Genomic DNA, 57,671 nt, shown 5'->3' with positions numbered 1-57,671 from the left:
GTTCTGTCCGGTCACGTCGCCGAGGTTCGGTGCGACATAGCCGAGCCGGTGCATGCGCGGCAGGTACAGGTGCGTGAACGCAGCGACCGAGCCGCCGGTGCGATCGGCCGCGAGGCCCGTGACGCTCGCGCGTTCGAGCGCGAAGGACAGCAGGCCGGCCTTGTCGAAGATGCGCGTGACGAGTTCGCAGTCCTTCAGGTTGTAGCGCGCGAGCGCGGGCTTGTCGTGATCGAAGCGGCGCTGGATCTCGTCCATCCGCTGGTACGGGTTGTCGATCGACTTGCCTTCGCCGAGCAGCGCCTGCGACACGTATTCGAGGCTGAACGACGGGAACGTCCACGTCGCGGATTTCAGCATGTCGATGCCGTCGAGGATCAGCCGGCCGGCCGCGCCCGCGAAGAAATGGTCGGGCTGCTGGCCGTGCGCGCGCCAGTCGAGCACGCTGCCGCCGCGGCCGAGCTTCAGCGGGATGCCGAGTTGCTCCGAATGCGCATGCAGGATGCGCAGGTCGAACTGCACGAGGTTCCAGCCGATCACAGCGTCGGGATCGTGCGTTTCGAACCAGTCGTTGAGCCGCGTGAGTATCGCGGCCCGGCTGTCGCAGTAGTCGAGGGTGAAGTCGAGCGCGCCTGCATCGCCGCTTTCGTTGCCGTTCGGCGGGCCGAGCATGTAGACCTGCCGTTGCCCGCAGCCTTCGAGTGCGATCGAATACAGCTCGCCGTGGACGCTGGTTTCGATGTCGAGCGACACGCAGCGCAGCGTCGGGCGGTAGTCGTTGGCGGGCTTCAGCTCGCAACCGGTCAACGTGCCGTCGCGGCCGGGCTGGCCGCGGAACTGCACGGAGGCCGTGATGAAGCGCTCCATCGCGTAGCGGTCGGGCGGCTGCACGTCGGCTTCGTAGACATCGATGCCGGCGGCGGCCAGGCGCTTCTGGAGCCCGGACAGATGGCGGTAGCGCTTGCAATAGAGGCCGACGACGGGGCGCTGCCGGAAGTCGCGCAGCGCGAGCGGGCGCAATTCGGCCTCGCGCTCGCCGGCCAGCGCGCGCTCGGCGAGTGCCTGCTGCTCGGCGGGAATGAACGCGACGGCTTCCTGCGGGCGCAGGCGCACGCGGCGCGGACCGTGTTCGGTTGCCAGCCAGAACTCGATTTCGATGCCGGATGCGGTGTCCCGCCAATGGCGGGTGAGGATGAAACCCTGCTCGAACGCCGTCAAAACGCTTGCTCGTCGTGGATGCTCAGGCGGCGGATTTTAGCGCTTGAATGGCGGCCGTGCCGACGGGGCGTGCGTGGCAACAGGTGGCAGGAAGCGATTGGCCGACGCTCGAACACGTGCGGGTCGACTGACGTCGCGTGGAACATCTTCTCCGGCACCGAGGGCCTGTAATCGCGATCGGGTGGCGCGGCGAGCGTCGGCGTCGTGGCCGGCACCGCATGCCGTCCGGCTACCCCTGCGCGCATTGTCGCGCGCAACCCGGAATAAGTTGGGCATCCGACAAACGATGCGCGTATGATGGGTTCATTCGAGCCGGCACCTGCCCGCCGGCCGCTCGCCCCTCCTAATACCCGCTTGCTGCATCGCCCCGCCTCTGCGCTGCAACGTTGTCCCTTTCACCCTACCTGCCCGCCCCGCAAGGGGATGCAGGCCGGATGTGTTCGCCCATGCGATGCGTCGTGGCCGAACGCCAGGAGTTCGTCATGAGCATGCATATCTACCGTGGATTCGAGATTTATCCGCTGATTTACCCTCACGTGCCGGCACCCAATGGCAGCCCGCACAACTACGACGCCGGTTTCGATGCGGCGGTCAAGATTTGCCTTCGCGGCACCGACGATACGCTGACCCGCAGCCAGACTTTCATGCTGCGTGAGCGTCGCCCGTTCGACAATGCCGGCGACGCGCGTCGTGCTTCGCTGCGCTTCGCCGAGGGCATCATCGACGGCAATCGCGAGAAACAGGATTTCTTCGCCGTCTCGCTTTGATGTGACGCGGTCAAGCCATGCAACGCGTGATGAATTCGGAGGGCGAAATGATCGTCGATGAACTGCTTGGATTGATCGGACGGCGCGAGGTGACCTGGACGGGCACGACCGTGCCTGCCGGAATCGCCGATTCGGCGCAGTGCCATCAGCAAGAACTGCAGATGTTCGCGGCGGTACGCGCACTGTCGATCGGAGCCGGATATTCGGAATTCGAATCGGACGGGATCGCGAGTGCCGTCATGACACGGCTTGGCTAGTTTTCCGTTCCCCCCTTTTCCTGAACAGGACCCTGATGACAACCATTACCCTGAAGGTCAACGAACCGATCGATGTCGCACTGCGGCGATTCCGCCGCGACATCGAGAAAACCGGGCTGATCCGGGAGCTGCGCAGTCGCACCGGCTATGAAAAGCCGACGACGGAACGCAAGCGGAAAAAGGCCAGCGCCGTGGCCAGGCAGCGCCTGCGGGCGAAGCGCATGCTGCCGCCGCGCAAAATGTACTAGGAGAACATCGTGTACAACATGCCGGCCGAGGCGCCCCCGTTCTTCCCGTTGACGAAATGCGAAGTCGATCTCGATCGGCAGAAAGACATGGTGACACTGCTGCCGAGCTTCTATGCGTTCGGGTGCGAGTACACCAGCCGCGGTTTTCTGATCGGGCGGGACGATGCGTTCAAGCTGATCGCCGCGCTGGAGAAGGCGCTCAGCATTCAGGGGTGAGGCGGGTGGCGATTCGTCGCGATGGTGCGTACGGACCAGCACCGGTTTCGTCACACATGCCCCTCATGCTCGATCGCCCCACCACGCCCCGTCGGTACTGCCACCCTTACCGGCACGCCTGACGCTTTAGCCGCCCGCTTCGCCCACATCGCCGTCAGAATCGGCACGAGAATCGCCGTCACGAGGCAGGCCGTCGCGACGATCGCCGTCGCGGCCGGCACCATCGGCTTGAACTTCGGAATCATCTCGCCGATGATCGCCGGGTTCGCAACCGCGGCGCCGGCCGTCGACGACGCGGCGAGCCCGGCGGTACCGTTGCCGCCACCCAGCAGCTTATCCGCGAGAATCAGCGGCACTCCCGTCACGACAATCACCGCGAGCCCGAGCGCAATGCCCGGCAGCCCGCTCTTCGCGATCACGTTCAGATCGATGCCGTTGCCGAGCGCGAAGCCGAAGAACGGGATCAGCGGATGCACGCAGCGCCCGAACAGCTCGCGCAGGTCTTCATCGAGGTTGCCGAGCGTGAAGCCGATCATGAACGGCAGCACTGCGCCGACGAACAGCCGCGTCTCGAACACCGCGACACCGGCCGCGCCGAGGATCAGCATGCTGACGAGCGGCCCCGATTCGATCGACATCAGCACGAATGCGCCGGCTTCTTCCTTGCTGCCGTACTGCTGCATCACGGCCGCATAGAGGCCGCCGTTGGTCATGTCCATCGACGTCGTGATCGCGAGCAGCGACAGGCCCGCGAAGAGGCCCGTGCGGATGCCGTCGTCGGGGATGAACCGCGCGGCGATCAGGGTCGCGAGCCAAGCGACCACGATCTTCGTCGCGAGCAGCGTGCCCGACTTGCGCAGCACGACACCGGTCGCGCGCAGGTTGATCGTCGCACCCATGCAGAAGAACCACACGGCGAGGATCGGCACGGTGCCCGCGATCAGGCCGTTGGTGAACGAGCCGAAGTACTTCCCGGCGTTCGGTGCGAACGTGTGCACGCACGCGCCGAGCAGCATCGGGACCAGCATGAGCCCGCCCGGAATACGGTCGATGGCCTGTTTCAGCTTCACGTCTCCTCCGTGGACGTCGACGCGTCCCGTTGTCGAATGATGTCTGCTGACTGACTATAGGAGAATATTCGGAACGGTGGTCCGTTTTTGTGAATTCCAATGATGGTCGTATACCCGTAATCCGTGACGGCATTGAAACGACAGTAATCTATCGATCGTTACAGCTAGATAACGAATCCGGATCGACGTTCCGAATTTTGAGGATGTGTGCTTCAATCTTCATCAGGGCGATCGGTGGCGACGGTGTCGGCGGCGTACGCCTTCCCCATGGAAATCCGGCTCGCGCGCTGGCCGTGCCGCGTAGCCGACGCGTTATGCTTTCCCGCTTCGCACTTAGGGATTCACGGACATGACAGCAACGCCCAGGCAGCGCAAAGGCGATCAGGCGAACCAGGGAGCCGAAGCCGACGCTTCGGCGGCAGGGGCCGCCGAAAAGGCCGATTCGGTCGCGGCCGTCGGCAAGGTCTTTACTATCCTCGCCGCGCTCGGCGATCGCCGCGAGATCGGCATCAGCGAACTGTCGCAGCATCTCGGCATGTCGAAGACCACGGTTCATCGCTTCCTGCAGACGCTGAAGACGCTCGGCTACGTTGCGCAGGAAGGCGAGACCGACCGCTACCGGCTCACGATCCGGCTGTTCGAGCTGGGCAGCAAGGCGCTGGAAAGCGTGGACCTCGTGCGCGAGGCCGATCTCGAGATGCGCCGCATCGGGCAACTGACGCGCGAAGCCGTGCACCTCGGCGCGTTCGACGAGGACGCGATCATCTACATCCACAAGATCGACGCCGATTACGGGCTGCGCATGCAGTCGCGGATCGGCCGGCGCAATCCGCTGTACAGCACGGCGATCGGCAAGGTGCTGCTCGCATGGATGACGCCCGACGAAGCGCGCGCGGTGCTGGCCGGCATCGAGTTCAGGAAGTCGACCGCGAAGACGCTCGCGTCGGCGGACGCGGTGATGAGCATCCTGCCGCACGTGCGGCAGCAGGGCTACGGCGAGGACAACGAGGAACAGGAAGACGGCCTGCTGTGTCTCGCGGTGCCCGTGTTCGACCGTTTCGATCGCGTAATCGCGGGGCTGTCGCTGTCGTTCCCGACGATGCGTTGCGGTGCAGACACGAAAGCGCATTACGTCGCACTGCTGAAGGAGGCCGGTCGGGCGATTTCCGCGCGGCTCGGGCATCGTCAGGAGGCGACGGGTATCGAGGCGGCAGCGATCGTGCACGATTGAGCGTGCCTAACGCGACGCTACAATCGATGCCGCGCCGGCCGCGAACCGGCGAACCTCGAATACGACGACGTGAAGGACGAACCATGCGGATGAAAATCTCGATGTGCGCGTGCATCGCGATGCTGGCGATCGGCGCGAGCCTGGGCGCGAACGGCGTGCAGGCAAAAAGCACGGTGGATTGCGGGCAGCTCAATGCCGCCACGAGCGGCCCGGACGACAACTTCCGGCCGCCGGCGTCCGGCACGGTCATTGGCACAGGGCGCGCGTATTTCTACTCGGCACCCGACGCGCAGTGCATGACGAAGCGGACCTTCATCGTGCCGGGCGATTCGGTGACCGTCTACAAGTCGCACGGGCGCTGGTACAACATCATGTACGTGAACGGCAAGACCGGCGACGACTTCGAAGGCTGGGTCGAGTTGGGCCGCGTGCGGCTCGGCGGTCAGTACGGCGCGCAGTAACCGCCGGCCGTATGCTTCGGGCGCGAGGCCGCTATGCCGACGCCCACGCGAAATCGCGTTTCAGGTTCTCCGCGCGCTGCGGCCGCCGATACAGATAGCCCTGCGCATACTGAATCCCGACCGCGTGCAGCGCGCGATGCTGCGCTTCCGTTTCCACGCCTTCCGCGATGATCTTCAGGTCGTAGTGATGCGCGAGGGCCGCGATTCCCTCGATCAGCCTTGCGCCGCCGCCGTTCAACTGCGCGACGAATTGCCGATCGATCTTCACGTAGTCGAACGGGAAGCGCGACAGCATGTCGAGGTTGCTGTGATGCGTGCCGAAATCGTCGATCGCAAACTTCGCGCCTTTCGATCGGAGTGCATGGAATATTTCGGTGGTCCGCGCGTTCTTTTCGAGCAGGATGCGTTCGGTGACTTCGAGCACCAGCGTGAAGCCGGGCGGCAGCGCGCGGATCGCCTCCTCGACGACGGCTACGAACCGCGTACGCTCGAGATCCTGCGGTGCGACGTTCACCGCGATGCGCAGCGGCGCGGATGGCGTCAGCGCGGTCAGTTCGGATACGGCCGTTCGCAACACGAATTCGGTCACCTTCGGCAGCACCGTGCTCGCTTCCACCTGCGGGATGAACACGGCCGGGCTGATGGCCCCCCACTTCGGATGCTGCCAGCGCAGCAGCGCCTCGACACCCACGGTCCTGCGCGTCTGCACATCGACGATCGGCTGGTACACGACATGAAACTCGTTGTGCCTGAGTCCGTGGCGAACGGCTTTCAGCAACAGCCGCCGCGGCGCCATTGCCAGCAGGTAGGCGGCCATCACGAGGCCGTCGGCCAGCAGCACGATCGTCACGGCGATCAACCGGTAGTGGCCCTGGACGTGCGAAGCGTACCGAGCCGACTCGGCGACCGACACCGTGAACGGCCAGCGTTGCGACGCAATCGCGGTGCCGCCGGCGGGGCCTGCGCCCGATTCCGGCGTGAACTTTCCTTGCTGGTCGAGACGGCCCGATCCGGCGATCGACAGCGTGGCGGTTTCCGTCCCGTTGCGGGCGCTCGGTGCGAGCGCGTCGACCACGTAGTCGCCTTCGATCAGGTACAGGACACCCGCGCCATGCCCGGTGGCGCGATACATGGCCAGCACGGGAACACCGTGCTGAAAGGGCGTCTGGCGCAGCAGCGTGACGATCGTCGAGCCCGGTTCGGGCTCGCGCGTGTACGCGTCGAGCGGCAGATCGATCGCACCGAGCGCCGACGAGCACATGACGCGGCCATCGTTCACCAGCGCGACGGCGCGCAGGTAGCGCAGGCGAGTGCTCACTTCGGCGAGCGTCCGGAATATCGTCGCGCAGGGGCTCCCGACGAGTGCGGTCAGCTCGTCCGCATGCCGCATGCGAGCGCCGTCGAGGATGCGATCCACCGTGGCCACGATGTCGTTCGCGGCGACACGTTCCTGCATGGTGACGGCATCGCGGGCGTAGCGATCGGCAAGCACGATCGCGCCGGCAGGCACGAGCACGCAAACGATTACGGCGATGAAAAAGACGGCTCGCGGCCACGCGCCGCTGCGCTGGAAAACGGACTTCGAGACTGGTATGAGCGCCGGCATTCCCGCGTTGCCTTTGATGTTGTACGCATGGAGAGGCAAGTCGAACCGATGGGGTGCGCGTGCGGCGCGCACGCGTCATGCCCGGTTCGTGCGATCCGGCTTGCGCATCGATATCGCGATGCAAACCGGGTCAACGATCGTGATGGGCATCGGCCACAGCTCCGTCGCGATCGGTCATGCAGTCCGGCCGCGCGCGTCGATAACATGTGCCTTCCGCACATCTATATTGACGTAGCACACCGAAAAAAACCCCGACCGCATGGTCGTGCGGCCGGGTCGAAAGACACCGTCTCTTGGCACGAGGATGGTGCGCGGCAAGTATAAGATGCGGCGCGCTATTACGAAATATTATTGATTAAAAATTGGTGCAGTTTTGTGATTGTGTCTCAAAACGAAACATTGTCGCGACACGCCGTTTCAGACGACGTGTCGCCGGCGTGCATGTCCGAAAGGATTGCGAAAGAATGGGCTGCCGCTGAAGAGGCTTGACGTGGAACGAACGATGCAGGGGCGTCGGTCGGCGCGGCCGCGATTCAGAAATCGTTGCGCATCTGATGAAGCAGGGCGCCGGGCGACTGGTGCGTATCGACCGCGGTGAGGACATCGGTCAGGAACCACGGCAGGTTCAGTTGCGTATCGGAATCGCCGACGCAGACGCGGATCGGCGGGGCCTTCGACGGCGAGCGGACGTCCTGCGCGGCTTCTCGCGACGGGACACAGTTTTTCGCATGTGCCTGGACGGGAACCGGCGCGGTGGCGTCGGACGGTACGCCGGCGGTTGCCGGTAAGCTGACGGCGGCAAGCAGGGTCAGGACAGCAGCAGTGGCAACGCGTTTCATGAGGATTCTCCGGCGATGCCCGTTCGACCGCGCCGGCCGGCGCGAGTTCGTCAGCCGCGCACGACGCCGGCCGGCCGCGCCGGCTGCCGGCTGCGCCACTGCTGCGGCGACTCGCCGGTCCAGCGCCGGAACGCGCGTGTGAATGCGCTGTGTTCCGAATAGCCGAGCAGCCAGGCGACTTCCGCCAGCGTCAGCCGCGGATCGTTCAGGTGATCGATCGCGAGCCGCCGCCGTGTGTCCTCGCGCAGGAACCGGTAGTTCAGCCCGAGTTCGGCCAGGCGGCGATGCAGCGTGCGCGACGACACATGCAGGTCCGATGCGATCTGCTCGATGCCGGCTTCGCCCTGCGTCAACCAGCGCGCGACGGCTTCGCGCACCGACTGTTCGAGGTCATCGGTCTGCCGCAGCTCGGCGAGCAGCGCGCTCGCCTGGCGTTCCATCATGTGCCGCAGTGCGTCGTCCGGCTGTTGCAGCGGCTGCGTGAGCAGGTGCAACGGAAAGGCGAGGCGGTTCACCGGCTGACCGAACCGCACCGGGCAGCCGAAGTAGTCGAGGTAGGGCCGTGCGTCGCCGGGCGACGGATGCACGAAGCAGACTTCGTCGGGCCCGTTGCGCGTGCCGGTGATGTTGCGCGCGAACTGGACGATCGCGGTCAGCGCGACTTCGTCGACGAGCGGTCCGAGCGGTTCGGGCGCATCGTGCCATTCGATCGCGACCGACGTTGCCTCGACCCGCACTTCCATGCGCGCGACGTTCGCGATCAGGTGTTCGTATTGCTGCCAGCGCGCGAGCGCGGCACCGGCGTCGCGGCATGCATGCAGCGCATAGCCGAGCGCACCGAGATGCGCGGGTGTGATCCGCTGGCCGACGTGCAGGCCGAGCAGCGGATCGTCGAGCGCCCGGACCGCGCGTTCGAGCAGCCCGCGCCAATGTGCGCTCGCATACAGCGTCAGCCCGCGATCGTCCTCGGGCGGCCGCGCCTCGCCGAGCACGCCGACCGCATCCTGGCCCTGCTCGGACAGATAGTCGAACAGCAGCCGCACGTAGGTGCTCGAGTAGTAGACGCGCTGGGTCGCGAGCGGAGAAGCGGCGGGCATGGCGGAAAGTGTCAAGTAATCGTCGGCAAGTGTCAACGCGGGCTGACCCGTGCGCGACCATACTGCCCGGCAGTTCCTGATCGAGACTGCCGATATGCCGACCGAGTCGATGACGTGGCTCCATGCGTTCCTGGGGAACGACGTGGACTGGAAGCAGGTGCTGCTGATCGGCATGACGCCCGTGTTCCTGATCGCGTTCGCGGTCGAATACGCGGTGATGACCGGGCGCGGGCGCCGTGAGCCGTTTCGCTGGAAGGAGATCGTCGCGAACCTGTCGCTCGGCGCCGGCTATCAGGTGGCCGAGACCGTGATGGGGCTCCTGTTCACGGGCGCGATCTTCGCGTGGGTCTACCGGCACCGGCTGTTCGACGTGCCGGTGAACGGCTACACGATCGTGCCGATCTTCGTCCTCGTGGAATTCTGCTACTACTGGTTTCATCGCACGTCGCACCGCGTGCGCTGGTTCTGGGCTGCGCACGTGCCGCATCACAGCGGCGAAGTGATGAACTTCACGACGGCGATGCGGCAGTCGCTGCTGAATGCATTCGTCGGCGTGTTCGTGTTCTACCTGCCGCCCGTGTGGCTCGGCATTCCGCCGGCCGTCGTGCTGTTCCTGCTCGCGGTCGATCTCGCGTACCAGTACTTCGTGCATACCGAAGCGATCGGGCGGCTGCCGCGCTGGTTCGAGTACGTGTTCGATACACCGTCGAACCATCGCGCGCATCACGGCCGCAATCCGCGTTATATCGACAGGAATTACGGCGGTGTGCTGATCATTTTCGACCGGATGTTCGGCACGTATATCGAGGAAACGGAACCGGTCGACTACGGAATCACGCAGCAGATTCTTTCGTACAACTTCCTGGTGCTGAACGTGCACGAATTCGTCGACATGTGGCGCGACGTGTTCGCACCCGGGCCGGTGCTGCAGCGTTTGAAACACCTGTGGATGCCGCCCGAGTGGGAGCGACCGGGGCATCGGCCGATCCATACATGGAGCGTCGAGCGGAAGGGCGAGGACGACGCCACGGCGCCGCGCATCGCGCCGGGCGAGGACGCGACGGCATCCGGGCGCAAGATCGTACAAGCCGCCCGGACGCGCTCGGGCTAGGCTCGGAGTTTTCCTCGGCGACAGGCGTGGCGGGCGATGACAAGGAAAGTATTCTGGGACGATTCCTACCGGACCACGCTGGATACCGTCGTCACGCACGTCGACGGCGATCGCGTACGGGTGGACGCGACCATCTTCTTCGCGTTTTCAGGCGGCCAGGAAAGCGATACGGGGTCGCTGGGCGACTATCCCGTCATCCAGGCCGAGAAGCAGGGACTCGACATCGTCTATACGCTCACGCATGGCCACGCGCTGCGCGTCGGGGATCCGGTGACCTGGCGTATCGACTGGGTGCGCCGTTACCGGCTGATGCGCCTGCACTTCGCAGCCGAAATGGTACTGCAACTGGTCTATCGGCTCAGGCCCGGTATCGAGCGCATCGGCGCGCATATCGCGCAGGACAAGGCGCGTATCGACTTCGCGAGCGACACGAGCCTGTCGCCGCTGTTTCCGGAGATCGAATCGGCTGTGGTCGAGCTGACAAAGCGCGACCTGCGCATCGTGACCGACTTCAGCGATGTCGGCGCGCAACGCCGCTTCTGGACGGTCGACGGCTTTGCGACGATGGCGTGCGGCGGCACGCATCCAGCGACGACCGGCGAGATCGGCATGCTGACGCTCAAACGCAAGAACACCGGGAAGCGCAAGGAGCGGATCGAGGTCATGCTGATCGAGCCGTCGGTGGCGGCCCGACCTTCAGGTTCATGATCGACGCGAACGGAATCACGATCTCCGCATGCGTGATTGCCGCCGGATCGATGCTGGCCGGCTGCCGCCGGCCAATGTGCCGGCGTTCAGTGCAGCCCGGCCGATGCGATCGAGCGCACGGTGTCGGTGATGTTTACGCAGCGCGACAGGCCGAAATGCTCGGCTTCGCGGCGCTCCGGCTCGCTGCTCGCGATCGCGACCGCGCGCTCGGGCGGCACGCCGAGCGCCTGCAGCGCGACGTCGAAAGGATGCTGATTTGATCCGGATTCCTTTTGATTGGAATCGGTGACGACGACCGAGAAGCGATCGAGGTTCGCGCGGCCGAACTGGCCTTCGAACATGTCGCTGAGCCGTGCGGCCGGCAGCGTCGTGACGAGACCGAGTCGATATCCTTCTTCCGATGCGCGGTCGAGCCACTGGATGATCGCGTCGCGCTGATGGCGCGATTCGCGCGAATCCGGTGTTGCTTCGATCTGTGCGAATGCTGCGTCGAGACGGGTGACGATGGCTTCGATAACCACGGTGATTCCTCTTCAGAGACGTGATGATCCGTTCGCCGACGGGAATGCCACACACCTTAGCGTCGATCCCGAAAATACGACCAATTAATATTTTTATCCGACTCATACGATCTGGCTAATGAATCGGGTTGCGAGCCAGAGTGGGCGCGGGATGCGTGTCTGGTGATGTTTTCCGCGCACATTGCGTCGCATCGACGGCCTTCGATGTGATGCACCGGCGTGGCGCACGGTCTGAGCGCATCGGGCATATGCATATAAAGAAACGGCATATCGAGCGAGAGCCGCCCGATATGCCGTCATGCGATGGCGCGCGCGTCGTCGATCAGTGCAGCTTGATCGACGGCTGGTTGCGGCTTTGCAGCCAGTGGCTCAGCGACTGGAACAGCGCGCGCTTCACGCCGACCACGCTGAACAGGTGCTTGCGATACAGGAACTTGTACAGCCCGATCGCGGCGAGCCCGTCGACGATCAGCGAGCGCGAACGCACGCTGATGTCCGCCTGGTACACGGCGCCCGCATGCCCGAGCGACACGACAGTGCCCGCATCGTGGAACGTGAAGCCGGCCACCGGCTTGCCGGCGATGCGCCGCGCGAACGCGTTGACCAGGTACACGGCCTGCTGGTGCGCGACTTGCGCGCGCGGCGGCAGGAACCCGCTCGCACCGGTCGACGGGCACGCGGCACAGTCGCCGAACGCATAGACGTGCGGATCGTCGGGCGTCTGCAGCGTGTCGGTCACGATCACCTGGTTCGAGCGGTTGAGCGCGAGGTCGCCGATATCCCGCAGGAGCGCGGGGCCCGCGACGCCGGCTGCCCAGATCGTGATATCGCTCGCGAGCCGCTCGCCCGCCGCGGTTGTTACGGCATCCGCGCCGACTTCCGCCACACGCGTATCGGTCAGCACGTCGACGTTCAGCGCGCGCAGTTGCGCGTGCATCTTGCCGGACAGCCGCGCGTCGAGTGCCGGCAGGATGCGCGGGCCGCCTTCGATCAGCCGGATGTGCACGTCGCGTGCGGACACCAGCGCCTTGAAGCGATACGTCGTCAGTTGCTGGACCGCGTGCCGCAGCGCGGCCGCCAGCTCGACGCCCGTCGCGCCCGCGCCGATCACGTTGATGCAGATCGGCGCAGCGCGCCGTGCCGGCTGCTGCTCGGCCAGGTGATTCGCCTTCGTGCAGGCCGCGAGGAACTTGCGGCGGAAATCCTCGGCCTGGTCGAGGTTTTCGAGCGGCAGCGCATGGCGGGCAGCACCCGGCACGTTGAAGAAGTTCGTCACGCTTCCGACGGCGAGCACGAGATCGTCATAGCCGAGTTCGCGCTGCGGCAGGACTTCGGTGCCGTCCGCGTCGTGCACGGCCGCGATCGTCGCGGTGCGGGCCGCGCGGTCGACCCGCTGCAGCGCACCCTGCACGAAGCGGAAGCCGTGGCGCTTCGCCTGTGCCGCATATTCGATCGTGTGCGACGCCGGATCGCGATGGCCCGACGCGGCTTCGTGCAACAGCGGCTTCCAGAAGTGCGTCGGATAGCGGTCGACGAGCACGATGTCGGCCTGGCCGCGACGTCCGATCGTGTCGCCGAGGCGCGTCGCGAGCTGCAGGCCGCCGGCGCCGCCGCCGACGATCACGATGCGCGGCAGGCGCGGTGCGCGGTCCGTTGCAAGGTTGGGCGTGGTGTTGTCCATGTTGGGCTCCCGCTGAATGACGATTCGGATGACATTGCTCAAGAACCGACGATATAGTTTCGAACCCACTCGAACAATTTAATGTTTATAAGCGACTCATATGTATTCACTTATAGGAAAGACCGCGACATTCCGGCAGCTGAAGGCGCTGGACATGATCGCGCGGCTCGGCAGCGTGTCGCGCGCGGCCGAGGAGCTGAACCTGACGCAGCCGGCCGTGTCGCTGCAGGTTCGCCTGCTCGAGGAGGCCGTGGGCGCCGCGTTGCTGCAGCGGGTGGGGCGCGGCGTGCAGCTGACAGCGGCCGGCGAGATCGTGTCGCGCTATGCGCGCGAGATCCTGCATCTGTGGAGCGAGGCCGGCGACGAAGTGGCCGCGCTGACGGGCGACCTCGGCGGCACGCTGCGGATCGGCGCGATCACGACGGCGGAATACCTGATTCCGCCGCTGCTCGTCAAATTCACCGCGACGCGCCCGCACGTGAAGACGTACTTCAAGGTCGGCAACCGCGACGACATCATCCGTATGCTCGCGACGCATGAAATCGATCTCGCGGTGATGGGTAGTGCACCGAAGGAGCTGCGTACGCATGCGGTCGAATTCGCGAAGCATCCGATGGTGTTCGTCGCGGCGCCCGGCCATCCGCTGATGCAGCGCAAGCGTGTTGCGTTGAAGGATCTCGAATCCGCGCACCTGCTCGTGCGCGAGCGCGGCGCGGGCACGCGCTCGACCGTCGAGAGCCTGTTCAAGAACGCCGGCCACCGGTTCCATGTGGGCTCCGAACTGTCGAGCAACGAGGCCATCAAGCAGATGGCCGAAGCGGGGCTCGGCATCGCGTTCCTGTCGTTGCACGCGTGTGCACTCGAACTGCGCACGGGGCTGCTCGGGCAATTGCCGTTCCCCGGCAACCCGATCGAGCGCGAATGGTACGTGGTCACGCTCGCCGACCGACGGATCTCGCAGGTGACGGGCCTGTTCCGCGATTTCCTGATCAAGCAGGGCGCGCCGGTGATCGACGGCGCGACGGTGGCGCTGCACGAGCGGCGGCGCAAGTAGGCGGATACGGCGGCCGGCCGGTCAGACGAGCCCGAAGTCGTCGTTGCTGTCGGGAATCGACGCGAGCAGTCGTTCGAGCCGGTACCAGCCGATGACGCGCAAGCACCACGCGGCGACGGTGGTGCGGCCGCTGCGGGAGTGGGGGCCGGATGACGGGCGGGCGGCGGAGGGCGAGCGCGTGATGAACGACGCGCGTAGCGGGCAGGAATAGGGCATGACGGGCTCCGTAGGTGTCGGATGGGGCGATCGTAAGCGTCGCGGCGCCCGCCGGCGCGCACGCAAGGATCGTCGTGAGCAGAAACGGATGATCTTTTTCTGCTCGATGCCGCGGCAGGCGCGCAGGCTCGGCACGCCGGCTAAAAACGCGTCACAATGCGCGTTCGTCACCTGATCTGGTGGAGACAAGCGATGAGCGATCCGATTCTTGCCGCGCCGACGGACAACGGCATTCCGGTCAGCCTGCGCTCCAGCCGCGGGCTGGGCTGGCAGGGCTTTGGCGCGTCGCTGCTGGAGATCCGCGCGGGCACGTACCGGATCCCGGCGGCCGAGCATCACCGGATCGGCATGCATATCGGTTCGCCGGTTCGTGCGGACTGCGTGTGCGACGGCGAGCGCGTGTCGCGCATCCAGGCGCACGGCGACGTCGACGTGATTCCGGCCGGCCTGCCCGGCCAGTGGACCGACAGCGCCGACTGCCGGATCCTGCATATCGCGCTCAGCGACACGTTCGTGCGGCGTACGGTCGAGCAGCTCGAACTGAAGCCGTCACAGGCGCAGATCCGCCGCCGGCTGCAGGTGCGCGACCCGCGGCTGCAGCACATCGCGTGGGCGATGGCCGCCGAACTCGAAGCGGAAGACGCGTCGGATCCGCTCTACGCGGAAAGCCTGTGCACGGCGCTCGTCGCGCGGCTGGTTGACGGCCAGCCGGCATTTCGCGAACGCCGGCGCACGCTGGCGCCGAAGGCCGCGGCGCGCGTGATCGACTATGTCGAAGCGAATCTCGAGCGGCGCATGACGCTGGCCGAGCTCGCGGCGCTCGTGTCGATCAGCGTGCCGCATTTCAAGGTGCTGTTCCGCGAAACGCTCGGGATGCCCGTGCACCAGTACGTCGTGCGGCGCCGGGTGGAGCGCGCGAAGGCGCTGCTGCTCGAAGGCCGGCTCAGCATCAGCCAGATCGCGCTGGAAGCCGGGTTTGCGCATCAGAGCCACATGGCGAACTGGATGAACCGCGTGCTCGGCGCGACGCCGACGGAGGTTGCGCGGTCGGGCGCGCGGGGCGGGTTGCGGCTTGCTTATGACGGTGAGGAGGGTGAGAAGCCTGCGTGTTGATAACTGACAGGCGGATTGCACGACTCGTATGCGTCCTCGCATCCCGTCATCCTTTCCTGCTCGATTCATCCCTCCCTGCGCGCCCTCCCGGCCGCGCATGCCGACAATCACAACACTTTCATCCCTCAGGAGCAGATCGTGTTCGTGATCTTCGGAGCATCCGGCAACGTGGGCCTGTCGACCGTGACAGCCTTGCGCAACGCAGGCCATTCCGTGCGCGCGGTGCTGCGCGACGCGCGCCATCGTGAACGTTTCGTGCAGCTCGGCTGCGATGTCGCGATCGCGGACCTGACGGACGCGAACGCGATCGCCGCGGCGATCGACGGCGCGCAGGCCGTGCAGATCCTATGCCCGGTGCCGGTCGCCGACCCCGATCCGGCCGCGACGATGACGCGGACGATCGATGCGGCGGCCGCTGCAATCGCCTCGAACCCGCCGCCGGCGCTGCTCGCACTATCGGACTATGGCGCGGAGCTTGAAGGCAATACGGGTATCACGCGTCTGTTCCATGACTTCGAGGCGCGACTGACGACGATCCCCACGCAGCTGACGCTGCTGCGGTCGGCCGAGCATCTGCAAAACTGGGCGCGTGTGCTGCCGGTCGCGCTCGGCACCGGTGTGCTGCCGAGCTTCCACCATCCGGTCGGCAAGGTCTTTGCGACGGTCTGGGCGCCCGATGTGGGCGTCGTCGCGGCGCGGCTGCTGCTCGATGCACCGGAAGGCGGCAACGGGCCGCGCATCGTCAGCATCGAAGGGCCGCGGCGGGTGAGCGTGACGGCGATCGCGGATACGTTGGGTGCGGCGGCGGGGCGCCCGATCGTCGCGCGCGAGCTGCCGCGCGACACGTGGAACGCGACGCTGCTGCGCGCCGGGCTCAGCGAACGTCATGCGCAGCTGATCGTCGATCTGTACGACGTGCACAACGCGGGGCAGATCGATGTCGAGGCCGACGTGTCGGAGCGGGCTTACGGGACGACGTCACTGGAGGAAGCGCTTGCTGTACTTGTGCGCGCGCATGCGGCGCCGGCGTGACGCAGGCGGCCGGCATCTGGCGTTAATATCGATGGACCGGGATTCGCAAGTTGCGAAGCCCGGTCCGGACTTCCGGGAGCACTTTAATCGTGTTCGGTAATCCGGCGTTTCAACCACATACGCCCGGGCGCCTCGAAATACGTACCGAACCGCACGAGTCCGGCCTTCCGCAGATGGCACGTCATTTCAAAACTCACGAGCACACCAGGATCGTCGTTTTCGAGGATGGCGACATCGATGGAGCGGATACGAGGCTCATATTTCAAGAGCGTCGCCTCCATCTGCTGCTTGAGCATGTGGGCTGACGCGGGCAATGCCTTGTAGATGTTCGTCAGATCCGGCAGACCATAGTCCGGTAGATGCTTCAGCGCTCCGGCACGCGAGTTCAGGATGCGCTGCACATTTTTCTGGACGCTCATGCACTCGAGTGTCCGGTCGTCGTAGGCATCGAGCGGCTCACCGCCGATCTGGCCGAGCAGGATGTCGTAAAGCGAGGGGCCGGCGTTCATTGTGTCGCAGTTCCGATGCCGTTCAATTTTCGCCCTCGATCCTGTTTGGACGCTCCAAAACGCGGAAGAGCAGCGGCCGAAGGCACGCGATCAGCAACGCAGCCGCTGCCACGGCCAAGAAGAGCCAGAGCGCAGCCCATGCAAACCACATGATTGATTCCAGGCCGCCAGCTTTGCTACCACTGACGCCTGCCCCAGCGAGCACGATTGTAACCAGGAGCGGAAGCGGAGCGGTGACGGCATAGATGAATGCATAGCGAAGTAATCGTCCCGACGCCAGAAGGCACCCGATTTTCTGAGGCTTACGCCGTATGCGGAAAATTGTGCAGGGAATCTGTATCAGATTGAACGTGCAATACAGCCATGCGAGCAGCAAAAGCAAGGCAATCGTTTCCATGTGGTGTCCTTGACGTCGAACTTAGGCGCAGTGGGTCTGGGCACCATCATTGAGGTGTGGCAGACGTTTGGTTCGAGTGATCTGCCCCGATGGGACGGTCGATGAAATCGATCGTCACGCTCGCTTCGGCCGAGCTCGACAGCACGATCCTTTCGGGTGTGGCCCCGGTGGCCATGCGCGCTAGCAGTTCACGCGACAGATTCGGCAGAATCCGCTGATTGAGGAACGCATCGACGTTGCGTGCACCGAACTCGCGCGCGAGGCAAAGCTCAGCCATCGCGTCGATCAACGGCTCGTCGCACGTCAGCTCGACGCTGTGTTGCCGGCGCAGGCGGTCGGCGACCTTCGACAGCTTGAGCCGCACGATCGACGCGAGTGCGGCGGCATCGAGCGGCCGATAGACCAGCGACTGGAAGCGCGCGAGCAGGGCGGGCTGGAAATGCGCCACAAGCTGCGGGTGGATCGACTCGAGCAACGTCGCCTGGGAAATCTGCGGATCGTCGGCGGTCATCTCGTCAATCCGTGCGCTGCCGAGATTGGATGTCATCAGAATCACGCAATTGCGGAAGTCGATTTCGCGTCCTTCGCCGTCGCGCATCATGCCGCGGTCGAACACCTGATAGAACAGGTCGAGCACGTCGCGGTGAGCTTTTTCGACTTCATCGAGCAGCACGACGCTGTACGGACGCTGCCGCACGGCTTCGGTCAGGATGCCTCCGCGGCCGTAGCCGACATAGCCGGGTGGCGAACCTTTCAGTTGCGACACCGTGTGTGCTTCCTGATATTCCGACATGTTGATCGTCGTGAGCGCGGCCTCGCCGCCGAACAGCAGGTCGGCCAGGGCCAGCGCCGTTTCGGTCTTGCCGACGCCCGATGGTCCCGCGAGCAGAAAGACGCCGAGTGGCGCATGCTCATTCTTGAGGCCTGCCTTCGCGGTGCGCAGGCTCTCCGCGAGCGCAGCCAGGGCATCGTCCTGTGCGACCACGCGCGTGGCCAATTGCTGTTCGAGATTCAGCAGGCTCAGCAGTTCGTCTTCGACGAGATTGCCGACCGGCACACCTGTCCATTCCGCAACGACGCGCGCGATGGCCGTTGCGTCGACATCGACAGAGATCAAGGGTGTCTTGCCTTGCCGGCCGGCCAGTAGGCGTTTGATGTCGTCGAACTGGCCATAGCTGGACGCCGAGCCGCCTGCGGCGATGTCGGCTCGATGCCGGTGCACGAGGCGGACCAGCTCGAGTTCGCCGACATGGCGCGCCTGCAAGGCGGTCAGGATGTTCCGCGCCTCGGAAAGCGCGTTCTCCAGCGTCACGCTCCGGGGCCCAACGTCATCGATACCAGCCCTTGCATCCGCGTCTAGCGTCGCCAGTTCGAGTTCGATGGCGGAGACTGCGGCGCGCGCGCGCTGCAGTTCCGCGGGCGGCGATTCGAGTCCCATTCGTACCCGCGCCGCAGCGGTATCGATCAGGTCGACTGCCTTGTCCGGCAGTTGCCGCGCTGGGATATAGCGTCGAGAGAGTTTCACTGCAGCGATGAGCGCGTCATCCCGAATGTGCACGTTGTGATATTCCGCGTAGCGGCTCTTCAGCCCCCGCAACATCAGGCACGCCGCATTGTCGTCGGGTTCGTCGACCTTGATGATCTGGAAGCGGCGCTCGAGCGCGGCGTCGCGCTCGAAGAATTCCTTGTACTCCGACCAGGTGGTTGCCGCGATCGTACGCAATTCGCCGCGCGCGAGCGCCGGCTTGAGCAGGTTCGCGGCATCGGCGCCGCCGGCGGCGTTGCCCGCGCCGATCAATGTGTGAGCCTCGTCGATGAAGAGGAGAATCGGCTCGGGTGATGACTGAACCTCGTCGATGACGTTCTTCAAGCGTTGCTCGAATTCCCCTTTCACGCCGGCGCCGGCCTGCAGCAGGCCCAGATCCAGTGTCAGGATGCGCACGTCACGAATCACGTTCGGGACGCTTTCCTCGGCGACGCGCAGCGCGAGACCTTCGACAAGCGCGGTCTTGCCTACGCCCGGTTCGCCGACGAGGATCGGATTGTTCTTGCGCCGACGCGCGAGCACGTCGACCATTTGCTGGATTTCGCGATCGCGGCCGAACACCGGATCGATGGCGCCGCGCCGAGCCTTGTCGGTCAGATCGATCGTGAAACGGGAGAGGGCGCCGCCTTCCGTGGTTCGCTGGGGTGCGAGCGTTGCTGCCGCGACGGGCGCGGCGGATTCGGGTGTCCGGTCGGCTCCCGGGCCGATTGGAACATGATCTGCGCTGACGTCGATATCCTCCGGACGCAGGCTCTCGCAAGAGCGATGGGCCACGCGCGGCAGGACGCGCTGAATCTGCGCGCTGCTGACGGACAGTAGAGGCCACGCGTTTTGTGCACGCAATACGTGGGGCCGATCGACGATCGCCTGCAGCAGGTCACTGGATCGGATCGTCGCGTCGTCCGTCTCGGACGCTGCGTGTACCCATGCGTCCTGCAGCATGGCTGCCAGTTGCGGAGACAGCGCCGGCTTGCCCCGCAGATTGCGTGGAAGATGCTCGATCGACGCGAGCAGCGCATCCCAAACGGTGTCGATGTCGATGCCGTAGTGCCGCAGAATCGCGGGGATGTCGCCGTCACCGGCCTCGAGCAGTTTCAGCAGCCAGTGCTCGACGGTGATTTCGTCCGCGAGACGCGTCTGGCATAAGCTCACGGCCGCTTCGAGCGCCTTCGCGCAGTGCGGATTGAGTCGACGGAGCAGGTGGGTCGTGTCGCGCGGAGTCATGTCGATGCCTGAAGAGGGAAGAGGCGACGCGCAGCCGTTGGCCAGACTCGGTCGCCAGGACAGAAGGGCCAGCCTGAACCGGCCAGGCTGGCAAAAGAACCGCTCGCGGAGCCGGCGGTTCGACCGTCAATGAGGATCAGGACCGCTCGTTCCAGGTGTCCTTGTGGATAATGTTGCCGTCCTTGTATGACCAGGTGATCGTTTCATAGCGAAGCTCCACGTTTTCGAGGTGGTTGTGCTTTTCGTAGTCCGGGTTCTTGATGTCATGCATGACCGGGTTCACGGCGACGATCTTCACGTTGTCGAGCTTCGTATTGAAGTACTCCTTTTCCTTGCCCGCGTCGTCGATCTTGTACCACTTGATCTCGACCGACTTGAGCGTCTGGCCGCTCGTCACGGCCTTGTACAGGTACGGCGTCGACGCGTCGGTTTCCTTCGTCAGCGTGATCGGCTTGTGGACGCGCGTGCCCGTCAGCTTGCCGGTGTTGCCGTCGGTCGGGATATGCACGCCGTGGTCGAACGCTACGAGTTCGACGCTGCCTTCGCGGTCCTGAACCGTCACCGAACCCTTGATATCGGCGCCGCCATCGTCCTTGAGCCACATGTAGGCCGGAATTGCCATTGCCTTACTCCTTTTTATTGCACTGTACGTACTACTAAACTCGCCAGGAGCACGCCCCTGAGCTTAAGAATCCCGAAGCGGATTGCTTCGGGGGCTAAACCAGGATCGCTACTTTCCCGTGTCCGGTACCAGGGTAATTTCCACGCGGCGGTTTCGCGCGCGGCCTTCCGGGGTGTCGTTGCTCAAGAGCGGGCGCGCCATGCCGTAGCCCTGAATCGCAAACCGTGTCGCGGAAATACCCGATGCGTCCACCAGCCAGTCGCGCACGGCTTCGGCGCGCGCGGTCGACAGCTTCAGGTTGCTGTCCGGATTGCCCACGTTGTCGGTGTAGCCGGCGACGAGGATGCGTTTATCGGGATGCGCGTTGATCATGTCGAGCGCACCGACCATCGCACGGTTCGACCCCGGCTTCAGCAGTGCCTTGCCACTGTCGAACAGCGACATGCTGTCGAGCGAGACGACAGCAGGGGGAGGCGGCGGCGGCTCGTAAGAGGCGATCGCTTTGTTCAGCACAGGCATCAGCTGCGCGCCCCGATACATGCCTAACGACAAGCGCGGCGGAATACCGGTGCGCGCGTAGCGATCGAGTTGATCGCGATCGGCCACGAGCGCTTGCAGTGCGTCCCGCTTCGCCGCGTCGTGCTCTGCCGGGATCTCCGAATAGCGGCCGAGATCGGCGGCGATACGATCCAGCAGCGCTTCGTTGTTCTTGGCTGCACCCCAGAATGCGACGGCAGCGGCGCAGGCAAGCAACGCGAGTGCGTGGCCCGCGGCGGCCCGACGCGGAGACATCCAGTATCGTCGCGGCATCGCTTCGATCAGCGACTGCGGGAGCGGCCACGGCGTCGGTGAGGCGGTGGAGGCTATACGCGCCACGCGCGTCTGCATTTCGACATCGCGTTCCCAGAGGCTTACAGGCGCACTCGCCGGCCCACAGTCGATCCACCCGGCGCCGAACGGCGCCCATGGCGCCGCCGGCTGTTGCCGGTCCGACAGTGCGCCGAAAACCACGCGCTGCGTCCAGCCGACGATGGAGGCCAGTGCGGCGGCGCGTGTTGCAGCGACGCGATCGCCGGCCGCGCACTGGACCTCGTGTTCCGCTGCGCGAATCATGGGTTCGAAACATTCACCGCCCGCCAGGCGAGTGGTCGACGACGCGCCGTACCACAGCGGCGTTGCAGGGGCGACGGGGCCGGTGGTGAGCCGCTGGTAGACCGCTACATAGCCGGGCACTCGCGTACCCAGTATGCGGGCGGCATCGGAGACGGCCTGCCGTACGGTGCGCAAGTTCTGCACCAACGCGTCGGTTTCCGCGTGCAGCGCAGGCGCGATGGACAGCACGACGCCGTCCGGAGCACGCCCGTCACGCCACTGCCTGACTGCAACGGCCAGGCGCGGCAGATCCTGAGGGCGATCGACGCGCAGCCAGATGCCTCCGTCGCCGACGTGTACGTGCCGGCTTTCTCCCGTACGGTCGAATAGCGCGGGCAAACCGTCGCCGGTCACCAGCACGAGCGGCATGCGTGTGCGCAGCTTCACCGGAATGTCAGCCGTTGCTGCACCCAGTGCGGTCAGCACATATGCGCTCTGGCGACGCGCGCGTACAAGCTTGTGCGTACACCACACCGTCAGCGCGAACGCGACAATCCCGACAAAGGCCGAAAGTGCCCAGGCGGCGCCGGCGCTGAGCGGAAGTACCAGCCAGATCACGGCTAGCGCCAACACGGTTGAGAACGCGACCATGAGCCGCGACGGATACCCGAGCCCTTCGTGACCACGATCGGGCAACCGCTTTGATTCTGCAGACTGAACAGGCAGGTCGGATTTCACGGGCGAACGGCCTTTGTCGCCACGAGATGCGCGAGCTGCCCGTCGAGCGTGGCCGACCAAACGCCCCATACGATCGCGGCGATCGCGCACGCGAGTCCGGCGATCGCCCATGGAGACAGCCGGTAGAACCAGTCGGACGCGCGCCGGCCGATGCGATCCGCGATGAATGGCCGATCCGGGGCAGGGCGCAGCGTTTCCAGCCTGGCATTCAACGACTCGATCAGCGCAGTCCGCTTGGCGTCACCGTCACGGGCGTACCGGCCGACGAATCCCATCCCGAGGATGGCCGAGTAGCACTCGAGCAACGCGACGGGTGGCGTAGGCTCGCGCATGCGCATGTCCAGGCGCTCGAATACACGCTCACCGGCTTCGTGCAGGTTGAATTGTTCCACCTGCAGCGGCTCGCGCTCCCATGCGGAACGCGATTCGCCGGGCAGGTGTCGCAGCGCCACCTCGTCGAGCAGCCCGCACTGCGCAACCACCGCCTCGTTGCGCACGTCGTCCGGAAAGCCCCGCTGCTGGAGCGCGCTCGAGAATCGCTCGACAAGCTGCTTGCACCGGGCCCGCAATGCGACCGGGTCTTGAGCCTGTCCGCCCGAGGCGAGCGTCGTTACAAGCAGTGCGGTGTCGCGCAACAGATCGCGCATCCCATCGCCGGGTGAACTGCTGGCGCCCGTCGCGTTTGGCATCAGGGCGGTGTCGTTGCGGAGGGAAGTCAGTGCATTCATGAGCGCAACACGGCATAGAGTTCGAGCGAGGCGTCTGGCACCGACGCGGGCAGGTAGATCTGGCAGGCTCGCGCGGAGAGCATCTTCGCGTGGATGGCACTGGACGCGTCCAGCGCGAAATAGTGATTGTCCAGACGCACCGGGATCGCGCCAGGCACGCGCTGGACGGCTTTGAGCGGGATGCCTAATAGAGCCGAATTGATGATGTGCTCGACGTCGTCGGGGGCACCGATCTTGCAAAGTCGTGGAAACTGCTCGATCAACTCGAACGCGGGCATCGACGCGTTGACCGACAGGTACCAGTCGGCGGCATCCGCGACGATCCGTTCGTCGAGGAACTGGCCGGTCCATGTGGTCGGCCCCTTGCGGGTGAGACCGATCGGCACGACCCGCGATGGAATGATGGCGTCGAGCAGATTGCGGATCAGCGATTCCAGTTTCGCGAACACCTCGTCGGCTCGCACATGGTCGTACGCCGGAATGTCGATGAGCCGCGCTTCGGTCGAGAACGTCATCAGTGCGCTCGTCAGCTGCGCGAGCGTCGTGTACAGATGCTCCGGAGGACGGTTCGGGTGCGTGGAGAACAATCGCAACTGCGGCCATGCCGCGTGGATGCAATGAAGCAGCCAGAAGAGCTGCACGTCGGCCACGCCGTATTCCGCGACTTCGGCGATGCGCTCGCTACGGCGCGTACCGAGCGCGAGGGTCCGGGCGTGCAGGATGTCCGTTAGACGATTGATCCGCTCGACGTGCAGCGGATGGCTGCCGAGCGTGAGGCACGGCGGCACGAACTGTTGATCGACCTGGAACTGGCCGCCGGAGCCGCGTGTCAGTTGCGCGATCGCACAGACCGTGTCGTCGGCGTGCGACTCGAAGTCGAACACGAGCCGTACTGCATGCCGTTCGACGGCGATTTCGGCCTCGCCGGTCCCATTCAGGTCCGCGACCTTGACGAATTCTCGATAAGCGCGCCGCGGGCGGGCGAGCGACGTCTCGTCGAAACGGCAGTTGCTGCCATTCGCATCCGGCAACGCGAGCGCTGCGAACACGACGACGCTCTGCATGTCCGCGGGCACGCCTTGCGTCAGATCGCGCGCAGACGGCAGCGCATCGGCGACGGTCGTATCGATCGGCGTACCGTCCGGAAAACACAGTCGCAAGCGGGTGAGTTTGAGGCGCCCTGCCGACAGCGCTTCTTCATCGACCTCGACAGCAAGCGTTCCCCACGGCTGTGTGATAGCCGCGCTGGCGTATTGACGTAGCGCAAATTCAGCCCATCTATCCTGTTGCTGAAAATGCTGCTGGGTCAGGATGAGGCCCTCGTGCCATAGCGGCTTCGTGATTCGCATGGTCTCTCGTGTGATTTGTTTGTTCGTTATTCGGTTCAAGGGCGTAATCTATACATGACATCTTTTTGGATGCGCAACCAATTTTTATAATTCCCGTATGGTTTGGTTTACTAATGGAAATATATGAAATGTGAACAAATTTCACAATTCGTCGGGTGATTATTTTTGGGATATATGATTTATCGGGCGAATTTGAGAGACGCTGAAAAGATAGCTTGCGACCAATGGGAAAGGCGCGGGTAACCGTGTAATAAAGGGATGCGGCGAGAATGCCGGTCGCTTTGAATAGCTTCATTCGGCTCGAATACAACTTATATCGAAAATAGTCGACGTATTTTGAATTTGTAAATTGTTTCGGGATGTTTGCGATTTTTTGCATTTGATCGTTGTGGTTTTTGAACGACGCGCTTTGACTCATTCGTAGTTTGACGTGTATAAGTCACATGCGATTTCGCCGTGCGAACGGAGACCATGCGATGAAATATCGATAGGGACACGCTGGACATTGCATCCACGCGTGACATATCGAAGAGACCATCGTGCCGAACACGCCGTGTGCCCGCCCAATGCTTGACCATCACTAAATAAGGACTACAAATGGATAGCTTCCAGAGAGAAATTCCGAAGAGCCGTGTCTCGATTACGCTGGATTTGCATACGGGCGGGGCCCAGAAGAAGGTCGAGCTGCCGTTGAAGCTGCTCGTCGCGGGCGACTTCAGCGCGGGCCGCGAACAGGCACCGCTGGCCGAACGCAAGAAGGTCAATATCGACAAGAACAACTTCGACGCGGTCCTGGCCGACCATGCACCGGATCTCAAGATCGCCGCGGAGAACACCCTGGCCGGCGACGGCTCCGAACTGCCGGCGAATCTTTCGTTCCGCTCGATGAAGGATTTCGAGCCCGAGCAGGTTGCTCGTCAGATTCCCGAGCTGCAAGCGATGCTGGCGATGCGCAATCTGTTGCGCGACCTCAAGTCGAATCTGCTCGACAACGGCATGTTCCGCCGCGAGTTCGAGAAGATCCTGAAGGACAAGCGCCTGTCCGACAAGCTGCGCGGTGAACTGGGACAAATCGCCACGGCAACCCTGCAGCAGGAAGGCCATGCGTGAGCGCGGCCGGCCCAAGACGGCCGTCACCGCCTCCCGCAACCACGCAGCCATACCAAACGTGACTGAGAGAAACATGAACCAGAATGAATCGCGCCAGGGCGCCACGGAAACCATCGCGCTCGAAAACGACAGTGTTTATGCCGCGCTGTGCAACAAGATCAACCTGAAGCCGGTCGCCGAGGCTCGGCCGCTGGAAGCGTTCCGCGACAACGACGCGTTGTCGGAGGCATCGGCCGACGAACGGGTCGCACGCGGCATGGACGCGTTGCTCAGCCTGATCGCGAAGGAAAGCAAGCCGGTCGACCGACTCGACAAGTCGCTGCTTGATTTTTATATCGGGCAGCTCGACCGGCAGATCAGCCGCCAGCTCGACGCGGTCATGCATGCACCGGATTTTCAGGCGCTCGAAGGTCGCTGGCGCGGCCTGAAGATGCTCGTGTCGCGCACGGACTTCCGCAAGAACGCGCGCATCGAGGTGCTGGATGTATCGAAGGATGCGCTGCAGCGCGACTTCGAGGATTCACCTGAACTGATTCAGAGCGGCCTGTATCGTCTCACGTACATCGAGGAATACGACACGCCGGGCGGCCAGCCGATCAGCGCGATGATCAGCGATTTCGAATTCGCGAACTCGCCGGTGGATGTCGCGCTGCTGCGCAATATTTCGAAGGTCGCGGCTGCGGCGCACATGCCGTTCATCGGCTCGGTGGGCGCAGCATTCTTCGGCAAGAATTCGATGGAAGAAGTGGCGTCCATCCAGGATATCGGCAACTACTTCGATCGTGCCGAGTACATCAAGTGGAAGAGTTTCCGTGACACCGACGATGCGCGTTACGTCGGCCTGACGATGCCGCGCGTGCTCGGCCGTTTGCCGTACGGCAAGGATACGGCGCCGGTGCGTGCATTCAACTACGAAGAGGCGGTGAAGGGCCCCGACCACGACAAGTATCTGTGGGTCAACGCGTCGTTCGCGTTCGCGGCCAACATGGTGCGCAGCTTCGTCAGCAACGGCTGGTGCGTGCAGATTCGCGGCCCGCAGGCGGGCGGCAAGGTGGAAGACCTGCCGGTTCACCTGTATGACCTCGGCACCGGCGTGCAGCCGAAGATTCCGACCGAAGTGCTGATCCCGGAAACGCGCGAGTTCGAGTTCGCGAATCTCGGCTTCATTCCGCTGTCGTTCTACAAGAACCACGACTTCGCGTGCTTCTTCTCGGCCAGCTCGACGCAAAAGCCGGCTCTGTACGAGACGAAGGAGGCGACGGCCAACAGCCGCATCAATGCGCGCTTGCCGTACATCTTCCTGCTGTCGCGCATCGCGCACTACCTGAAGCTGATTCAGCGCGAGAACATCGGCACGACCAAGGACCGGCGTCTGCTCGAGCTCGAGCTGAACAACTGGATCAAGGGGCTCGTGACCGAGATGAAGGACCCGGGAGACGAACTGCAGGCGTCGCACCCGCTGCGCGAGGCGAAGGTGACGGTCGAGGACATCGAGGATAACCCCGGCTTCTTCCGCATCAAGCTCTTCATCATCCCGCACTTCCAGGTCGAGGGCATGGACATCGGCCTGTCGCTCGTGTCGCAGATGCCGAAGGCGAAGGGCTGATCCGACGTTTCATGCATGACCCGCCGGGTCGCTGATGGCTGCCGCGGCGGCGCCGTTATGTTCGTGCACCTGAGAGAAATCCATGTCAATGATACTGCCGTCGCAGGCTTACGAATTGAAGTTGGCGCCACACCCGGCGCCGACGTCCGTGCTGCGGTTCACGGGCCGGGACGCCGTGAGCGAGTTGTACCGCTACGACGTCGAATTCACGAGCCCGATGGCCGGTATCCCGATGGATCAAGTGATCGGCCGTCCCGCGAAATTCATCATCGCGCCGGTCGATCCCAACCTGGACTATCTGCGCAGGATGTTCGGCGAGAACGCCGGGCAATTCAGCACGATGTCGCCGGTATATACGATCCATGGCGTCATCACACAGTTCGACGAGTTCGGCAGTTCGGTTGATCAGACCCACTATCGCGTGCGGCTCGAGCCGAAGCTCGCCGACTTGAACCGGGGTGCGACGAGCCGGCTGTTCCAGAAGCAGTCGGTCGAGGAGATCGTGACCGACACGCTGCGTCATTACGGCTACCGGGCCGGGGTCGATTTCCTGTTTCAGTTGCGCGGCGAATACGAGCGGCGCGAGTACGTTACCCAGTATCACGAAACGACATTCGCCTTCATTCAGCGCCTTTGCGCGGAAGAAGGAATCTGGTTCCGCTGGGAGCAGAAGAAGGATCACGCCGTGATCGTGTTTGGCGATGATCTGGATGCCTACGCGCGCAAGCAACGCACCGTGTTGTACCGGAGAGACTCGGGGCTCGAGAGTGCTGGCGCGGACGCGATCAAGACGCTCGAGAAGCGAACTCTCCGTGTGCCTGAAGCCGTGCGTTTGCACGACTACAACCATCGGCAGGCCGGTGTGTCGCTGCTGGTCGAGGAAAACGCCGCGCGCGACGACACGACGACGAGCGGCGTCGATTACCGCTGGGGCGAGCATTACGAGACGCCGGAACAGGGTAAGGGGGCGGCTCGCCGACGTCACGAGGCGCATCTCGCCGCGCAGATCACGTTCAAGGGCACGGGTAATCCATTCTGGCTCGAAGCCGGTGAAGTCATGCGGATCGAGCCGAACCCGGCCGACGCGAAGCATGGGATCTTCGTTACTGCCGTGGAGTCGCAGGGTGGTCGCGATCAGTCGTATTGGATGACCTTCGAGGGGATTCCATCTGATCGTGTTTGGCGCACGTCGATCGATACCATCAAGCGACCGGCTATCGACGGCATCCTGCCGGCGCGTATTACATCGCCCGGTGATTACAAGTACGCGTACCTGACCGAACAGGGCTGGTATGTGATCAAGCTGCCGTTCGATCTCGATGAGTGGAGCCCGGGTGGGACAAGCCGGCCGGTGCGGTTCGCGAAGCCGTATAGCGGTGACGACTATGGGCATCATTTTCCGCTGATTGACGGGGCGGAAGTGGCTGTTGTTTTCACGCAAGGTCATCCGGATCGGCCTGTGATCATCGGAGCGATGCATGACAGTCTGCATCCGGATCTTGTCACCAGTCAGAACCATACCCGGAACCTGATCCGCACCGCCGCGCAGAACGAGATGCGGATGGAGGATAAGGAAGGAGTCGAGCACGTTCATCTCGCGACGCCGTTTCAGACAAGTGAGCTCAACCTCGGGCATATGGTCGATGGTGAGCGCGAGGAGCGCGGGCGTGGTGCTGAATTGCGCACCGACGGGCCGGCGACTGTCCGGGGTGCAAAGGGCGTGTTGGTTACTGCGGAAGGGCAACCTGGTGCCGCCGGCCAGCAACTTGCGATGCAGGATGCCGACTCGACGCTGGAGCAGGCCGAACAGATTCTGAAGACGCTCAACGACTCCGCAAATGCTGCGAAAGCGCTTCAGGCCGACATCGATCAACAGCGAGTGCTGATTCAGCAGAAGCTGAGGCGACTGCAGAAGCCGGTTTTCGTCGCAACAGCGCCCGATGGTATCGGACTAGCCAGCGGACAGCAGATGCAGCTTGCCGCTCGCAACCAAATGTTCGTTACGGCTGGTGATGGGCTCGATATCGGCGTCATGAAGCGAATCGCGATCGCGGCTGGCGAGGCAATTTCGCTTTTCGCGGCGAAGCTTGGGATTCGGATCTTTGCCGCGAAGGGCAAGGTTCAGATCCAGGCGCAGTCCGACGGTATGGAACTGCTGTCGATGCAGGACATGTCAGTGAGCTCGTCGGATGGCGAGGTGGTCATCACGGGCCGCAAAGGCGTCACGCTCGGCGACGGGGCCGGCGCCTACGTCAAGCTCTCAGGCGGCAAGATCATTGTCGGCAGCCCTGCAGGAGAAATCCAGCTCAAAGGCAACCTGACAATCGACGATGCAGACGGCGGCAACTTCAAGTTCCCGACTTGGTCTCAGGCGCCGCTCAACGATGTGAAGAAAGTAACGAACTTCGGATTTTCTGAATAACGAACGACTATGGCAAACCGATCCGCACCGACGCAGCCGCAAGCACCAACGCCGACTCCGGTCAAGCTGAAGCCGTTGCCGTTTGCGTTTCCCTTCCTTCGAAAGGGACGGGGCCAGTCCGAAGCATCCGCACAGTTCACGGACGAGCACGAGATATATCGGCTGCTGACTGAGCGCGAGCCCTCAGGCACGTATCTCGTTAGCCGCACCGGGATGTGGCACGGTGGGATCCACATCACGGAGGCTGGTGCGGGGCAGGCGCTGGATCTTGATGCAGGGCTGCGCTGCATCGCTGACGGCACGCTGATCGCATTTCGCGTCAACAAGACATACCCGATCAGCGAAGTCGCTGAAGCCGGGGGCGGGTCGCCGCTTCAGGCACCGTACAGCACGGCTTTCGCGTTGGTGCAGCACACGATGGAGTTCCCGCGTGGCACGACGCTGACGTTTTACAGCCTGTATATGCATCTGATGTCGTGGGAAGACTACGCAAACTTCCCGAACCGCAGCAAGCCGTCGTACTGGCCACGGCAATGGCAGGTCACGCAGTACGCGCAGGACCCGCCGTTGCCGGGTCGTAACGGGCAGGTTCCCGATGCGTCGCAACAAGGGCTGCGTATTCGCAAGACTCCGAACGGAGTCCCCGTTGGCGTTCTGCCCCAGGGGGCCAAAGTGAGTATCGGGAAGATTGAGATGAAGCACGGAAAGCCGTGGGGGCAGTTGACTGATATTCATGGGGCGTTGCCGTATCCGCAAGCGGCAGGGGGATACGTCGAGCCGTCGAGCGTGATCGGGAAGTGGATCTATCTCGGCGAGGAAAACGGTGGGTCGGTTGCCGAGGAGGTCGCCGAGGACTCGATGTTCGATAGGGTTGTGGCAGTGACGGACCAAGTCAATCCAGTCAACCCCCCCGGAATTCCAATCAAGGCGGGCGATTTGATCGGCCACCTCGGCCGCTACGATTCATTGAACGAACGCACGTCCGGAACCCGGATGGCGCACATCGAGGTGTTCTGCGACGACGGTATCCAGTCGTTCCTGGAGCGGGGGCGCGCGTGGGTCAACCAGCACGGTCCGCGCAAGGAGGACTGGACGGCGCTGGGACTGCCGTCCGAGCCGACGCTTCTGCGGATCGCGCCGGGCACGGTGCTGTATCAACGTACCCAGGGCGACACGTTCGTCCCCGGCGCTGACCCGCAGTCAAGAAAGACAGACACCGTCCAGTTGTATTCGACCGCCGAACTTGCGCGCGATTCGAATCGACGCGTTCCCCAGCAGCACCCAAATCCGGATCCGGGCTACCCGGTGAACTGGTGGCACGTCGAGGGCGTGAATGCGCAAGGTCAGCCGATCGACGGCTGGGTGTGCGATTTCAACCACCCGAGCGGCCGGGTGACACGGGAGTTCGCGCAGAAGTGGGTGGATTTCGAGTGCGTAGCGGAAGCCCATGATCCGACGCACACGATTTTTGCGACAACCCAGGAATGGGTTAAATGGAGTCGCGGTGCCGAAGTTGCGGAGCTTGCTTCGCGTTCGAAGCTCAGTCCGTTGATGGTCAAGGTATACGACGCATTGTTCACGAGAGGCGATGGCAGGCAAGCGGTTGACGAGCTATGCGCGCTGTCGCAAACCGAGCGTGGCGGATATCCGTGGCTGATGCAGGCGGCGTCTCGGTTGATCGTGAAGCATGAAAGCGAATGGGCGAATCCGTCGAAGTGGACGCAGTTGATCGCCGAGTTGGAGAAGCAGACGGGGCCCAAGCCACAACACGAGGAAGAGCGAAAGCGAATCGATAAACTTGCATTGTGGGATGACGTGAAAGCAGCGGCGCTGGGCTTTCCCGGCAAGGATGTTTTTCATCTTAATGCAATTGGGTTGGTTGGGAATTTTTTGTGTGAATTGGAGTTTATTACACTTGAAATGCTTGCGGCTGTCGATCCAAATGGAAATAAAAACTACCATAGGCAGATCCTTCCCGCGCTCAATAAATACGCAAAAGGCTATCGGGTCACTACGCCAAAAAGGATTGCTCATTTTCTCTCTCAAATTGCCGTCGAAAGCGCCTTTAAGAATGTCGAAGAAGAACTTTCGTATTCTTCGAAGCGAATGAAGCAGATTTTTGGCTGCAACTCTGCGCCAAAAGGAAAAGAAAAGTATAGCGAAGTATCTGGCGATATTGTTTGCAATTTTGGACGAATGCGGGATAAGTTGTGGACCGAGACAAGCAAATATGAGCACAATCCAAAAAATCTCGCAAACTATGTTTATGGCGATCGAAATAAAAATGGTAATGAAGAGTCCGGCGATGGTTATAAATATCGCGGCAGGGGGCTGATACAAACAACATTTAAAAGCAACTATATGGTACTTACGGATGAGCATAATCGGCGTTTCCCGGATGATCAACGTGACTTCGTGGAGAACCCAGATCTTGTTCTTAGCGATTTGGAGTATGGGATAGAATCGGCCTTTGTTTACTGGGCTGTTACTAGAAACGTCAACAGAGTTGCAGATTCTGGGAATGTCCTTGCGGTCTCGAAGATTGTGAACGGTGGCAAAATTGGGTATTCAGAGCGCCTTGCTGCCTACAACAATGTGGCGCCAATTCTTGGGCTACAAAAGGAGGCGGCGTAAAATGTTTTTTTCTAAGCTGTTGGTGGCGAGCGTAATGTCGCTCCTTCTCCCGTTCAGCGCATATGGGGTTAAACTCGCCTCGAATTGCCCGGAGATAAATGTCAATAACAGCGTTTTTGATGCCTCGGTACTGGAGCGTAATTCGAGGATTTCCATCGAAAATGGAATGTCAGAATATCCGATTGTTCTCGATTTTTATCGGTCAACAAAGCATGGATGTGAGAAAGCCGAATTTGCGCGATATTCTGTTGAGGGAGGGGTGCCGACAGTCGAGTCGATATTTTTTATGTCTCTTGATGATCGCGTCAATGTATTCTCCATTGTTGCGTGGAATATAAACAACCGCGGCGATGGAACTTATGGTCGGCTCTATCAGGTGTATGCCTATTTTTTTGATAAAAATGGAATGCTAATTGAAAATGAGCGTGTTTCCCAAGATGAAGCCATGACTGGAATTGACGGGTATGCTCAGGGCGCGGAGTCAAAGTTTCGATACAGAACAGCTTATGACGTTAAGAAATACTGGCGCCATGGAGCGAGATAGTTAAAGACGAGGGTTTTGGTTGTTTACCAAACAGTTGAATGGTGGTTTTCGGGTGCAAAACAATACGACGCTCAATCTGCGTGGAAACTCAATTTCACTGTGGAGCGATATAACCACCCTCGAGGGTGCTATAGGACTTCAAATGATTCGCAGATCCCTGCTTTTGTTCTCGGCAGTACTGCCTGCCTGTGTGCAGGCCCAGGTAAGTGTGTCGGGTGAATCAAGTGTTTTGCAGTATACCAATCGCGGGCACGACGCCTACCAAGATCTTCACTTTAAGCGATCAGATGGCACGATATTTACCCCTTTCGATCAGGGATTGAAATTTTACGAGCCCGGCTCAAACAGTCTGTCTCCAGACAAACAGTACTCGATCGTGAATTTTTCTGCTGAAGGAGATCTCGCTGATTCCAGTGGGGTGTCGGTGCATTCCGAGTATCTGTGTGCCTTCGTACGTATGAAGGACGGTTGCGTTGTCCATGTGGCGCAAGACGCAGTCTGTGGTGGAGAGTGGCGCCCACCTCACCAGTGGTCCGTCAACATTGAGCCGATCTTCGATCATCCACCTATTGCAGCCGATATCTATGCCGCTTACTCATCGAAACACAAAACCGGATACCAAATTTCACAGCCGCCAATCTTGGCATATTTGGCGGAAGGTACCGCATTTGACAATCTGCTTGCGTGCGATCCACCGAGTGTAGGTAACAGAAGTGCTTATTTTAAACTACTTGTCCAATTACAGAGGGATGGAGACACCGAAAACGCCGACAAGCTGAAGAAGACTCTGATTAGCGATCGGAATGGCACATCTATCCACGTAGCACCAGTCGAGCCGGGTGCCTGGGTCGGACATGCAGTGATTTCAAAGAGGGCATATCTATACGCGATGCCTGAGAAATCATCAGTTACTAGGGCCTATCTTGTGCAAGGTGATTCAGTATTGGTGAATGAATCTAGCTTGTCGAACGGGTTCGTGGTGTCAAGGTATCGTCAGAAGAGCGGGAATGTTATCGAGCGATGGATTCGTTGTGAAGATGTGAATGCCTGCTCCATAGGTAATTGAATCGTCGAGTCTTAATTTTATAGTCAATATTTGCTTAAGATGTCCGATGCTTCGTTTCGCTAATGAGCAGGTAAGCGAGATTGCTGAAATTGTGGGCAATGACACGGATGGCTGTGGTAAGCGCGTCGGCAATTTAAAGGAAGTAAATAGTCGCGGGAATTTCAATTGAATTATCGATCACTACATGCGTCAATTGGTCTTCTTGGTATAATTTTTTGATGTCAAGTGGTAAATGCCGATGAAATTACATTGTGCCGGCCACACGAGGAAGTCTATTTCATCTGTCCGCTTGATGGGAAAGTGGTCTCGTTGTGCGCGTCGGGAAATATTTCGCCAAACAATGGATATGTACAGTACAGATATGGGGTGCCGGGTCGTGTCGAGCTGCAGTTTCCGGAAAAACTAAGCCCCCGAGGAATCTCTTCGGAATTAGCGATATTTCTGCGGGGAATTTGAATTTCAAACACGTAGAATTCACGGTCGTAGCATACGACTGCGTAATTTATCAAGGTTCTCCAAATGGAATTTATGTAAAAAGGCGTGGGAGCCTTGTGTCAAATCATATGTGCACGCCGGGAATTTGTCAGTGGCTAAATCAACGAGTATTTCGTGGATTAAGAATGAATCCACCTGTCGATGGTGTGGATGACTGACTGTATGCTTTTCCCTTCTTCGTGTCGGGTTTGAAAACACTCTGGAATCGATGAAAAATCTCGTATATGAAGGTGACACAACGAGTCACGGCGGCAAGATCCTGACCGGCTCGGATCGCGTCAAGGTAAAAGGTCGTCGAGCCGCGCGCGTCGGCGACAAGGTCTCATGTCAGATCCACGGCGATAACGAAATCGTCGAAGGTAGCGGCAGGATGAGAGATGGCACGACGCCGCTATCGCGCGACGGCGATCACACGCGGTGTGGCGCGGAACTCATTGCGCCGTCCGGCGGAGCACGGGTTCGCTAAGCAATGCCGGTCGATTTCAATCGCGTGCCACCGCGGGTGGCTGTGCCTCCGCCGCCCTATGTCTCCACGATCGCCTGGCCGATCCTGCTGGTGCTCGTCGTCGGAGCAGGAGCGACCCTGACGGTCATGCTCTGGCCAGCGGGTCGTCCGACCAACACGCTGTGGTTTTGGTTCTGTGCCGTGGGTTACCCCTTTCTGGCTTGGGCATTTTTGCTGTTCGCATGGCTCGGATACGGTTACGTCCGCCGCAATCAGGCGCTTGCGACGAATCGCGTCAGCGACGAAGCCGAGCAGCGCTGCCATGCATTGGCGGCCAGACCGCTGGCGATATTGGGTCATACCTGGTGCTTCGCCGCGAACGATTTGGAAAACTCGCTTGGGGGCATCCTCAAAGGCACCCAATTGTCAAAGCTACGGCCGAGTGGCGCAGTCGCGGATAGCGAAGTCAATGCGCGTTGGCTCGACATTCCCGATCAGCCTTTTCATCCGGGCAACGAACTCGCTGAACATGCTCGCCATCAAGCGGTGTGTATGTGGCTGCTCGAGCGCTTGATCGACGGTCTCCTGCCGCAACTTAGGGCGCTTCCACCGCGAACAACGCTGCTTGTCGAGCTTCAGCACCGCTCCAGAGTGGAGTTCGGGATCGTCGAAACCCGCATACGGGAATTGATTTCGGAGCGTGTGCCTGCTTTGAAGGTAGATCTGAGACCGGGAGAGCACCAATCCTCCCTCTTTCGAACGGACGCGTGGCTTGATGGGCGAGACGTCAATACGGCCCACCTGCTTATCGCCGTTGAGCTCCGCGACGCAATCAGTGCTGTTCTGTCTGATGGCGTCGCGGAGGTAGGCGTGGCCCTGCTCATGGGGCGACCACGACTTGAGCCACAGGCAAATCCTGTCGGACTTCGGTTGCATCGTCCCGCCAAAGATGCGCTTGATTCGTCCGCCCGAACGCTCGGCCTGGGTGCTCGCTGGGGGCAGTCGTCGCTCGACCGTTTACACACGGTATGGACACACGGCCTGACGCATGAGAGCGTCGGCGCGGTTCGGCAAACCGCACCGTTTCGCGACCAGACGCATTGGAATGTGGTCGAGGAGTCAGTGGGTGATTGTTCGGGCGCGGGACCGTGGCTGGCCGTTGCCCTTGCCGGAGAAAGTGCCCGGATAACGGGCGATTCGCAAATGGTGCTGTGTGGCGAAGGAAACGACCTGATTGCCCTCGTGTGCAGAAAACAGACATGAACGACAACAAGAACGACACCAAGACTCGACCGGCGGCCCTCTTTATTGGCATTGCGGTCGCCATCGTATTTCTTGCACTCGGTATCGCAGTGTGGGTGGAGGGGCCTCAGCATGGCTGGTCCACTGGCATGCGGACCATTATCGAGCTTTCCCTGTTTTCGGCCTTTCTGGTGGTGACTCTGCTGGTCAAGTACTTCGAGGGAGTGCTGCTTTGGATCGCATCGTTGAAAGCTTCCCGCTGGTTCGCCCGATACGACGCTGGTCAGCGTGCGGCGTCGGTTGATCTCGACGATCAAGGCCAACCGCTAGGGCAGACCGACCGGGCTGCTGAGCTTCGGAATGCACTGCGCGACCGACACGGATTGCGTTGGCGCTATCGCGCACGGTGGGTGCTGATTGCCGGTGATGAGCCGCTCGTGAAGCGTCTTGCGCCGGGCTTGATCGACACCGGTTATGCAATATCCGGCGATACGGTACTGTTGTGCGCAAAACAGACGAGCAGCACACTCGATACCGCATGGCTCGACCAGATCCGCCGCTTGCGCCGTCGTCGCCCGGTCGACGCAATCGTCGCGATCACACGTAATCGCAACTCCATCGAAGCGCCGTTCGACACCGACAATCTCTCGCAACGGCTCGCACGCCACGCACGTGCACTATGCTGGGCCGCGCCGACCTATCTGCTCAATGTGACGGATTTCGGCAGCGAGGCGTCGAGTCCGGACGAGGCGATCGGCTTCACCTGGTCCAACGCGCGCGTCAGCTCGGATGCGATGGACGCGTCGCTCCGCGAGCTCACCGACAACCTAGCTGATGCCGGTGTCGTGCGCCTGACGAAGGACGTAGGCGACCGTTATCCCGCCGAGCTTTCGCAGCACATTTCGAACCTTGGGAGTGCGCTGTCGGGTCTGGTGCTACAAACCTCCCAGTCACGCATCTGGCGGCACGCGGTCCACGGCCTTCTATTCGCACCGCTATTCAAGGAACGGGAACTGGCACAGCCGCAGGCAGCGGCAAGCGCGAGCGATGACGACCCGCCCGTCGACCCACCACACCGCACGATCTGGCAAACCGTTGCCGAGCACAGTCGCAAGGTCCACGGTCGCCGCGTAGGCTTCTCACTATCGACGGCGGCCGCATGGTTCACAACCGGCCTGATCGGCTGCTGGATCGCCGGCACGATGCTGTCCGGTTTCGCCAACCGCGCAACGATCAGGAATGCCGCGGACGCTGTCGCGAATGTCTCGACGGTTCAGGACAGCACGCAGGCCTTGCAGGCTCTCAACACCCTCGACCGCCAGATCGACACACTCGAAGTCCATCAGCGCGAAGGCGCGCCATGGTCATCGCGATTCGGCCTGAATCGCGACAACGCGCTGCTCGACGCGTTGTGGCCGAGCTACGCCGACGCGGCGAACCGCATCATCGTCACCCCGATTCGCCAGAAGCTCGAAGCGCGCCTGCAGCAGCTTGCATCCCTGTCCGATGCTCAAATCGCCGATGGTGGCGACGCCCAGATCCAGGCCGCCTACGACACACTCAAGGCCTACCTGATGCTCGCGCGACCGCAGCGGGCCGTGGCAGCCTTTCTGACGCTTGAGCTTGCCGCGACGGCCGCACCTGCGCGCCCGTCCAATTCGTCGTTGTCGCCAGGCGCGTGGGAGGACCTGCGTGTGCACGCTATCGCGTTCTTCGCCAACCATCTCGGCCGCGCCCCTGCATCCAATGCTTCCGCGTTCGCCATCACACCGGACGCCAACCTGATTGCGTCAGCCCGCCAAACGGTGATTGGTGTGCGGGGCATCCAGAACTCCACGGACGCGCTCTACCAGCAGATCGTCGATGAGGCGACGCCCAAGTACCCACCGGTCTCCCTAGCGACGCTGCTCGGCGACACGACGAGCCGCGGCCTCTTCAATACGACCACGACCGTTCCCGGCGTTTTCACGCGTGCGGCATGGGAGGAGCGCATCTCGAAGGCGATCGACGACGCAAGCGCCAAGCGCGACGTGTCCGGCGACTGGGTGTTGCGCCCCGAAGGAAACGCCGGTGGCGCATCCGACAACAAGGACAGCAGCCCCCCTCCGCCGACATTGAAAGCCGAATTACGCCAGCGCTACTTCGACGACTACGCACGTGCATGGGCGCTGTTCCTCAACAGCTTGCGCTGGCAATCCGCACCAACACTGTCAGCCACGGCCGACCAGCTCACGCTGTTGGGCGATTCGCAACGCTCGCCACTCGTCGCGCTGATGAACGCGATCGTCTACCAGGCGGGCGCCGGCGCGAGTGCAAAGTCGCTCTCCGAGAGCCTGATCAACAAGGCGCAACAACTGGTCGGCGCCGACGAAAAGGATCCGTCGAAGCAGGCTCAGCCGCAGCTCGCGCCGCTTGCCGCAGCCTTCGGCCCGATCCTGCGCCTGACCGGCAGCGATCTGGCGTCCGGCGCGCCGGCCAACGGCAAGGCCACCACGCAACTGGCCGCGACCGGCGACCTCAGTCTCGCACGCTACCTCGAGCGGGTCACGGCGATGCGTCTGAAGGCATCGCAGATCGTCTCCGGCGCCGATCCGGACGCGATTGCGCGGCTCGCCGCTCAGTCGGTGCTGCAGGGCAAGACGTCCGATATCTCGGATAGCCGCGACTACGCGAGCCGTGTAGCCGCGAGCCTGGGCGAGCAGTGGGCCGGCTTCGGTGCGCTGTTTCGCGCACCGTTCGATCAGGCGTGGCAGGTGGTCGTGCAGCCGGCCGCGTCGAGCCTGAACGAAATCTGGCGGACGGCGATCCTGGCCGACTGGAACAAGTCGTTTGGCGGCCGCTATCCGTTCTCGGACGCCGACAACGACGCGTCGCTGGCCGAGATGGCGCGCTTCATGCGTCCCGACAACGGCGTAATCGCGCAGTTCGTTGCAACACAGCTCGCCGGCGTGATCGAGCGACAGGGCGATCGATGGGTCGTCGCGCAAGGCGCGGATCAGGGCGCGCTTACGATCGATCCGGTCTTCCTGAGCAGCCTGAACAAGCTTACGCGGGTCTCGACCGTGCTGTTCCCGTCCGGGGACGCGCGCGTGCGGTACGAAATGCAGGCCGTCCCGACACCCGGTGTCACCGGCATGAAGTTCGTGTTGTCCGGGCGCGAGCTGCACTACTTCAACCAGAAGCAGGAGTGGGTGCCGTTCGAGTGGCCGGGTCAGTCGCTCGAGAACCTTTCGCATATCGAATGGCAGACCGAGCAGGGCGGATTGCGCACGGCGCTCGACTCGCAGGGGCGCTTCGGCCTGATCCGGTTACTGGAGCGTGCGAAGGTCGCGCAGCAGGACAGCGCGCGTTACGTGCTGACCTGGATGCCCGACACGAGCCAGGGCATTCCGCTGAAGGTGCAGTTGCGCAGCGAAGCGGGCGCCGGGCCGCTCGACGTACTTCAGTTGCGCAACTTTGCGCTGCCGACCCGGATTTTCGTGACCGCGGCCGCGAAATCCGGCGCGAAGGTGTCCACGGCCAGCCCACCTCCGTTGCCGGCTGCGGCAATCGCCGCGGCAAAGCACGCTGCCGTACCGTTGCCGCCGGGACTTCCGGGTGTGATGTCGTTGCACGATGAACCGATGCCGGCGACGCCGGAGCCTGCGTCTCGTCGAACTGCCGCAGCCGAATCGACTCGATCGGACGCGCAGCCGGCTACGTCGGGGATGAAGTCGCCCAAGGCCCATCCGGGGATGACGGTGTCGTCGCTGGCAACTTCGATGCCCGCCGACGCTTCTTCCAAACCGTTCGCACACGCCCTCCAGTTGTTGGGCGACGCATTTGCGTTTTGAGACCCGCTATGACGCTAGCCAATTTCGTAAAGACACTCATCGGCGTTCCACGCATCGATTCGCTGCACGAAGCGCGCCGGAATACCTGGGCGGCATGGCTTGCCCCGATACCGGGGGAGCACGCGCACGGCCGCGATCCCGGCTACGAGGATGCATTCTTCGAACTGAAGGACGAAGCAACCAAGCTGTCCGGAATCGACGACGGGCTGATTACCCGCGCATGCGAACAGCTTCTCAAGGAAACCGGAAAGGATCTGCGTCTGGTCGGCTACTACGCGTTTGCGCGGTTGCGTCAGGATGGTCCCGCCGGGTTCGCCGACGGACTCGAGCTGGCTGCTTCACTGGTCGACTGGTTCGGCGAGACCTTGCTGCCTGCGCGGGCCGAGGCAAAGCGCGCAGCGCTGGAAATGCTGTCGACTGCGCGAATGATCGAAACGCTGGACAGCCGCGGAGACTTCGCCCCCGCGGATCTCGAGCGCGCGATTGCGGCGCTCGACGTGCTCGTCACGCGTACAGGTACATGGTCCGACGCGGCCCGTCCGAACCTGCATCCGCTTGCTGCCCGTTTCGGGAACAAGAATGAACCGGTTCGCAACGTGAGTCCGGACATGGCGATGCCGCAGACGCCCGCTTCGACAAGCGTATCGAGCGGATCGATCGCATCGGCGCGCGACCTGCTCGATCATGCCCGTGCGATGTCGGCATGGTTGCGCGATCAGGAAAACGGCTATTTGCCGTCGGTGCGTATCGCGCGCAGCGTCCGGTGGGACACCTTGCACGACCTGCCGCCGTCGGATACCGCGTCGCACACGCGTCTGACGCCGCCACGTGCCGAGTTGCGCCAGCAGCTGAAGCGGCTCGTGCTGCAGAAGCAGTGGCACGAACTGCTCGAGCGCGTCGAAGGGGCGTTCATGGAAGGCGTGAATCACCTGTGGTTCGACCTGCAGTACTTCCAGCACGCCGCGCTCGATCACGTCGGCGCGCCCTACCACGCATGGAGCGAAGTGCTGCGCACGGACTTTGCGTTGTTCCTCGAGCGATTGCCGGGCATCGAGCGGCTTTCGTTCAGCGACGGCACGCCATTCTCCGACGACGCGACGCTCGAGTGGATCGCCCGCCACGCGGTCGTGCGCGACCTCGAAGCGGGCGAGACCGTTGCGCCGTTGCCGTTATCCGCGGACGGCGAAGGCGATGCGGGCGACTGGCCGGAGATCGAGGCGCAGGCTCGCGAGCTGGTCGCGCGCGACGGCGTCGAGGCCGCGTTCGCGTGGCTCGATGCGCTGCCCGGCCTGAAGACCGAGCGTCACCGCTTCCTGCAGCGGCTGGTGATGGCGCGCGTGGCCGATCACGCGGGACGACCTGATACGGCCCTTGCGTTGCTGGTCGAACTCGACACGTCGTCACGCTCGCTGCCGGTGATGCGCTGGGAGCCTGCTCTGGCGTTCGAGGTCAAGCAGCAACTCGTGCGAGCGTTGAAAGCGACGAGCAACCGCAAGGACGCCGACAAACCGACGCTCGCGCGCCGCATCGGCGAACTGCAGGCGGAACTTACCGTGCTCGACCCGGCTCGGGCGCTGACTCTTTCGTAACGAGAATTCATGGCAAACGACGATCCCATCCTGCGCTACTACGAAGCCGAAATGCGCTATTTGCGCGAGTCCGGCAAGGAATTCGCGAAGGCGCATCCTGATCGCGCTCGGCTGCTCAACCTCGACCGTGTCGGCGATCGCGATCCGTACGTCGAGCGGCTGTTCGAGGGTTTCGCATTCCTGACCGGGCGCCTTCGGCAGAAGCTCGACGACGAGTTGCCGGAGCTGACGGAAGGGCTGGTCAGCCTGCTATGGCCGCACTATTTGCGAATGATCCCGTCGTTGTCGGTCGTGGAACTCATCCCGCTATCGGAAAAGCTTCAGAAGACCGAAGTCGTGCCGGCAGGCGTATCTATTCGCTCCGCGCCGATCGCCGTACCGTCGCCGGCCAGCTCGGAAGGTTTGTCGCCGAAGACCGTGCAATGCATCTACAGGACCACGCAAGCGGTCACGCTGCAACCGGTCACGGTGACGCATGCCGCGCCGACCGTGCGCCACGACGGCCGTTCGGTGATCCGGCTCGGCTTCTCGCTCGGCGGGTCGGCACGCCCGATGGAAACGGATCTGTCCCGGTTGCGCCTGTACCTGAATGCGGATCTGCCGACAGCGTTCGCGATGCACCTTGCGCTCACGCGCCAGGTCGACACGATTCAGTTGCGCATTCCTGAGATCCGCGACGGCGAGGCGATGCCGCTCGCCGGCGTCACGATCGAGCCGGCCGGCTTCTCGGCCGAGGAACGACTGTGGCCGAAGGCCGATGCGGCGTTCTCCGGCTATCAGTTGCTGCTCGAATATTTCTCGTTCCGCGAGAAATTCCTGTTTGTGGATCTTTGCGGACTGGACGTCACGAAGCTGCCCGAACGTACCACCCGGTTCGAGCTGGAGATCGTGCTGACGCAGACCTATCCGTCGGACCAGCGCTTCAGCGCAGAAAACGTGCGGCTATTCTGCTCGCCCGTGATCAACCTGTTCGAGCTGGATGCGGAGCCGATCGAGATCGATCATCACGAAACCGAATATCGCGTGGTGCCGGCGGGGCATCAAGGCGAGCATGTCGAAACGTATTCCGTCGACGCGATCGAGGCATTCGACCACGAGACGGCCGAGCGATATGAATACGTACCGTTTGCGACGTTCCGCCATCGCGGTGGCATGCTGCGCCACGAGGCGCCGGAGCGGTATTTCCATTCGCGCGTGCGCTCGGGCGTGGCGGGGTTGCACGAAACGTGGGTGGTGCTCGGTGGTCATGCATGGGAAACCATGGAGGCGCTGCCCGAGGAAAGCCTGTCGTTGCGCGTGACGGGCACGAACGGGTTGCTGCCGCGCAAGGGGCTGCGGGAAGCCAGTCTCGACGAACTCTCGACCAGTTCACAGAATATCACCGGGGTACGCAATCTCGTCTCGCCGACGCTGCCGCTGTATCCGCCGACGGAAGACCGGTTCCAGTGGCGTGTGCTGTCGCACCTGGCGCCGAACTTCCTGTCGATGATGAACGCGGAAGTGCTGCGTGGGGCGCTCGCGCTATACGACTGGACGGACGACGAGCTGAACCGTCGACGGCTCGCGGGCATCCTGTGGGTGTCACAGGCACTGATCGAGGAAGTGTCGGGTGGCTCGGTCGAGCGGGGCGTGCTGATCGAGGTCACGCTCGACAGCCATGCGTTCGCCGGGGACGGTGACGTGATGCTGTTCGGCGAACTGCTGCATCGCTTCTTCGCGCTCTACGCGGATATTAACCTGTTCACGAAGCTCGAGATCGTCAGCCTGCCGTCGCAGGCTCGGATCGAATGGCCACGCAGCAAGGCCGAGCGGGCGCCGCTATGAAACTGCACGACTTCCCGAATCTGGATCCGCTGGTCGCCTTGCTCCTGGCGCGCGCACCACGGATGAACTTCATGCAGCTTTGCCGGTTGCTCGAAGTGCGTTTTCCCGATCGGCCGGGGTTCGGTACACGGGATGCGCTCGGGCATGAACCGGTTCGCTTCCGGCCGCGTCCGAGAATGGGTTTTCCGGCGAGTGAGGTCGCGTCGGTCGAATTCGATGACGGATCGGACACGTTCGGGCCCGGTTCACCGCCGACCGTGCGCACGACTTTCATGGGGCTGTACGGCGTCGATGCGGCGATGCCGTCGTACCTGATCGACGAGATCGTGCTGCGTGAGGAAGGGCACGAGGCGGTCGAGGCGTTTCTCGACCAGTTCAATCACCGGTACGTCACGTTGCTGTATCGCGCCTGGCGGAAGTATCGCTATCCCGAGCACTTCAGGCCCGGCGGTATCGATGCGCATTCGCGCAACCTGTTGTGTCTGGCCGGGTTCGGCTGGGGCGACAAGCCGAAGCGCGCCGGCCTGCCTGATTCACGGATGCTGGCACTGCTGGGGCTCCTGATTCAGCGCACTCGCACGCCGGAGGGGCTGGCGGGCGTCGTTGCGCTGGCCATCCCGCGAGTCGAGGTTCGAGTCGACGAGTTCTGGCCGGTCGTGACGTCGACGGGGCGGCCGCGGCCGCTTACCGGCGCCGGGCCTGCTGTTGGGAAGTCGGGAACCAGTCAACGTAAAGGGTTGGGCGGAGGTTACGTATTGGGAAAGCGGATGGCGTATCGAAGTCGGGCGGTACGTGTGACGTTACGCCCGGCCGATGCTCGGCAGGCGCAGGACCTATTGCCGGGTGCAGGGTTGCATCGCGATTTGATGGCCTTTGTGCAGTTATATGTCGGTGTCAAGGCGGACGTACACCTGCGTATGGATGTGTCGTCGCGATACGCGCCGGAACCGGCGATCGGTCAGGGAAACGCCGGGCCGGCGCCTCGGCTCGGCTGGACTACCGTGCTGCCCGCTGATGAGGAACGGATCGTCAATATTGCGCTCGGTGTCTACGAGGCTTTTCCTGCGCCGATCCGGAATCCATACCTTGCCGCGTCGCATGCTTGATCAGACATGACGCATGACCTTCTGATTTTTCGGATCAGCCGTTGCATCCGTTTTGCTGCGATCGGCTTGCGCTTTGCGTCGGGCCGGCAACGCTCGGCCTCTATACGCTGATGACCTACACCATGCATTGCTGAGGAGCATCGATGTCCATCCGTTTCGCTGTTTCAACCTTCCTGTCCGTCTTGGTGCTGTCCGCATGCGGCGCCTGGCAGTCCGTCTCGGACGCCTCGTCGAGCGCGTATCACGCTGTTTTCTTCAAGCAGGTCAAGGTGCTCAACGTCGATCTGTCCGCCCGAGAGGCACTGAACCCCGATGACGCCGGCCGCGCGACGTCGGTCGCGGTGCGCGTGTATCAGTTGAAGGACCGCAAGATGTTCGATGGTGCGTCCTACGAGGACCTGCTGAAGAATGACCGGACGGTGCTTGCACAGGACCTGCAGGCCAACCTTGCCGCGGTGTTGAATCCGGGGGCGTCGGCAAGCCTTACGCAGCCGATGCAGGCCGATACGAAATACGTCGCGATCGTGGCGTTCTACCGCAACCCGGGCAACGGCGACGGGTGGAAGTACGTGATCGAAAAGAAGAAGCTCGACGCGGACAAGCCGTTGAAACTCGAGCTTGTCGATCAGCTTCTGTTGGCCAGCGGCGCTATTCGCAACACATCGAGGTAGTGCCTGGCTGGCCAGGCGTCGTGACGATCCATGAAATGCAAAGGACATGACCTGACACGACCCGCGCACTCGATGAACCGAATCGCGAGAGCCGACGAACCCGTGCCCGGGAAGGGATTGCCGCGAGTGTTCGAGGACGGCTCATGCGTGTGCATCAATTCCGCTGACGTCCCCGCACCCTGTTCAACACCCCATACGCCACCGACCCGATCACGATCCCCCAGAACGCCGACCCGAGCCCGAGCCACGTCATCCCCGACGCGGTCGCGAGGAATGTGATCACCGACGCTTCGCGATGGTTCTCGTCCTCGAAGATCCCGTGCACGTTCGCGCTGATCGCGCCGATCAGCGCGAGCCCCGCGAGGATCGCGACGAATGCCTTCGGCAGCGCGAAGAACACCGTGACGATCGTGCCCGCGAACAGCCCGCCGATCAGGTAGATCACGCCGTTCGCGATGCCCGCGATATAACGCCGGTCCGGATCCTCGTGCGCGTCCTTGCCGGTGCACAGCGCCGCGGTGATCGCGGCAACGACGATCGTGATTCCGCCGAAGCACGCGACGACGAGCGACATCACGCTGGTCGCGGTGATGATCGGGCGCGCCGGGGTGTGATAGCCGGACACGCGCAGGATCGTCATCCCCGGCAGGAACTGGCCGGTGAGGCTGACGACGACGAGCGGCAGCGCGAGGCTGAGCGTCGTGCCGAGCGTCCATTCGGGCGCGATGAAGATCGGCCGCGCGATGCTCGGCGACACGTTGCCGAGATGCGTCATCCCGAGCAGCGTCGCGAGCGCGGCGCCCGTCAGCAGCACGAGCACGATGCTGTAGCGCGGCAGCACGCGCCTGAAGATCACGTAGGCCGCGATCATCCCGAACGCGAGCACGGGCTGATCCGACGCGGCGGAGAACGCATGCATGCCGAACGGCAGCAGGATGCCGGCCATCATCCCGCACGCGATGCCGCGCGGAATGTGGCGCACGAGCCTGTCGAAATAGCCGGTCACGCCGATCAGCAGGATGATGAGCGCAGCCGTGATGTACGCGCCGACGGCCTGGTTGAGCGTCAGTTGCGGAAACAGGCCGACGAGCAGCGCGGTGCCGGGCGCCGACCACGCGGTGATGACCGGCACCTTCATCTTCCAGCTCGCGAACAGGCCCGAGACGCCCGCGCCGATCGAGATCGCCCACACCCACGACGACACCATTTCGTTGGACGCATGCGCGGCCTGCGACGCCTGGAAGAAGATCGCGAGCGGGCCCGCGTAGGAAATCAGGACCGCGAGGAAGCCCGCGGTGATCGCGGAAACGGACCAGTCGTTGCCGATCGTGCGGATCGCGCCGGGCGGGGAGTTCGGTTGCATCGTCGTCGGGGCGTGCGGCGCGCGGCCGCGAGGCTGAGCCGGGGCGGATGATTGTTGGAAGCCCCGGATGAGCCGTCATTCTGGGCATTGCCGGTGCAATTGGCAATTCGCGGGCGTTGTCGGCTTTTCGTAAGAATTAGCGCGGAAGCGGCCGAATCGGTGGCCCCGCGGCCCGTCAGGTGCTGATCTGCAGCACCTTGTCGACCACGGCCACCTTCACGCCGCTGCCCGTCGACAGCGATGCCGTGCCTTCGTCGAACGGATGCACGGGCGGATCGGTCGGCGTCCACGCATGGCGCGCGAGCAGCGCGCGATACCCGCCGCGGATCACGAAGCCGCCGCATTTGCGCGCATACGCGTCGCGTCGCATCCGGTACGCGCGCGGCAGGTCGTACCACGGCAGCTTCGGCAGGTCGTGATGAACGAGGTGGTAGTTGTTGTTCAGGTACAGCAGCCGCATCGTGAAGCCGGCTTCGTTGATCGTGATGCGCGCCTTCGGATGCGGCGCGGCGCGGTGCTCGTATAGCGAGCGGATCATCGCGAGCGACAGCGCGGGCCACGTGACGGCCAGCAGGTAATACCACCACGGCACGCCAATCGCCCATTGCAGCCACGCGAGCAGCGCAACCACGCAGGCAACGTGCATCGCCCACATCGGCAGATAGCGGAAGTCGCCGCGCCGAAACGCGCCGAACGCGTCGGCGACCGTCGAAACGACGGAGAGCGGCGGCCCGACGACGATTCGTCCGATGAAAGTCTTGCGCGCGACCGTCAGCGCCCGGCACCAGCGCGACAGCCGCGCCCAGCGTTCGCGTGTCACGTAGTTCGTTTCCGGATCGACGCCCGGCACGGTCAGGTCCTCGTCGCGATGATGGTCGAGGTGCGTATCGCGATACAGCGTGTACGGATACCAGACCGTCAGCGGCGGATAGCCGAGCAGCTTGTTCACGAACGCGGAACGCGTCGGATGGCCGTGCAGCAGTTCGTGCTGCAGCGACAGATGCCATGCGCCGAGCAGGATCAGCGGCGGCGTCGCGGCCACGAGCGACAGGTGCCCGTCGCGCACGAGCAGCAGCACGGCGAGCCAGCCGCCGTAGATGACGCCGACCAGCAGCCAGGTCGGCCACTCGGTGCGGGCAGTGAAGCGGGCGTCGAGCGCGGCAATCGCGCGCGCATGATCGACGTCGAAGTATTCGGCCATGGCGTTGAGGCGGATGGATCGGGCAATGCGGGGAACGAGCGATGGAACCGGTGCGCTCGGCCCGGGTGCGCAGGTGTCTCGCGGATCACGGTCGGCCTGCCCGGCATCGCGCACGTGGCGGTGCCGGCAGGCCTTCGAACGGTACCGGGGCGGGGCGGCGACGCCAACCAATCGATTCGCATTTGCTTATCGTGACGAAGCCGATAAGCATCGGGGGCCGACGCAGATGCGTAAAATGCCCGCATGAACCCATGGATCGCAGTACTGCCGATGTACAACGTGACGCCGCGCCACGCCGCACTGTGGCGCGCGCTGTTGCGCGACGCGCTCGATGCGTTCGCGAACGCGGGCGGCCCTGCCGACGTCGCACGGCCCGACGCGCCGTTCGACGACCTGCACGCGCTATGGCGGCGCGACGACCTGCTGCTGTCACAGACTTGCGGCTACCCGTACCGGATGCTCGGGTTGCGCGACGTCGTGCGATTGATCGCGACGCCGGTTTTCGACGCGGACGGCTGCGACGGGGCGCACTACAGCAGCGTGCTGGTCGTGTCGGCACGTGTGCATGCGGGCGGCGCGACGACGCTCGCCGCATGTCGCGGGCTGCGCGCCGCATACAACGGCGCGGATTCACACAGCGGGATGAATGTGTTCCGGCATGCGGTCGCACCGCATGCGCACGACGGACGGTTTTTCGGATCGGTCACGCCGTTCGGCTCGCACCTGAACGTGCTGCGCGCGCTGGCGTCGGGCGAAGCCGACTGCGCGGCGATCGACTGCGTGACGTTTGCCTATGTGCGCGACGCGTTGCCCGAGCTGCTGAAGGACATCCGGATCATCGGCACGACGGCTTCCGCGCCGGGATTGCCGTTCATCGCATCGCGCGCGCTGCCGGAAACACAGGTCGGCGCGTTGCAGGATGCGCTCGATCGCGCGGCGGCCGCCGATGCGGAACGTGCGCGCGTGCTGAGGCTGAAGGGGTTCGAACGGCTGTCGCCGGCCGACTACGACGCGATTGCGCGGTTCGAGCGGGGAGCCGTCTCGCACGGCTATCCCGAGCTCAGGTGACATACGGGGCGGCGCGCGGCGGTGCTTCGACCGCCCGCACTGCGGCCCGCTTACTCCTCGTCCATCAACCGGACCTTGACCCGCTTGCCCTTGATCTTCCCGGCGTTGAGCTTGCGCAGCGCGTCGTGGGCGACGCCGCGCTCGATCGCGACATAGGTCGAGAACTCAGTCACGTTGATCTTGCCGATCTGCTTGCCGTCGAACCCGGCGTCGCCGGTCAGCGCGCCGAGCACGTCGCCCGGGCGGATCTTGTCCTTGCGCCCGCCGAGGATCTGCAGCGTTTCCATCGGCGGCAGCAGCACGCTGTCGTCCGCCGGCTTCAGTTCGGCGAGCGGATGCCATTCGACTTCGCGCTTCTGCGCCTGTTCGATGGCGCCTACGCGGCCCATCTCGTCCATGCTCGCGAGGCTCAGCGCCCAGCCGTCCTGGTCCGCGCGGCCCGTGCGGCCGATGCGGTGCACGTGCACTTCGGGGTCGGGCGTCACGTCGACGTTGATCACCGCTTCGAGCTGCGCGATGTCGAGCCCGCGCGCGGCGACGTCGGTCGCCACCAGCACCGAGCAGCTGCGGTTCGCGAACTGGATCAGCACCTGGTCGCGCTCGCGCTGGTCGAGCTCGCCGTGCAGCGCGAGCGCATGGAAGCCCTGCGCATGCAGCACGTCGAGCAGGTCGCGGCACTGCTGCTTCGTGTTGCAGAACGCAATCGTGCTCACCGGCCGGTAGTGGTTTAGCAACTGGCCGACCGCGTGCAGCCGCTCGTTCTCGGTCACTTCATAGAAGCGCTGGCGAATCTTGCTGTCGTCATGGCGCTCGACGAGCTTGATTTCCTTCGGATTGCGCAGGAACTGCTGGCTCAGCTTCGCGATGCCGTCCGGATAGGTCGCGGAGAACAGCAGCGTCTGGCGCGTCGTCGGGCACATCCGTGCGACCTTCGCGATGTCGTCGAAGAAGCCCATGTCGAGCATCCGGTCGGCTTCGTCGAGCACCAGCGTGTTCAGTGCGTCGAGCTTCAGGTTGCCGCGGTCGAGGTGATCCATGATGCGGCCCGGCGTGCCGACGACGATGTGCGCGCCGTGTTCGAGGCTCTGCGCCTGCGGGCGCATCGGCGTGCCGCCGCACAGCGTCAGCACCTTCACGTTTTCTTCCGCGCGGGCGAGGCGGCGCACTTCCTGCGCGACCTGGTCGGCGAGCTCGCGCGTCGGGCACAGGATCATCGCCTGCACGTCGAAGCGGCGCGTGTCGAGGCGCGAGAGCAGCGCGAGCGAGAACGCGGCGGTCTTGCCGCTGCCCGTCTTCGCCTGTGCGATCAGGTCCTGGCCGGCCAGCGCGACCGGCAGGCTCGCGGCCTGGATCGGCGTCATGTCGACATAGCCGAGCTGCGCGAGGTTCGCGAGCGTGGCGGGCGTCAGCGGCAGCGCGCTGAACGGCGTGGCGGTCGGTTGCGTCAAGACAGGTCTCCGAGGTAGGGGCGGCCTTCCATCTGCTCGTAGACGACCGTGCCTTCGTCGTCTTCGAAGCGTTCGAGGTAGTTGCGCGCGCCGCACAGCGGGCAGCGGAACAGCAGCCCCTGGCCTTCGTCCTTGATGACGACGTCGGACTGTTCCCACTGCGTGCCGCAGCTCTGGTTTCGGCAGGTAAACACGGTCTTTCTCCAGCTGAATTCGGTTGATGGCGCGCCCGGGCGGGCGCGGCAACGGCGGGCGGCGCTCGCGCGGCTCGGGCGCGGGCCGCACCGGCGTCGCTTGGGTTGCGTCGATGCGGATGATGGATCGGGCGGCGACAGGGTCGCGCGTGCCGCAATTCTAGCGGAAGCGGGCGACCGGCACGGGATATCCGCCCGTGCCCGCCAAGAAAAACGGCCGCCCCGGAGGGCGGCCGTATGGTGCGGCAAAACGGGGCCGGACGCGTTACAGCGCCATGTCGGCCGACGCCTTCGCCGGGCGGGCCGGCGCGTTGCCGGCCGGCTGCGACGGCATGCCGAGGTCGATCTTCGGCGGCGGCGACAGTTGCAGCACGTCGCTCGTGTAGGTCCATTCCTCGACGACCTTCGCCGGGCTGTCGTTCAGCTTCGTGCCGTAGCTCGGCACGATCTGGCGGAGCTTCTGCTGCCACTCGGGCGTCGCGACCTTGTCCTTGAACACCTTCTTCATCAGGTTCAGCATGATCGGCGCGGCCGTCGATGCGCCCGGCGACGCGCCGAGCAGGCCTGCGATGCTGCCGTCCTGCGATGCGACGATCTCGGTGCCGAGCTTCAGCACGCCGCCCTTGACCGGGTCGCGCTTGATGATCTGCACGCGCTGGCCGGCTTGCCACAGGCGCCAGTCTTCCTTCTTCGCGTTCGGGAAGTATTCCTTCAGCGCGTTGAAGCGGTCGTCGTCGGACAGCATCAGCTGGCCGGCGAGGTACTGGACCAGCGGGAATTCGTCGACGCCCACGTGCATCATCGGCGCAACGTTATGCAGGTTGGTGCTCTTCGCGAGGTCGAAGTACGAACCGTTCTTCAGGAACTTGGTCGAGAACGTCGCGAACGGCCCGAACAGGATGATCTTCTTGCCGTCGATGATCCGCGTGTCGAGGTGCGGCACCGACATCGGCGGCGAACCGACCGACGCCTTGCCGTACGCCTTCGCGAGGTGCTGCTTCACGACGTCGGGGTTGTCGGTCACGAGGAACGAGCCGCCGACCGGGAATGCGCCGTAGTCCTTCGCTTCGGGGATGCCCGACGCCTGCAGCAGGTGCAGCGCACCGCCGCCCGCGCCGATGAACACGAACTTCGCGTCGACCGATTGCGGCGGTTCGTCCGAGTGCAGCTTGACCCACGACACGTGCCACGTGCCGTCGGCGTTGCGCGTGATCTCGCGCACTTCGCTCGACAGCGACAGCGTGAAGTTCGGCTGCGTCTTCAGGTAGCCGACGAACTGGCGCGTGATCTCGCCGAAGTTCACGTCGGTGCCGATCGGCGTCCACGTTGCCGCGACCTTCTGGTTGCGGTCGCGGCCTTCCATCATCAGCGGCACCCACTGCTTGATCTGGTCGTAGTCTTCCGAATACTGCATCCCGCGGAACAGCGGGCTCGCCTGCAGCGCTTCGTAGCGCTTCTTCAGGAAGCGGACGTTGTCGTCGCCCCACACGAAGCTCATGTGCGGTGTCGAGTTGATGAACGAGTGCGGGTTCTTCAGCACGCCCTGCCTGACCTGCCACGCCCAGAACTGGCGCGAGATCTGGAACGACTCGTTGATCTCGATCGCTTTCGAGATGTCGACCTTGCCGTCGGCCTTCTCCGGCGTGTAGTTCAGTTCGGCGAGCGCCGAGTGGCCGGTGCCGGCGTTGTTCCAGCCGTTCGAGCTTTCCAGCGCGACGCCGTCGAGGCGCTCGACCATCGTCATCGACCAGTCAGGTTGAAGCTCGTGCAGCCAGACGCCGAGCGTCGAGCTCATGATGCCGCCGCCCACCAGCAGGACGTCGACCTTCTTCGTATCGGCGGCGTGCGCGGACGATGTCGCGACGCACAGCGCGAGCGCCGACAGTATTACCCGTAACGTTTTGATCACAGCAGATCCCTTTTTCAACTTGAATGCATCGGTTTGCCATGCCGCCCGGCGTGCGGTTCCGTTGCGCCGGCATAGGGGTCCGGAGATCCGGACCGCGAATCCGGAATTCCGGATCGGCGCTGCGCGCCGTTGCATTTGCGCACGCGAAGCCGTTCGGAAGGACACCTTCGGATCGGCTTCAGCGGGCAGGCAAGCGCCTGCGTCGCGAGAGTGCGCAACGCGCCCGGGCCCTTGTGGCAAGCCTCGGCGGAAAGCGCTTCAGGCTGCATGAAAAGGGGCCGCGCGCGACGCGTTTGTGCGGGGGCGGGGTGGCAAGGGGCGCGTAATATAACCGAACTCGGACAACGTGTCGCAGACGACGAATATCCCTGTTTTTGTGGGGTTTTTCGTGTGTCCGGGTTTCCGGAATGACGGTATGCGACGCAGGAAAATCGGCGGGGTCGGAGTGGCGAAATGCGGGTGTCGGGCACGCCGCGCGCCGGGCCGGTACTGCATCGAATCGCGGCGTTGCACCGCGACCCGTTCACATCAAATCACGTCACATCACTTCGCTGCGCCGTTCCGGCAGAACTGCTCGTAGCCCTGCGCCGAATTCGCGAAGCCGTGCGCCTTCGCGAGTTCCCACGGACGCTCGCATTGCTGCGTGCGCTCGCACCACGTGTAACCGGCCGAGCCGATGCAGCCGTGTGCGTCGCGATCGCCGCCGACCATCGGCGGGGCTGCTTGCGCGGACGTATCGGCGGGTGCCGACGCATTGGCCGGCGCGGAGGATTGCGCCGCACACGCGCTCAATGCGAATGCGCAGGCGATCGCGGCGGCCAGCGACGCGGAGGGGACGTAACGTTTCATCGGGTAGCGCTCCATGGGGTGACGATCGACGGCGGATGCCCGTGCGCGGGCGCTTGAACATTCACGCGTCCGGCACCGGCACGCGCGACGAGAACTTCACCTCGCGCAACGCGAGGCTCGACTGGATCGACGACACGCCGGCCTGCTTTCGCAGCACGCGCTCGACGAATTCCGCATACGCGTCGAGATCGGCCGCGACGACCTGCAGGATGTAGTCGGCCGCACCGGTGATCTTGTGGCACGACGTGACTTCGTCGTGACGCCGCATCACGTCCTCGAAGTGATCCGAATCCTGATCCGAGTGCATGTTGAACGTCACCTGTACGAACGCGAACACGTTCATGCCGAGCGCGCGGCGGTCGAGGTTCGCCTGGTAGCCGGTGATCACGTGCTCGTCCTCGAGCCGCTTGCGGCGGCGCCAGCACGGCGTGACGCTCAGCGACAGCTTCTCGCCGAGCGTCGCGTTCGACAGCGCGCCGTCTTCCTGCAGCAGGCGGAGCATCGCGCGGTCGACGCCGTCCAGTTCAACTGAAGCGCGATTTTTGCTCATATCCGGAATCCTGTAGACAGATTTCTCAAAATTGTACGAAACGAAGAAGCGAAAAGCAAAGCTATTGCCGGCCAGCGTCAATAGACTGTTGCCACCCCTTTCCCCTCGTCATCACGGCAACGGTCAACCATGCTCACGGTCTACAGCAGCGATCACCACCTGCATCGCGGCGTCGAACTGAAGGACGGCGCGATCACCGAGTCGTTCGAAAACCCCCTTCGCGCCGAAACGGTGCTTGCGCAAGTCCGCGCGGCCGGCCTTGGCGACGTGATCGCGCCGCGTGCGTTCGACCGCGCGAGTTATGCCGGCGCGCACAGCGCGCGCTACGTCGATTTCCTCGCGGGCGCGTGGGACGAATGGACGGCGACCGGCCGCACCTGCCAGGCGCTGCCGCTCGTGTGGCCGGTGCGCGCGATGCCGGCGTCGGTGACGCTGCCCGGCTTCATCGACGGCAAGCTCGGCTTCTTCGCGATGGACGCCGGCGCGCCGATCAACGCGGGCACGTGGGATGCGGTGAGCGCGAGCGCGAACTCGGCGCTCACCGGCGCCGACCTGCTGTCGGGCGGCGGCGCGCGCGCGGCGTTCGCGCTGTGCCGCCCGCCCGGCCATCACGCAGGCCGCGAGTACATGGGCGGCTACTGCTACCTGAACAACGCGGCGATCGCGGCGCAGCACGGCATTGCCGGCGGTGCGGCACGCGTCGCGGTGCTCGACGTCGATTTCCATCACGGCAACGGCACGCAGGACATCTTCTACGCGCGGTCGGACGTGCTGTTCGCATCGCTGCACGGCGAGCCGGCAGTGTCGTACCCGTACTTCTCCGGCTACGCGGACGAACGCGGCGCGGGGACCGGCGAAGGCTTCAACCTGAACCTGCCGCTGCCGAAGGGCACGCAGTGGGACACGTATTCGGCCGCGCTCGGCCAGGCCACGGCCGCGATCGTGCAGCACGCGCCCGACCTGCTCGTCGTGTCGCTCGGCGTCGACACGTTCGAGCACGACCCGATCAGCCATTTCAAGCTGCGCTCGCCCGACTACCTGCGGATCGGCGAGGCGCTGGCGCGCCTGAACCTGCCTACCCTGTTCGTGATGGAAGGCGGCTACATGGTCGACGAAATCGGCATCAACGCGGTGAACGTACTGCTGGGATTCGAAGGGCGTGCGTGAGCGCGCGGCATGACTTTCGACGAACGACGGATCTGAACACGAACGAAGCGCGACAAGGATGGAGACAACCATGAATCGACATCACAAGACAGCACTTGTCACCGCGGCCGCACTGACGTGCGCGCTGTCCGCAGGGCCCGCACACGCGGACGACATCGTGCGCGTCGGGCACGTCGCGCCGCTGACCGGCGCGATCGCGCACCTCGGCAAGGACAGCGAGAACGGCGCGCGGCTCGCGGTCGAGGAGATCAACGCGAAGGGGCTGACGATCGGCGGCAAGAAGGTCACGCTACAGCTCGACGCGCAGGACGACGCAGGCGATCCGCGCACCGCGACGCAGGTCGCGCAGCGGCTCGTCGACGACAAGGTCGTCGGCGTCGTCGGCCATCACAACTCGGGCACGTCGATCCCGGCGTCGCGTGTGTATCGCGACGGCGGCGTCGTGCAGATTTCGCAGGCCGCGACCAACCCGACGTACACGCAGCAAGGCTTCAGGACGACGTATCGCGTCGTCGCGACCGATGCGCAGCAGGGGCCGGCGCTCGCGATGTATGCGGCGAAGAACATGGGCATCAAGACGGTCGCCGTGGTCGACGATTCGACCGCGTACGGGCAGGGGCTCGCGACCGAGTTCGAGAAGGCCGCGAAATCGGCCGGGATGAAGGTCGTGTCGCGCGACGCGACCAACGACAAGGCGATCGACTTCCGTGCGATCCTCACGAAGATCAAGGGCGAGAACCCGGACGCGATCATGTACGGCGGCATGGACGCAACAGGCGGCCCGCTCGCGAAGCAGGCGCGCCAGCTCGGCATGCGCGCGAAGGTCCTCGCCGGCGACGGCGTGTGCTCGACCGACCTGCCGAAGCTCGCGGGGCCGGCGTCGGACAACGTCGTGTGCTCCGAGGCCGGCATCGCGCTCGAGAAGATGCCGGGCGGCGCGGCGTTCGCGAAGCGCTACGAAGCGCGCTATCACCAGCCGATGCAGGTGTATGCGCCGTTCTCGTACGACGCGGTGTACATCATCGTCGATGCGATGAAGCGCGCGAATTCGACCAACCCGGCGAAGGTGCTGGCCGCGATGCCGGCCACCGACTATCGCGGCGTGATCGGCGAAACGAGCTTCACGCCGCAGGGCGACCTGAAGCACGGCGCGATCTCGGTGTTCACGTACAGGAGCGGCAAGAAGGCGCTGCTCGATATCGTCAGGATGTAACGTCGCGGCCAGGCCGTGCTGCCTCACGAAATCCGCATGCGCGCATCGTCCGCGCGGCGCTCCGCGTCGTGCACGATATGCAGCTCGCGCGTGCGGATCGGCAGCGCGCAATTCGCATCGGCAAGCGTCTTGCGTACCTGGCGCGCGAGGCGCCAGCGCATCGCCCAGAACTTGTCGGTATGCGTCCACACGCGCATGTTCGCGACGGCCGTGCTGTCGTCGAAGCGCATCACCATCACGTCCGGCGCGGGATCCTGCAATACGTCGGGATCGGCCACGGCCAGTGCCCGCAGCGCGTCGAGCGCGCGATCGATAACGTCATGCACCGACACTTCCACTTCGAGATCGAGGCGGCGCGTCGGATTGCGCGTGTAGTTGCGCAGCGAGCTGCCCCACAGCGCGCTGTTCGGCACGTATTCGCAGATGCCGTCCGGCTTCGTGAGCCGCGTCATGAAGAGCCCGACCTCGTCGACGGTGCCTGCGACGCCTGAGCCGCCGTCGATGTAATCGCCGACCTTGAACGGCCGCAGCAGCAGAAGCATGATGCCGGCCGCGATGTTCTGCATCGTGCCCTGCAGCGCGAGGCCGATCGCGAGGCCGGCCGCGCCGAGCACAGCGATGAGGCTCGCGGTTTCGATACCGAGCTGCGACAGCGCACCGACGATCGCGACGATGCGGATGCCCCACACGGCGACGTCGCAGAGGATGGGCCGCAGCGTGTCGTCGACGCGCTCCTTGTTCGCGAGCAGCCGGTTCAGCCAGTTGCCGATGCGTTTCGACAGCCACCAGCCGGCGACGAGCAGCGCCAGCGCGGCGCACAGCCTGAGGGAAAGGGTGGACAGCGCGTTCCACAGGAACGTCCAGCGTTCCGGGTGAAGTTGATCGAGAAACATGACGGGATTCCGGGTTGAAAGATGATGCAGCGTCGGGCTGCCGGCAGCGTTCGACTGTACGCGCGGCGCGGTGGTTCAAGCGAATGCTCTGGATCGGAGTACGTCGATTTAGTACTGGTACTAAGTGATGATTCGAGAAAATAGGATTGGTCCTATTCAGCCATTTTGAGCATGCCGATACACTCGTCTTGATGTCGCCGGATCGCGATGCAGGTTCCTCCGCGATACCCGGTCCCTTCCTGGTTTTTCATCGATAGATAGCGAGTGACGACGTCATGCGGTTAGACCTGCGTTTCCGTCTCGCACGCGAACAGGGTCAACCCGCTCGACGCGGCGTTCGCTGTTTCCCGTTTCGCCGCGTATTTCTGCGCGGCGCCATCGCGGCGGCCTGTGCGGCCGGCGCGCAGGCCGCGATCGCGCAGGTGTCTCACGACGCTGTGCCGTTCGCGTCCGTGGCGGCGGAAACGGCAGACCTTGTCGACGTGCCTTTTTTCAATGCCGCGCGGACGACGTGGGGCGGCTTGCGCGCGTCGACGGCCGCGCCGCTCGATGTCGCGTATGCATCGCATGGTTCGAGCATG

53 protein-coding genes (2 of these 53 only partly in view) are annotated in these 57,671 nt (G+C 63.5%); 30 read left to right on the top strand and 23 right to left on the bottom strand.

From position 1 onward, the window contains the following. A protein-coding gene (locus AC5LXX_RS30055; RefSeq protein WP_493412178.1) for a DNA polymerase II crosses the window boundary here: on the bottom strand, positions 1–1,215 show its 5' portion. 1,170 nt of this gene lie to the left of the window's left edge; 1,215 of the gene's 2,385 nt are visible here — the first part of the coding sequence; it begins with the start codon at positions 1,213–1,215; its stop codon lies beyond the left edge, outside the window. Positions 1,216–1,697: 482 nt separating this feature from the next. Between AC5LXX_RS30055 and AC5LXX_RS30050 the strand changes: the two genes are divergently transcribed. From AC5LXX_RS30050 to AC5LXX_RS30035, 4 genes are read left to right on the top strand one after another with little or no spacing between them, the layout of a single operon-like run. Next, positions 1,698–1,982, top strand: a complete 285-nt coding sequence (locus tag AC5LXX_RS30050) for a hypothetical protein (protein ID WP_493412177.1) — start codon at positions 1,698–1,700, stop codon at positions 1,980–1,982. Positions 1,983–2,029: 47 nt separating this feature from the next. Then, a complete protein-coding gene (locus AC5LXX_RS30045; RefSeq protein WP_124454300.1) occupies positions 2,030–2,239 on the top strand; it encodes a hypothetical protein in 210 nt (69 codons plus the stop codon). A 35-nt stretch (positions 2,240–2,274) separates the two neighbouring features. Next, on the top strand, positions 2,275–2,487 hold the full coding sequence (gene rpsU / locus AC5LXX_RS30040) for a 30S ribosomal protein S21 (RefSeq protein WP_124454478.1): 213 nt from the start codon (positions 2,275–2,277) through the stop codon (positions 2,485–2,487). 9 nt (positions 2,488–2,496) lie between these two features. Then, complete coding sequence (locus AC5LXX_RS30035) at positions 2,497–2,703, top strand: hypothetical protein (protein ID WP_124454302.1); 207 nt, start codon at positions 2,497–2,499, stop codon at positions 2,701–2,703. A 50-nt stretch (positions 2,704–2,753) separates the two neighbouring features. On the opposite strand, the gene kdgT is transcribed toward AC5LXX_RS30035, so the two are convergent. Further along, the gene (kdgT, locus tag AC5LXX_RS30030; RefSeq protein ID WP_493412176.1) at positions 2,754–3,773 is read right to left on the bottom strand and encodes a 2-keto-3-deoxygluconate transporter; all 1,020 of its coding nucleotides are present in this window, start codon (positions 3,771–3,773) and stop codon (positions 2,754–2,756) included. 349 nt (positions 3,774–4,122) lie between these two features. On the opposite strand from kdgT, the gene kdgR reads away from it, so the two are divergent. Next, on the top strand, positions 4,123–5,004 hold the full coding sequence (gene kdgR, locus AC5LXX_RS30025) for a DNA-binding transcriptional regulator KdgR (protein WP_124454306.1): 882 nt from the start codon (positions 4,123–4,125) through the stop codon (positions 5,002–5,004). Positions 5,005–5,087: 83 nt separating this feature from the next. Beyond that, positions 5,088–5,465, top strand: coding sequence for an SH3 domain-containing protein (locus tag AC5LXX_RS30020; RefSeq protein WP_493412175.1), 378 nt, complete (start codon positions 5,088–5,090; stop codon positions 5,463–5,465). Between the two features lie 31 nt (positions 5,466–5,496). On the opposite strand, the gene AC5LXX_RS30015 is transcribed toward AC5LXX_RS30020, so the two are convergent. After that, positions 5,497–6,981 carry an EAL domain-containing protein gene (locus tag AC5LXX_RS30015; protein WP_493412174.1) on the bottom strand — a complete coding sequence of 495 codons (1,485 nt, stop codon included), beginning with the start codon at positions 6,979–6,981 and terminating at the stop codon, positions 5,497–5,499. A 16-nt stretch (positions 6,982–6,997) separates the two neighbouring features. Here AC5LXX_RS30015 and AC5LXX_RS30010 point away from each other — a divergent pair, with 16 nt between their 5' ends. Further along, on the top strand, positions 6,998–7,306 hold the full coding sequence (locus tag AC5LXX_RS30010) for a hypothetical protein (RefSeq protein ID WP_493412173.1): 309 nt from the start codon (positions 6,998–7,000) through the stop codon (positions 7,304–7,306). Positions 7,307–7,604: 298 nt separating this feature from the next. On the opposite strand, the gene AC5LXX_RS30005 is transcribed toward AC5LXX_RS30010, so the two are convergent. Further along, positions 7,605–7,910, bottom strand: a complete 306-nt coding sequence (locus AC5LXX_RS30005; protein ID WP_493412172.1) for a hypothetical protein — start codon at positions 7,908–7,910, stop codon at positions 7,605–7,607. A gap of 50 nt (positions 7,911–7,960) precedes the next feature. Next, positions 7,961–9,007 (bottom strand): AraC family transcriptional regulator, encoded by a 1,047-nt coding sequence (locus AC5LXX_RS30000; RefSeq protein ID WP_493412171.1) that lies wholly within the window; start codon positions 9,005–9,007, stop codon positions 7,961–7,963. A 94-nt stretch (positions 9,008–9,101) separates the two neighbouring features. On the opposite strand from AC5LXX_RS30000, the gene AC5LXX_RS29995 reads away from it, so the two are divergent. Then, positions 9,102–10,118, top strand: a complete 1,017-nt coding sequence (locus AC5LXX_RS29995) for a sterol desaturase family protein (RefSeq protein ID WP_493413444.1) — start codon at positions 9,102–9,104, stop codon at positions 10,116–10,118. Between the two features lie 36 nt (positions 10,119–10,154). Then, positions 10,155–10,826 carry an alanyl-tRNA editing protein gene (locus tag AC5LXX_RS29990; RefSeq protein WP_493412170.1) on the top strand — a complete coding sequence of 224 codons (672 nt, stop codon included), beginning with the start codon at positions 10,155–10,157 and terminating at the stop codon, positions 10,824–10,826. An 86-nt stretch (positions 10,827–10,912) separates the two neighbouring features. On the opposite strand, the gene AC5LXX_RS29985 is transcribed toward AC5LXX_RS29990, so the two are convergent. Together AC5LXX_RS29985 and AC5LXX_RS29980 are read right to left on the bottom strand one after the other, a co-directional pair. Next, positions 10,913–11,347 (bottom strand): HAD family hydrolase, encoded by a 435-nt coding sequence (locus AC5LXX_RS29985; protein WP_493412169.1) that lies wholly within the window; start codon positions 11,345–11,347, stop codon positions 10,913–10,915. Positions 11,348–11,669: 322 nt separating this feature from the next. Then, positions 11,670–13,028: an NAD(P)/FAD-dependent oxidoreductase gene (locus AC5LXX_RS29980; RefSeq protein ID WP_493412168.1), complete on the bottom strand. Its 1,359-nt coding sequence runs from the start codon at positions 13,026–13,028 to the stop codon at positions 11,670–11,672. Between the two features lie 100 nt (positions 13,029–13,128). Here AC5LXX_RS29980 and AC5LXX_RS29975 point away from each other — a divergent pair, with 100 nt between their 5' ends. Further along, positions 13,129–14,082 (top strand): LysR family transcriptional regulator, encoded by a 954-nt coding sequence (locus AC5LXX_RS29975; protein ID WP_493404205.1) that lies wholly within the window; start codon positions 13,129–13,131, stop codon positions 14,080–14,082. A 21-nt stretch (positions 14,083–14,103) separates the two neighbouring features. Here AC5LXX_RS29975 and AC5LXX_RS29970 read toward each other — a convergent pair whose 3' ends face one another. Beyond that, positions 14,104–14,298 (bottom strand): hypothetical protein, encoded by a 195-nt coding sequence (locus AC5LXX_RS29970; RefSeq protein WP_493412167.1) that lies wholly within the window; start codon positions 14,296–14,298, stop codon positions 14,104–14,106. On the opposite strand from AC5LXX_RS29970, the gene AC5LXX_RS29965 reads away from it, so the two are divergent. The 3 genes from AC5LXX_RS29965 (at position 14,297) to AC5LXX_RS29955 (ending at position 16,443) form a co-directional block, all read left to right on the top strand. After that, entirely contained in the window at positions 14,297–14,473 is a 177-nt protein-coding gene (locus AC5LXX_RS29965; RefSeq protein WP_493412166.1) for a hypothetical protein, read from the top strand. The genes AC5LXX_RS29970 and AC5LXX_RS29965 overlap by 2 nt on opposite strands. A 17-nt stretch (positions 14,474–14,490) precedes the next feature. Further along, positions 14,491–15,411 carry an AraC family transcriptional regulator gene (locus tag AC5LXX_RS29960; RefSeq protein ID WP_493412165.1) on the top strand — a complete coding sequence of 307 codons (921 nt, stop codon included), beginning with the start codon at positions 14,491–14,493 and terminating at the stop codon, positions 15,409–15,411. Positions 15,412–15,549: 138 nt separating this feature from the next. Then, a complete protein-coding gene (locus AC5LXX_RS29955) occupies positions 15,550–16,443 on the top strand; it encodes an NmrA family NAD(P)-binding protein (protein WP_493412164.1) in 894 nt (297 codons plus the stop codon). A gap of 83 nt (positions 16,444–16,526) precedes the next feature. On the opposite strand, the gene tssE is transcribed toward AC5LXX_RS29955, so the two are convergent. From tssE to tssK, 7 genes are all read right to left on the bottom strand, one after another. After that, positions 16,527–16,952, bottom strand: a complete 426-nt coding sequence (gene tssE, locus AC5LXX_RS29950) for a type VI secretion system baseplate subunit TssE (RefSeq protein ID WP_493412163.1) — start codon at positions 16,950–16,952, stop codon at positions 16,527–16,529. Positions 16,953–16,974: 22 nt separating this feature from the next. Next, entirely contained in the window at positions 16,975–17,349 is a 375-nt protein-coding gene (locus AC5LXX_RS29945; protein WP_493412162.1) for a hypothetical protein, read from the bottom strand. Between the two features lie 46 nt (positions 17,350–17,395). Then, the gene (tssH, locus tag AC5LXX_RS29940) at positions 17,396–20,119 is read right to left on the bottom strand and encodes a type VI secretion system ATPase TssH (RefSeq protein WP_493412161.1); all 2,724 of its coding nucleotides are present in this window, start codon (positions 20,117–20,119) and stop codon (positions 17,396–17,398) included. 136 nt (positions 20,120–20,255) lie between these two features. After that, entirely contained in the window at positions 20,256–20,741 is a 486-nt protein-coding gene (locus tag AC5LXX_RS29935; RefSeq protein ID WP_006494514.1) for an Hcp family type VI secretion system effector, read from the bottom strand. A gap of 108 nt (positions 20,742–20,849) precedes the next feature. Next, entirely contained in the window at positions 20,850–22,571 is a 1,722-nt protein-coding gene (locus AC5LXX_RS29930) for an OmpA family protein (protein WP_493412160.1), read from the bottom strand. Further along, the gene (locus tag AC5LXX_RS29925; protein WP_493412159.1) at positions 22,568–23,299 is read right to left on the bottom strand and encodes a DotU family type IV/VI secretion system protein; all 732 of its coding nucleotides are present in this window, start codon (positions 23,297–23,299) and stop codon (positions 22,568–22,570) included. The genes AC5LXX_RS29930 and AC5LXX_RS29925 overlap by 4 nt, the downstream gene beginning before the upstream one ends. Then, the gene (tssK, locus tag AC5LXX_RS29920) at positions 23,296–24,648 is read right to left on the bottom strand and encodes a type VI secretion system baseplate subunit TssK (protein ID WP_493413443.1); all 1,353 of its coding nucleotides are present in this window, start codon (positions 24,646–24,648) and stop codon (positions 23,296–23,298) included. The genes AC5LXX_RS29925 and tssK overlap by 4 nt, the downstream gene beginning before the upstream one ends. Positions 24,649–25,245: 597 nt before the next feature. Here tssK and tssB point away from each other — a divergent pair. From tssB to tssJ, 13 genes are all read left to right on the top strand, one after another. Further along, positions 25,246–25,758, top strand: coding sequence for a type VI secretion system contractile sheath small subunit (gene tssB, locus AC5LXX_RS29915; protein WP_493412158.1), 513 nt, complete (start codon positions 25,246–25,248; stop codon positions 25,756–25,758). A gap of 73 nt (positions 25,759–25,831) precedes the next feature. Continuing rightward, positions 25,832–27,364, top strand: coding sequence for a type VI secretion system contractile sheath large subunit (gene tssC / locus AC5LXX_RS29910; protein WP_493412157.1), 1,533 nt, complete (start codon positions 25,832–25,834; stop codon positions 27,362–27,364). Between the two features lie 82 nt (positions 27,365–27,446). Further along, positions 27,447–29,786: a type VI secretion system Vgr family protein gene (locus tag AC5LXX_RS29905; protein WP_493412156.1), complete on the top strand. Its 2,340-nt coding sequence runs from the start codon at positions 27,447–27,449 to the stop codon at positions 29,784–29,786. A 9-nt stretch (positions 29,787–29,795) separates the two neighbouring features. After that, a complete protein-coding gene (locus tag AC5LXX_RS29900) occupies positions 29,796–32,420 on the top strand; it encodes a glycoside hydrolase family 19 protein (RefSeq protein WP_493412155.1) in 2,625 nt (874 codons plus the stop codon). Between the two features lie 34 nt (positions 32,421–32,454). Then, complete coding sequence (locus tag AC5LXX_RS29895; protein WP_493412154.1) at positions 32,455–32,964, top strand: hypothetical protein; 510 nt, start codon at positions 32,455–32,457, stop codon at positions 32,962–32,964. 19 nt (positions 32,965–32,983) lie between these two features. Further along, positions 32,984–34,030, top strand: a complete 1,047-nt coding sequence (locus AC5LXX_RS29890) for a hypothetical protein (RefSeq protein ID WP_493412153.1) — start codon at positions 32,984–32,986, stop codon at positions 34,028–34,030. Positions 34,031–34,733: 703 nt separating this feature from the next. Beyond that, complete coding sequence (locus tag AC5LXX_RS29885) at positions 34,734–34,991, top strand: PAAR domain-containing protein (protein WP_493412152.1); 258 nt, start codon at positions 34,734–34,736, stop codon at positions 34,989–34,991. Positions 34,992–34,994: 3 nt separating this feature from the next. After that, positions 34,995–36,233 carry a hypothetical protein gene (locus AC5LXX_RS29880; RefSeq protein ID WP_493412151.1) on the top strand — a complete coding sequence of 413 codons (1,239 nt, stop codon included), beginning with the start codon at positions 34,995–34,997 and terminating at the stop codon, positions 36,231–36,233. Further along, positions 36,230–40,045 carry an ImcF-related family protein gene (locus tag AC5LXX_RS29875; RefSeq protein ID WP_493412150.1) on the top strand — a complete coding sequence of 1,272 codons (3,816 nt, stop codon included), beginning with the start codon at positions 36,230–36,232 and terminating at the stop codon, positions 40,043–40,045. Before AC5LXX_RS29880 ends, AC5LXX_RS29875 begins: the two co-directional genes overlap by 4 nt. Before the next feature lie 8 nt (positions 40,046–40,053). Then, the gene (gene tssA, locus AC5LXX_RS29870) at positions 40,054–41,634 is read left to right on the top strand and encodes a type VI secretion system protein TssA (protein ID WP_493412149.1); all 1,581 of its coding nucleotides are present in this window, start codon (positions 40,054–40,056) and stop codon (positions 41,632–41,634) included. Positions 41,635–41,643: 9 nt separating this feature from the next. Continuing rightward, a complete protein-coding gene (tssF, locus tag AC5LXX_RS29865) occupies positions 41,644–43,458 on the top strand; it encodes a type VI secretion system baseplate subunit TssF (RefSeq protein ID WP_493412148.1) in 1,815 nt (604 codons plus the stop codon). Further along, complete coding sequence (gene tssG / locus AC5LXX_RS29860; RefSeq protein WP_493412147.1) at positions 43,422–44,564, top strand: type VI secretion system baseplate subunit TssG; 1,143 nt, start codon at positions 43,422–43,424, stop codon at positions 44,562–44,564. The genes tssF and tssG overlap by 37 nt, the downstream gene beginning before the upstream one ends. 143 nt (positions 44,565–44,707) lie before the next feature. Beyond that, complete coding sequence (tssJ, locus tag AC5LXX_RS29855; protein ID WP_493412146.1) at positions 44,708–45,235, top strand: type VI secretion system lipoprotein TssJ; 528 nt, start codon at positions 44,708–44,710, stop codon at positions 45,233–45,235. Positions 45,236–45,389: 154 nt separating this feature from the next. Here tssJ and AC5LXX_RS29850 read toward each other — a convergent pair whose 3' ends face one another. Both AC5LXX_RS29850 and AC5LXX_RS29845 read right to left on the bottom strand, forming a co-directional pair. Then, on the bottom strand, positions 45,390–46,598 hold the full coding sequence (locus AC5LXX_RS29850; RefSeq protein ID WP_493412145.1) for a benzoate/H(+) symporter BenE family transporter: 1,209 nt from the start codon (positions 46,596–46,598) through the stop codon (positions 45,390–45,392). A gap of 175 nt (positions 46,599–46,773) precedes the next feature. Continuing rightward, positions 46,774–47,799, bottom strand: coding sequence for a fatty acid desaturase (locus tag AC5LXX_RS29845; RefSeq protein ID WP_493412144.1), 1,026 nt, complete (start codon positions 47,797–47,799; stop codon positions 46,774–46,776). 243 nt (positions 47,800–48,042) lie between these two features. On the opposite strand from AC5LXX_RS29845, the gene AC5LXX_RS29840 reads away from it, so the two are divergent. Next, positions 48,043–48,867 carry a phosphate/phosphite/phosphonate ABC transporter substrate-binding protein gene (locus AC5LXX_RS29840; protein ID WP_493412143.1) on the top strand — a complete coding sequence of 275 codons (825 nt, stop codon included), beginning with the start codon at positions 48,043–48,045 and terminating at the stop codon, positions 48,865–48,867. Positions 48,868–48,917: 50 nt separating this feature from the next. On the opposite strand, the gene dbpA is transcribed toward AC5LXX_RS29840, so the two are convergent. The 5 genes from dbpA to AC5LXX_RS29815 form a co-directional block, all read right to left on the bottom strand. Further along, on the bottom strand, positions 48,918–50,315 hold the full coding sequence (gene dbpA, locus AC5LXX_RS29835) for an ATP-dependent RNA helicase DbpA (protein ID WP_493412142.1): 1,398 nt from the start codon (positions 50,313–50,315) through the stop codon (positions 48,918–48,920). After that, positions 50,312–50,509 (bottom strand): hypothetical protein, encoded by a 198-nt coding sequence (locus AC5LXX_RS29830; protein WP_124454371.1) that lies wholly within the window; start codon positions 50,507–50,509, stop codon positions 50,312–50,314. The genes dbpA and AC5LXX_RS29830 overlap by 4 nt, the downstream gene beginning before the upstream one ends. A 265-nt stretch (positions 50,510–50,774) precedes the next feature. Beyond that, positions 50,775–52,418, bottom strand: coding sequence for a malate dehydrogenase (quinone) (gene mqo, locus AC5LXX_RS29825; protein WP_493412141.1), 1,644 nt, complete (start codon positions 52,416–52,418; stop codon positions 50,775–50,777). 543 nt (positions 52,419–52,961) lie between these two features. Continuing rightward, positions 52,962–53,267 carry a hypothetical protein gene (locus AC5LXX_RS29820; RefSeq protein WP_493412140.1) on the bottom strand — a complete coding sequence of 102 codons (306 nt, stop codon included), beginning with the start codon at positions 53,265–53,267 and terminating at the stop codon, positions 52,962–52,964. A gap of 61 nt (positions 53,268–53,328) precedes the next feature. Next, the gene (locus tag AC5LXX_RS29815; RefSeq protein ID WP_493404176.1) at positions 53,329–53,817 is read right to left on the bottom strand and encodes an Lrp/AsnC family transcriptional regulator; all 489 of its coding nucleotides are present in this window, start codon (positions 53,815–53,817) and stop codon (positions 53,329–53,331) included. 129 nt (positions 53,818–53,946) lie between these two features. On the opposite strand from AC5LXX_RS29815, the gene AC5LXX_RS29810 reads away from it, so the two are divergent. Both AC5LXX_RS29810 and AC5LXX_RS29805 read left to right on the top strand, forming a co-directional pair. Continuing rightward, the gene (locus tag AC5LXX_RS29810; protein ID WP_493412139.1) at positions 53,947–54,984 is read left to right on the top strand and encodes a histone deacetylase family protein; all 1,038 of its coding nucleotides are present in this window, start codon (positions 53,947–53,949) and stop codon (positions 54,982–54,984) included. 70 nt (positions 54,985–55,054) lie between these two features. After that, positions 55,055–56,197 (top strand): branched-chain amino acid ABC transporter substrate-binding protein, encoded by a 1,143-nt coding sequence (locus AC5LXX_RS29805; protein ID WP_493412138.1) that lies wholly within the window; start codon positions 55,055–55,057, stop codon positions 56,195–56,197. A gap of 23 nt (positions 56,198–56,220) precedes the next feature. On the opposite strand, the gene AC5LXX_RS29800 is transcribed toward AC5LXX_RS29805, so the two are convergent. After that, positions 56,221–57,090, bottom strand: a complete 870-nt coding sequence (locus tag AC5LXX_RS29800; protein ID WP_493412137.1) for a mechanosensitive ion channel family protein — start codon at positions 57,088–57,090, stop codon at positions 56,221–56,223. Between the two features lie 275 nt (positions 57,091–57,365). Here AC5LXX_RS29800 and AC5LXX_RS29795 point away from each other — a divergent pair, with 275 nt between their 5' ends. Further along, positions 57,366–57,671 carry the 5' portion of a M23 family metallopeptidase gene (locus tag AC5LXX_RS29795; protein WP_493412136.1) on the top strand. The gene runs 1,068 nt beyond the window's last position, so the window shows 306 of its 1,374 coding nt (coding positions 1–306); it begins with the start codon at positions 57,366–57,368; its stop codon lies beyond the right edge, outside the window.

Source organism: Burkholderia torrens (assembly GCF_984668525.1).
The sequence above is the reverse complement of the archived record's forward strand: the minus strand, read 5'-3'. Positions and strand labels throughout refer to the sequence as shown.

Coding starts and splice junctions, on each gene's coding strand:
- tssB (WP_493412158.1), top strand. CDS start 25,246: ATGGATAGCTTCCAGAGAGAAATTCCGAAGAGCCGTGTCTCGATTACG.
- AC5LXX_RS29960 (WP_493412165.1), top strand. CDS start 14,491: ATGAGCGATCCGATTCTTGCCGCGCCGACGGACAACGGCATTCCGGTC.
- AC5LXX_RS29800 (WP_493412137.1), bottom strand. CDS start 57,090: ATGTTTCTCGATCAACTTCACCCGGAACGCTGGACGTTCCTGTGGAAC.
- AC5LXX_RS29850 (WP_493412145.1), bottom strand. CDS start 46,598: ATGCAACCGAACTCCCCGCCCGGCGCGATCCGCACGATCGGCAACGAC.
- AC5LXX_RS29805 (WP_493412138.1), top strand. CDS start 55,055: ATGAATCGACATCACAAGACAGCACTTGTCACCGCGGCCGCACTGACG.
- AC5LXX_RS29975 (WP_493404205.1), top strand. CDS start 13,129: ATGTATTCACTTATAGGAAAGACCGCGACATTCCGGCAGCTGAAGGCG.
- AC5LXX_RS29840 (WP_493412143.1), top strand. CDS start 48,043: ATGAACCCATGGATCGCAGTACTGCCGATGTACAACGTGACGCCGCGC.
- kdgR (WP_124454306.1), top strand. CDS start 4,123: ATGACAGCAACGCCCAGGCAGCGCAAAGGCGATCAGGCGAACCAGGGA.
- AC5LXX_RS29965 (WP_493412166.1), top strand. CDS start 14,297: ATGACGGGCTCCGTAGGTGTCGGATGGGGCGATCGTAAGCGTCGCGGC.
- AC5LXX_RS29900 (WP_493412155.1), top strand. CDS start 29,796: ATGGCAAACCGATCCGCACCGACGCAGCCGCAAGCACCAACGCCGACT.
- AC5LXX_RS29905 (WP_493412156.1), top strand. CDS start 27,447: ATGTCAATGATACTGCCGTCGCAGGCTTACGAATTGAAGTTGGCGCCA.
- tssG (WP_493412147.1), top strand. CDS start 43,422: ATGGCCACGCAGCAAGGCCGAGCGGGCGCCGCTATGAAACTGCACGAC.
- AC5LXX_RS29815 (WP_493404176.1), bottom strand. CDS start 53,817: ATGAGCAAAAATCGCGCTTCAGTTGAACTGGACGGCGTCGACCGCGCG.
- tssJ (WP_493412146.1), top strand. CDS start 44,708: ATGTCCATCCGTTTCGCTGTTTCAACCTTCCTGTCCGTCTTGGTGCTG.
- AC5LXX_RS29880 (WP_493412151.1), top strand. CDS start 34,995: ATGCCGGTCGATTTCAATCGCGTGCCACCGCGGGTGGCTGTGCCTCCG.
- AC5LXX_RS29970 (WP_493412167.1), bottom strand. CDS start 14,298: ATGCCCTATTCCTGCCCGCTACGCGCGTCGTTCATCACGCGCTCGCCC.
- tssF (WP_493412148.1), top strand. CDS start 41,644: ATGGCAAACGACGATCCCATCCTGCGCTACTACGAAGCCGAAATGCGC.
- AC5LXX_RS29885 (WP_493412152.1), top strand. CDS start 34,734: ATGAAAAATCTCGTATATGAAGGTGACACAACGAGTCACGGCGGCAAG.
- tssE (WP_493412163.1), bottom strand. CDS start 16,952: ATGAACGCCGGCCCCTCGCTTTACGACATCCTGCTCGGCCAGATCGGC.
- AC5LXX_RS30050 (WP_493412177.1), top strand. CDS start 1,698: ATGAGCATGCATATCTACCGTGGATTCGAGATTTATCCGCTGATTTAC.
- AC5LXX_RS29995 (WP_493413444.1), top strand. CDS start 9,102: ATGCCGACCGAGTCGATGACGTGGCTCCATGCGTTCCTGGGGAACGAC.
- AC5LXX_RS29820 (WP_493412140.1), bottom strand. CDS start 53,267: ATGAAACGTTACGTCCCCTCCGCGTCGCTGGCCGCCGCGATCGCCTGC.
- AC5LXX_RS30000 (WP_493412171.1), bottom strand. CDS start 9,007: ATGCCCGCCGCTTCTCCGCTCGCGACCCAGCGCGTCTACTACTCGAGC.
- rpsU (WP_124454478.1), top strand. CDS start 2,275: ATGACAACCATTACCCTGAAGGTCAACGAACCGATCGATGTCGCACTG.
- AC5LXX_RS30010 (WP_493412173.1), top strand. CDS start 6,998: ATGAAAAAGACGGCTCGCGGCCACGCGCCGCTGCGCTGGAAAACGGAC.
- AC5LXX_RS29810 (WP_493412139.1), top strand. CDS start 53,947: ATGCTCACGGTCTACAGCAGCGATCACCACCTGCATCGCGGCGTCGAA.
- tssA (WP_493412149.1), top strand. CDS start 40,054: ATGACGCTAGCCAATTTCGTAAAGACACTCATCGGCGTTCCACGCATC.
- AC5LXX_RS30045 (WP_124454300.1), top strand. CDS start 2,030: ATGATCGTCGATGAACTGCTTGGATTGATCGGACGGCGCGAGGTGACC.
- tssK (WP_493413443.1), bottom strand. CDS start 24,648: ATGCGAATCACGAAGCCGCTATGGCACGAGGGCCTCATCCTGACCCAG.
- AC5LXX_RS29980 (WP_493412168.1), bottom strand. CDS start 13,028: ATGGACAACACCACGCCCAACCTTGCAACGGACCGCGCACCGCGCCTG.
- AC5LXX_RS29895 (WP_493412154.1), top strand. CDS start 32,455: ATGTCGCTCCTTCTCCCGTTCAGCGCATATGGGGTTAAACTCGCCTCG.
- tssH (WP_493412161.1), bottom strand. CDS start 20,119: ATGACTCCGCGCGACACGACCCACCTGCTCCGTCGACTCAATCCGCAC.
- AC5LXX_RS30020 (WP_493412175.1), top strand. CDS start 5,088: ATGCGGATGAAAATCTCGATGTGCGCGTGCATCGCGATGCTGGCGATC.
- AC5LXX_RS29990 (WP_493412170.1), top strand. CDS start 10,155: ATGACAAGGAAAGTATTCTGGGACGATTCCTACCGGACCACGCTGGAT.
- AC5LXX_RS29845 (WP_493412144.1), bottom strand. CDS start 47,799: ATGGCCGAATACTTCGACGTCGATCATGCGCGCGCGATTGCCGCGCTC.
- AC5LXX_RS30005 (WP_493412172.1), bottom strand. CDS start 7,910: ATGAAACGCGTTGCCACTGCTGCTGTCCTGACCCTGCTTGCCGCCGTC.
- tssC (WP_493412157.1), top strand. CDS start 25,832: ATGAACCAGAATGAATCGCGCCAGGGCGCCACGGAAACCATCGCGCTC.
- AC5LXX_RS29945 (WP_493412162.1), bottom strand. CDS start 17,349: ATGGAAACGATTGCCTTGCTTTTGCTGCTCGCATGGCTGTATTGCACG.
- AC5LXX_RS29935 (WP_006494514.1), bottom strand. CDS start 20,741: ATGGCAATTCCGGCCTACATGTGGCTCAAGGACGATGGCGGCGCCGAT.
- AC5LXX_RS29875 (WP_493412150.1), top strand. CDS start 36,230: ATGAACGACAACAAGAACGACACCAAGACTCGACCGGCGGCCCTCTTT.
- AC5LXX_RS29925 (WP_493412159.1), bottom strand. CDS start 23,299: ATGAATGCACTGACTTCCCTCCGCAACGACACCGCCCTGATGCCAAAC.